The following is a 57,671-nucleotide window of genomic DNA, read 5'->3' as shown; positions in this document are numbered from 1 at the left end:
AATGCCTTACCTTGGGGTGCAAGCTTCATTTTTGCCTTGCTACTGGGCTATATTCATCACTTAAGGGTTAAACGTTTAGTGGTCAAACGCACCCAAGCCCTATCTGCCGAAATAACCCATCATCAGCACACCCAAAAAATCTTACTCGAGCAACAACAACAGTTTTACCGCGCCCAACGGGTACTGCTGACGGGCGAAATGGCCTCAGGCATTGCCCACGAGCTAAAACAACCCCTGGCCGGTATTCGCTATCTCACCCAAGGCTGTTTATATCGGCTAGATAACACCCAAGCCGAACTTGCTACCGCGCTCAATAAGGTCATTAACCAAGTCGATAGAGCCCAAACCACTATCCATCGTCTGCGCACATTTTGCCAACAAACCAGTGATTACCAGCCCTGTGATTTACGCGCCGTGATAGAAGAAACCTTGACCTTGATGCAACCTGAATTTCAGCGGCTCAAACTCAGCCCTAAAGTCAACTTACAAACCTTACCCGTATTTGCCGATGCCAGTTTGATCCAGCAAGTGCTGGTGAATTTATTACGCAATGCCCTAGATGCCATGGAAAACAGCCCCCATAAGTCATTGATTATCGACACAGGTACCACAAGCGAAAGCGTCTATATTCATATCACTGACTCGGGTTGCGGCCTGAGTGATAACGCCCTCGAACGCTTATTCTTTCCCTTTGAAACCTCCAAACCCCAAGGGCTTGGCCTAGGCATGGTTATCTGCAAACGCATTATTGAGGAACACAAAGGCAAAATTGAAGCACAGCACGCCGCGCCGGGGTTAACGGTAAAAGTCACCCTGCCACTCAACCAGCCATCAGCTTAAGAGAGCTCAAATGACACCACTTTACCTTGTAGATGATGATCAAGATGTACTGGATTCGTTAAGCTGGATGCTTGAAGGGATGGGGCTTAACTGCAAAGGCTTTAACGCTGCGGATACGTTTTTAAAAAGCGTTGATATCAAGCAACCCGCCGTACTTTTGCTCGACATCAAAATGCCAGGTATGGACGGCGTGGCACTGCTAAGCCATTTAAATCAAGTGCAAAGTGTAATCAGCGTCATCATGCTCACCGGTCACGGCACCATTGCCATGGCCGTAGACTGCATCCAACAGGGCGCACTCAACTTTCTTGAAAAACCGGTTGATGGTGAGAAGCTATTTCAGCTTTTAACCCAAGCCCAACAACATACTGAGCAAAAATGGCATCAACAAAATTTGCAATCAGACATTGCCAATCGACTCGCCACCCTCAGCCAGCGTGAAACGCAGGTGATGGAAGGCATACTGGCAGGGAAAATGAACAAAGTCATTGCAGCGGAGCTAGATATCGCGCAGCGAACCATTGAGTTGCATAGGCAAAAAGTCATGCAAAAAATGCAGGTGAGTAACGCCGCCGAACTTGCTTGGTTGCTAGCCAATCATAAATTTTGAAATTAAGCTTATGATTTAATGAGCCTAATTCTTAGTCGCAGTGAGACAAAGCTCGCTCACTGCGAGTGGAATAAAACCCGAATTGCAGGACGCCCTAACCACACTGACGAGTACAGGGAGATAATGCCTTGGTGTCGGTATTTGATAGCGCGCTACAGGCTGCGCAGGTCATATGGTCACGATAATGTTGGTCAAAAAACTTGATGGTTCTGGCCTCTAACGAATCAAACAGCGCAAAGGTTAAAGGCGTTTTCCAATCGTATCGCGCCATCAGGTTTGCCAAATGTCGATAACAGGTTTCACGGCGATCAGATAAGAACTCAGGCGCAATCAATTGACTTTCAAATTGTGTCAGAGCTCCCGTTAGATAAAAGGTAATTCCTTGAACTAATTCTTTTATTTGTAATGGAGTGGCGACTAATTCACCATTCTCAACCGCTAAATGTAATGAGTCTGTAAACCAACTCCAAAAAGCATTAATACGTTTTTTAAAACGTTCAACTTTTTCATCACTCGCCAATTTCCAAACCATGGTATTTACCGACACCGAACGCAGCGTAAAAAAGCTACTACTGCGCTTAATGGTTTCAAAAGTAAATAATATCGGTAAAAGCACTTTCTCTTGTGCAGTTAACTCTGGATTCTTATGGATAAATATCGGTAAGTGATTTGATGTTGCACTTCTTAAAAATAAACAAACCAACACATCTTCTTTACGTTCAAAAAACTTATATAAAGTACCTGTAGAACATCCAACCTCATGTGCCAGCTGGGAAAACTTAAATGATACAATACCTTGTGATTCAATCAGCCTTTCAGCCGCATCCAATATTTGATTACAACGTAAAATAGAGAGTGAATCAGATGGACATTTCATTCATTTATTCCAACATACGTAAAAAGTACATTATGTGTTGCTAACAAATAATATTTATAGACAGTAAAGAGTTAATCGGGATAAAGGTCACATCCAAACCTTTTAAATACCAACCTTTGTGATTTACCTCAAACTTACATTTTATCAACAGCATACTTTCATAGATTAAATTATCTTCATCTCGTTCGTTATTAAAGCAATCTACTTCAAAGAAAAGATATTCACGAGATAACTCACGAATAAAATTGTCACTGAAAAAAAGTCGTGACTCACTTCTCCTTAGGCGCGGTTCATAACCTCTATCTTGCTGATAACTGACATAGAGGGTTAACAAAAAATGCATGATAGAAGAAGTTTTTTAAAGCTAGGTGCAGGCGCAGCGGTCGGTGGTATCGCAGCGGCACTACCAAGTGCAGCATCAGCCACTGAATGCGCCTCAAACATTAAATGGGATGAAACTCGCGATGTGATTGTGGTGGGTTCGGGTTTTGCGGGTCTGTCATCCGCACTAAATGCTAAGCGTCAAGGTCTAGGCTCGATACTGGTATTAGAAAAAATGCAGGTGATCGGGGGCAACTCGGCGATCAACGGTGGCTGGTTAGCTATCCCTAAAAACCCAATTCAATTAGCTCAAGGGATCAATGATGACTCACCCGAAGAGCTAGTGAAAGATCAAATCATTTCTGGCCGCGGTATGCAAAATACCGACATGCTGCGACAAATTGCCAATCGCGCCCTCGATGCCTACCAATTGTGTATCGACACTGGTGTCAAATTCCGCGAAGGCTTTAACCAACAAGTGGGTGGCCACAATAAAGCACGTGCTATCCGCACTCAGCACGGTGTCGGTGGCGATATCACCACTAAACTGTACGAAGCAGGTAAAAAAGAAGGCGTTGAATACCGTTTACAACACTATGTTGAAGACTTCATCATGGATGGCCAAGAGATTGTTGGCTTGAAAGTGCGTCAAAATTATCGCTTTCCGGATCTCAAAACCGGTAAAACGATCTACATCAAAGCCAATAAGGCCGTTATCCTTGCCCACGGTGGTTTCTCACGTAACTTAGCACTACGTGAGCTGGTCGACCCTGCATTAGATAAAACCTTAGATTGTACCAATGCCCTCGGCGCAACTGGCGAAGTCACACTAACAGCCATGGCACACGGTGCTTTCCCGGTTCATATGAGCTTTATTCAAACAGGTCACTGGGGCTCGCCCGATGAAGGCGGCTTTGGCTGGTCAAATGCTCTGCTCTCGATTGGTTTCCATAAAGGAATTTCAGTCAATGTGTTAGACGGTAAGCGTTTTATGAATGAACGCGCCGATAGAAAAACCTGCTCCGATGCCATTATGAAAAACCGTCATCCAGATGGCTCACCCGCCTATCCCGTGGTGTTTTTTAACCATGACGATCATGTTGGTGCAGAGGAAGTGACCCGCGCAGTGCGTGACCAAATCGCTTGGAAAGTCGATAGCCTTGAGCAATTAGCTAAGCAATTCAATATTCCAGTTGCACAGCTCAAACAAACCGTTGCCGAGTACAACAAACAAGTGCCCCAGCGCATTGACCCTTTATTTGGCCGCATGATGGATACGGCAGTTGAGCTTAAAGCGCCGTTTATTGTGTCGCGTATTTGGCCAAAAGTGCACTACTGCATGGGCGGCTTAAAAACCGATTTAGGTGCGCGAGTCATACACAGCCAGTCACTGACCTCCATCAAAAAGCTCTATGCCGTCGGCGAAGCGACAGGCGGAACTCACGGTGGAACCCGTTTAAGTTCAACAGCTTGTCTAGAGTGCTTAACGATGGGAATTATCGTTGCTGAAACCATCAAATCTGACATGCAGGCCTAAATCATGATGAAAACATTACTACTCACACTCGTTGTTGCAACTCTGTTCACTGGCGCAGCCAATGCAGGAGACCTCGTCAAGATGAAAGGCAGCACCCAAGGCAGAACCAACCACGAATTTATCTACCAAGATGGTTGTAAAGGGTGTCACCAAGGTTCGGGTAAACAAAATGCCACCGATGCGGCCTGCGTTGAATGTCATGGCGAAATTACCAGTATTGCGGTGGATGAGTCCAAGCTTGCCATCCCTGAAGCCCATCCACACAAATCACTGCACTACAACCAAGGTGCCAGCTGCTTAGCCTGTCACAGCGAGCATGAGAAAAAGGCGCCAGTGTGCGCTGAATGCCACCGAACTTGGTTCAAAGAAATGTAATTTAATTTTTATAATACAAAAACTTAAGAAAGGTAATGATGATGAAAAAATCCACCCGGTTTATGTTGTCCATGGTGGCAACCGCTATCGCACTATCTCAAACTAACGCCTTTGCCGCAGAGCAAGAAGATGGCATCAATGTTGGCGGCGCCGTGCGCGTTAACTATGGCTATCGCGATTATGATGAAAAATCGAAGGATAAAGGCGGCGACTTTAACTTCGACATGGCCGCGATTAAATTTGATGGTAAAAAAGGCGATTTCGGTTTAGCGGCGGAATACCGTTTTACCTCAGGCACTAACTACATCAAGTATGGTTATGGCTACTACAACATTGATCCAGACTGGCAACTGCAATTTGGTATCAACAAAGTGCCCTTTGGTAACCGCGAGTTTATCTCTAACAGTTGGTGGTTTGGTCTGCCTTACTATTTAGGCTTTGAAGATGACCATGACATCGGCTTAAAAGCGACCTATGAGAAAAACGGCTGGCACACGGATTTAGCGTTTTATAAAAACGCCGAATACGGCCCAACCGAAAACAAGCGTTATTCAACTGACTTGTATACCGGCACCATCAATGGCACTGAATACAACAACGAAGAAACCAACCAACTCAACGTGCGCCAAACCTACACCGCCGAATACGAAGGTGGCGCAACCACTTTTGGTGGCTCAGTACAGGTCGGCCAAATCTACAACAGCAAAACCGGTAATAATGGCGACCGCTATGCTGTCGCACTGCATGTAGACAGCAGCTACAACGGCTGGAACCTACAAATGCAAGCCATGCAGTATGAATACAATGCTGCAGATGCTATCGACGACAACAAAATTGGCGTATCGGTGGTGAGCTGGCAGTACGAAATCGCCTCAAAAGGCCAAGCCTATAACATCAACATTGCCAAAACGGTTAACACAGATTGGGGCAGCATTAAGTTTTATAACGACTTTGGTTTAATGACGCCTGATGTTGATGACGATAGCTACGACAACAGCATGCAAAACGTCACCGGTATGGCGATTTCTGCAGGCCCAACTTACACCATGATTGACTTTGTCATGGGTAAAAACATGACCTTCTCGACCGCCAATAACGACCACGTTGGCCTACCAGAAGTCGGTAACGATTGGGATAAACGTATCAACATCAACTTTGGTTACTACTTCTAATATTTGCGCAGTTTAGAACGTCCCTCCTCCCTGCCGTTTTAGACTGCTATACCTTTTTTTGCCCTATTCGTTAGGGCTTTTTTTATGTTTTTTTCTTATAGAGTGAACGATGAAACTACAATATTTACCTAGACTTGCTGTTTATTTTATCTGTTCATCCTCACTATATGCCGCCGATGTGCAATTAGGCGGCTTTATTAAGGCCAACACTCGCTTTGTTGAAGGAAATCTAGCCTTTCAAGACAGTTGGACAGGTGGAGGCAAGGTTGTCGAGCACAGCAAACGCACCCAATTTGGCGCCCAAGAAAGCCGCTTTAATTTGACACTTAACACCGATGAGGCCAAAGCCTTTGCCGAAATCGATTTTGTTGGCTCCAGCCAAGGAAATCCGATTATCTCCAACTCCTACAGTCCACGGCTTAGGCATGCCTATATCAGTTATCAAGGCATCACCGCCGGGCAAACCTGGTCAACCTTAGTCAATACCAGTACCTTTGCCGAAACAGCCGATTTAGGTGGGCCATTAGTTGGACAAGCCATGGTAAGACAAGCACTTATCCGCTATAGCACCGAAGAATGGCAATTCGCCCTCGAAAATCCCTACACCTACGGCACCCAAGCCCAAACGGATGGACTAACCAGCGTTACAGCAGCCAAACCAAACTGGATTGATACCAGCCATGACTACATCCCAGATATGATTGCCCGCTACAACCAATCCGGCGATTGGGGCAATGTGTCTCTCTCAGGCTTAGTGCGTTATTTAGATCCAGCGGGCACATCGCAATGGGCTGGCGGGCTCTCCCTTGCCGCCAAACTCTTTACCTTTGGCCAAGATGATCTGCGCCTGCAATTGCACTACGGCCACCTAGGTCGTTATGTCGGCACCGACGCTGCGCGCGATATTATTGAAGGAGAATTAGAAACCTCGACATCCGCCATGTTTGCCTACCGCCACTTTTGGACTGACTACACCCGCTCGACACTCTTTTTTGGTCATACTCGCACAGAGAGAGAACAAACGGATCGCAGCCACGTTGGTGTGAATTTGTTTACCAATTTAACCCAAGCACTCACCCTAGGTATTGAAGTGGGCCGCTATCAAATTGAAGATAACAACAGCTCAGCCCATCCCTATGCGCAGCAGGGAATGGCCAACTATGCCCAGCTCAGCATGCAATTGCAGCTGTAAAGCGGCTCAGACGGTAAGATTATTCGCGAGTAGAGTCACGAATAAGTTTGCCACTCAAAATATGCCGTGATCCAATTCACCTTTACCATCAACCAATCACTTTATTGTTAGTCACGTAACAACATAACCAACACAATATCGCCACTAAGCGATGCAAAAATAGGATTGGAATGATGAAATTAAAAATGCTTTTTGGATTAGCCGCACTAACGTCTACAGCGGTTATGGCTCAAGGCCCACAATGTAACCATGCGCAACTGCCCTATCAACAAATGACGCCAGTGCCGTACGACAGCACACCCTATGTGCCGCAAAACACCATGCCAGAGCAGTGCAGTAACCCAGAAATCGAGGCCTACATTGCTGATTGGGAAGCAGGCAAAATCGACTTTAACACCATCAAACCCAATGACAGCATTGCCGCAGACCAACGTTTTTGTAAAACCTTGGATGACCACGGTAACGTACTCGAAGCCAAAAACTGCGATCCTAAAAACTCACCAGTGGGTTATATCTGGAAAGAACTCTCAGACAGCCCAATGGTTATCGGTATCACCAATGGTTTGAAATCAGACCATGAGCCACATTTCCATGGTCAACCAGAGTGTTACTACGTGGTCAACGGCACCAGTAAAACACTGGCAAACAATAAATTTGAAACCTTAGCAAAAGGTCAGTACTTCTATATTCCTGGTGCCCATATTCACAACACCCCAATCCTCAATAAAGAAGGTTTAGGTGTATTTTACTGGTATCCAAACAACGCCCACTTTGATGGATTTAAATACTACTGGCGTAAAGATGTGAAAAACCTACGCGTGGCCGAAGAAGCCTTCGACCGTGTAGATGCCATCCGCAAACGCGACTTAGATTTAGGCCCATACGGCACCAACGAAGCCTTCTTCAAAAAATGATTTAAAAATTAGTCAAAAATGATTTAAAAAACTGAAGTAAAACGCTTCAAAAAAGGGGTTAACACTCACCTGTTAACCCCTTGTTATTAGCCCGCCAGCGCGATAGTTAACATCTGCAATCCCTAATAAAACTCGTCAACCCAAGCTGTGCGCCTTAATATAAAGCCGCTTAAATGACTTAACTTATTAGGAAATACGCAAAATGGACTTAATATTAACTGTAGCAAGAGCAATCTGAATCGTTTTAATAAAAACCACAACACCACCAGATAAAGCAAGATACGGGGGATAACCAGTATTTGCTCCGCGTTGTTAGAAAAACAGCGCCGAATAAATATGAGTTGCACGCCCAAAATCCAGCCTATCAAACGATGTTAGCCACGAACTCAATGAAAACCTTTGCGCGCTTAAAAGCCATTCTAGACAGCCAAGAGTAGCCTGTACTAGCGATTCACTCGAACGGCTAAAAGCTTCTCAACTCTGCTTTTCAACCTTGTTGATGCTGCCTTTGTATCCGGTGGCATCAACAGCTTTTAGCAGATTGTCGAGGTTATAATCCTCAGCAACTGTCACTACCGCTTGCTCAGTTTTCAAATTAGCTTTGGCCTTAATCACGCCATCGGTTTTGCGCAAGGCTTGATTGACGACGGTGACGCACAATGGGCAAGTCATGCCTTTAACATCGAGTGTGACCAACAGATTGTCTGCCCTAGTGAAGGGCGTAAATCCCAATGATGTGATAACTAATAGGGTCGATAGTGTGGAAAATCCTGTGATACGTGATAGTGGCTTCATTCAAACACCTCAAGCAACCAAGGTAAAACAAAGGGATACAGCTGAAAGGCCAGCACAATCGGCACGCTAAGCCAGTAAATGAGTAACATTTGCCCTCGGCTAAACTTGCCGGTGCAAAGCGGCTTTTTGGCAAAGTACAAACGCCAAAATCCAAGCAAGATAAGCCCGGTTGACAGGATCAACATAGGCACTTGTAACCAACCTAAACTCGATAACCCCGACAGCCCCGCGGCAGAGACGCCAAACACTAAATAGATTAAGGGCGCAATACAACAAAGGCTGGAGGCGATCGCCGCAATCACTGCGGCGGTCATGGTGGCTAACAGCTGTTTAACGCTGTTCGCTTGACTGGTAGTCATAGGCAAATACTTTTGGCTCATAGTAATTGACAGGGTCGCCATCCACTTCAGCGTAAGGGTAACCAAAATTGTTGAGTGGAGTCTGCTCTGCGGCGGGGAATAAGTCAAAGTCACGGCCATAGTTAAAGCCTACCCAATTCATTTCCCAGTTACCAAATAGGTAGTCATTCACCGCTTGCACTGCAGGGTCGTTATGTTCTTTATTCTCGGTGAGGCGCATTTTAGTCACATCCGCAGGATCGGCGGGTAACCAGCCATAACCAGCAAGATAAAACATGGCACGGCAATGTTGGCCACCAGTGACATCAGCAACCCCTTTTTCATCAGCACTGCCAAAGGCTTTTTTAGAGTATTTCCCCATCTTGATCGCTTGGCCTAAACGAATACCAAACATCTCACGGGCGGGCACACCCACTGCGCGCATCAGCGCCACAAACACTGAGTTGATATCAGTGCATTTTCCACCGAGTTTGCCACTTTCAAGAATCGCGGCCACATCACCATTACCGCAACCTATCACACTGTTATCACGGTACATATTGGCACTCACCCAGTTATAAATGAGTTGTGCTTGTTTGAGTGGTTCGGTCTCTTTACCCACAATCTTATCGGCGGTCTGCTTCACGATACCGTCCACTGGCATATGCTTGGTTGGCTTAAGGTAGATAGCGACTTCAGCAGGATACTCAGGTTTTACTGGCGCGCGATAATGGCTTAACTCGCCGCTTTTAAGGGGTTCCCAATCTTGGGTTTCTATCACTAATTCTAATGTTAAGGTCATTTTACCTTTAGCATCGGGCCAAGTCGCAAACAGGGTTTTGGCGCCATAATGGTTATTAGCACTGATATAAGCATCTTGATAAGTGCCGCTAAAGTTAAGTTTTTCAACCTGTTGAAAGGCCGTGTTTTCGGGTAGCGGCACCCATAACTTCACCACACCGGATGAGCCTTCTGGCGCGACTAATTGATAGGTATTGGTTAAGGTAAAACGGCGACGGCCGCAGGCTTTATCGACCATTGAACTGGCTTGGGTCGACGCCGCCAACACTGGCATCACGGTTCCCGCTGCCGACAAAATCGCTGCACCTTTCAAAAAATCACGCCTTTGCATTAGACATTCCTTATATGGATAAGTATTAGAAAAAAAGAGACCACTAAAGTACTTGATAGCGATTATAGAAAGTCCCATCTGCACCTCAATAGTGTCGTGGATGGGAATGGGATCGATGTACCAAAAACCCCTTAAAGAGCACATAAATGCAAGAATAGTTAAGATAAGTGGGACATTTTGTCGCAAAGGTATTGAGTTTAGCGGTCGGTCAATTCAGTACTCTTAAAAACGTTGTCACACATTACTTATCCATGTTTGGCTCGACAGCCTCTTAACTGATGCATGGTCAAAATGACTAAACACCAAATAAATCAAAATCAAAGTAAAAAAGCCCTGAAGCTCTGCCGGAAAATGAAACTTAGACGTGATTGTTGCAAAATTGTTCCAAAAATAATGGTAAAAAACCACATTCATTCTAGGCTTAAAAATGCACATACCTTACAAAAGTAGGTTTATCTATGAAACATAAACTGTTATTCAGTCTCTGTTCTCTCTTACTTGCCACCAGTGTCCAAGCCGAAGTGAATATTTCAGGTTTTGCCTCAGTGGTTGCGGGTAGAGTAATAGATGGCACTGGCGTTGCAGAGTTTGACCTTGGCCCAACCTTCCTAGCTGATTATCCACTCGTGGGCGCATACGATGAAGATATCAGCTTTAAACCCGACACACTTTTTGGTATTCAATTTTCAGCCGATTTACTTGAAGGATTATCCGCCACTGCTCAGGTGGTTTCCCGAGGTGCCGATGACTTTTCAGCCGATTTTGAGTGGGCCTATTTATCCTACGAATTAAATGAACACTGGACGGTACAAGGCGGTAAAAAAAGACTGCCACTCTATTATTACAGTGACTTTTTCGACGTGGGATATGCCTATCCTTGGATCCGTCCACCAGCAGATAACTACACATGGCAAGTCTTTAACTACACGGGTGTCAGCGCATTATATAACTATTTAATGGGTGAATGGACTATGTCAGGACAGGTCTATTACGGAAGTGAAGATAGTGACCCCAATAAATTACTTTCTGATTTCTTCTTCCTAGAGAACACCCGTGAAGTTTGGAAAGATATTGGCGGCATCGTAGTACAATTTAACCGTGATTGGTTAGATATTCGTTTAACCCATATGCAATATACCAATGAACGTTATATTGGCGGCGTACAACAAGAATGGAACGGCAATAAACAAAGAACAGGCAAATTTTACGGCCTATCTGTAAATATTGACTATAACAATTTCTTATTTTTATCTGAGCTGAATCGCTTAGATCTCGATGGTAGTAATCTAGATACTTATCTGGTCACATTGGGATACCGCATTAATTCAGTTATGCCTTTCGTCTCATATTCTGACTTTGATGATGGTGAAGGTGGGGAAGTTCATCACACTACATCTGCGGGAATTCGCTGGGATTTCCATCCCTCAGCAGCCTTTAAAATTCAATACGATGATGTAAAAGATGAAGGCGGCCCAGGCATGAAGGTCGCGGGAGACTCGCAATCCATCAGCCTCGGCGTTGACTTGGTATTTTAGGAGAGAGACATGAAAAAATTACTTTGCTCAATCCTACTTAGCTTAGTATCAATGCCCATTTGGGCAGGCGTGGTGGTAATTGTTCATCCGAGCAATGGCGATACTATTGATCAAAAAGCGATAGAAAACATTTATCTAGGAAAAACAAAAACCTTCCCTAACGGTGCCTCCGCTGTTCCAGTGAATTTGGACAGTGCCGTACCATTAAGGGAAACCTTTGACTCAAAAGTCTTAGGTAAATCATCGAGTCAACTCAAATCCTATTGGTCACAAAAAGTATTTACCGGTAAAGGAACACCGCCCAAAGAAGTCACTAGTGGGGCAGAAATGATTAAACTTGTTTCTTCAAACCCCAATATTATTGGCTATATTGATAGTAGTGAGGCCAATGATTCGGTCAAAGTGGTTGCCGAATTTTAAGTTGGTGTGCCGGAGTATACTCCGGCACCTTTTGGGGGCTGATAATGAATTTTTTTAACAACGTTTCTATTTTTAAAAAAGTTGGCGCAATTTTTATTTTAGCTGTCGTTATATTCACATTAAATTTAAGCATTAGTGTTATTTCAATTAATAAAAATCGCGCAACGCTTAATTATATGGAGCAACAAGTTTATCAAAGAGTAGAGTTAGCCAATCAAAACGTATTTTTTGTGCAACGACTCGATGAACTTTATACCCAATCGGTTTCCTTTGCAGATGAAGATTTATTGACCAACGCGGAAAATATGTACGAGTCAGTTCGTAAGAATCTACAACAGCTTGATAGCGTTGATCCCTCGCAGGCAAATCAGTTAAACGGCTTATCTAATAAACTCACCCGCTACAATGACATGACGCTAAAGCTAGCTAAAGGCATGCTGGCTGGGACTATCGATATGGTAAATATTGGCCAAATCAGCCAAGAAAAGTCTCAAGCCTTTGAAGCGGTTCTCAATGAGGTACAAGCCTACAAACAGAGTAAAATCATTGAGTTTAAACAAGCGATCAAAGAAGCCGCAGACAGATCGGAGCAAAGCTTGTGGCTAACGGTGTCCTCTGGTATTGCATTACTTATCGTGATGTTTATTGTAACCATTGCAATTGCTCGCTCGATTAGCTCCGCCGCCCATAGCGTTGCCCGCTCGCTTGAAGAACTCGCTGATGGCAAAGGGGATTTAAATCATCAACTCACTGTTTCTGGCACTGATGAGTTAGGCCAAGTCTCCAGCAACTTCAATCGTTTTCTAAGATTACTTGCCGATTCCATCCTCCAAGTAGTGAACGTAACAGACCCGCTGTTAGAGAGTTCACATTCGTTAAAACAGCGGATGGAAGATGCGACTAAAGCGACTCAGCAACAGAGTCAAGATGCGAGTACAGTGCAAGTTTCAATGGAGGATATGCGTCATTCCGTGATTGAAATATCGCAAAATGCTCGACAAGCCGCCAGTGCCGCCCAAGTTGCCGAAAAAGAAGCCATGCAAGGCATGAATGTGGTGCAACGAACCATAGATATCTCCCAAGATCTCAACAAAGGAATCCAAGTTGCTTCAAATTCTATCAATGAGTTAGCTAGAGATACTGAAAATGTCACCTCGATTTTAAATGTGATTACCTCGATTGCAGAACAAACCAATCTGTTAGCGCTAAACGCCGCGATTGAGGCCGCACGTGCGGGTGAACAAGGCCGAGGTTTCGCGGTCGTCGCCGATGAGGTGCGCGCCCTAGCCTCTAAAACCGCCGATGCAACTACTGAAATCCGTCAAGTATTACAAAATCTTAAAACCGCCGCGGTTTCTTCCGTCAATACCATGAATGCCGCCTTAACCAAATCCTCAGAAAATGAAACCAATGCGAAAAATACTGGCCTCGCCTTAAAATCAATCCAAGAGCAAATCGTCAGTATTAATGGAATGAACACGAATATTGCTTCTGCAACCGAAGAACAAGCTTCTGTCGCCTCTCTCGTTGTAAATAATGTGGTTAGTATGAATGCTTCCTTTGACGAAACCTTACAGATTTTGTCACAGGTGCGAAATGTGTCAGAAGGCTTAGTCGATTTTGCCGATGAACTGAAGAATGCGACTTCGCAGTTTAAGCTTTAGCTTGATTCACACACCTTCAAACAAATTTTGAGGGTGTGCTCATTTCTCGGGCGTATGGTATGTTTCGAGATTAAATGTTGTTCGTTATGGCAAGATCGTGAAACAAGGAATAACGCCTAGTTATTCTACTTCAATGTCGAGCAGCTCTTATGACAAAAAGTAAGAGTAAGCGTTTGCCAGAAAACCCCAAGCTCAGATAAATATATATCAAACAGCTTATTGCAATGATAACTACGTTCAATGGACTTGCAATAAGCTCACGATTACCGCGTAAACTCACCTTGTAGTATTCAACTAAATTTGGCAACAGTTTTAGAATCTAGCCAAAATCTTCGCTCGGATTCATTTGGGCTTAATCCTATTAATCCTATTAATCCTATTAACCCTATTAACCCTATTAACCAGAGTTAAAGCTAACAAGGGTATTACCGAGTCATAAAACCGCTATCTAATGCAAATTCATTTGAGTCAAAGCCAAGTTGAGTGTTTCCAATAGCAGCCATCACAAAACATAACAATCTGATATAGCTAAATAAAAAACACAAAAACTTTCTAAGGATACAAAAATATTTGCAATAACGATTGCTCTATCGCCAAAAAATGCAAATAATGTTGCAAATTTAGACTTTGGTGATTCAATCATGAAAAGCATTATTCACGCAGAACTCGCGCCTCTGGCCATTGGCCCTTATTCCCACGGCACTCGCTATAACAACCTTATTTTTACCTCAGGACAACTGCCAGTATGCAAAGACAAAGGTGGCGTGGTTGATGGCGGCATCAGCGAGCAATCGGTGCAATGCCTTGAGAATCTAAAATACGTGCTCGAAGCTGGCGGTGGCAGCATTGAAACCGTACTTAAAACCACTTGTTACTTAAGCGAAATCAGTGATTTTGCCGCTTTTAACGAAGTTTATAAAACCTATTTTAAAACCGACTGCCCAGCGCGCAGCTGTTTTGCGGTGAAGGAACTCCCACTGGGTGTCAAAGTGGAAATCGAAGCCATCGCCCACGTTAACGATTAAGCATCTGTAAGGTTGTAGCCCGATGAAACCCCAATGGCAGCAGTATATTCACATCATCAACCAAGTTGTTAAACCTGCTTTAGGCTGCACAGAGCCGATTGCCGCAGCTTACGCGGCGGCGGTTGCTCGCACATTGTTGACTGGTGATCCAGACGCAATTGCAGTGCAGGTCTCTGATAATCTGTATAAAAACTCAATGGGTGTCTATGTGCCTGGAACAGGTAAAATAGGTCTTGCAATTGCCGCCGCCACTGGCGCACTTGCGGGCAATGCCGATGCGGGCTTAGAAGTCCTTGCCAGCGTCACCCCAGAGCAAGTGGCGCAAGCACAAACCCTTATTGATGCGGGTAAAGTAAAAGTCGAGCGTACCGCGACCGATGAATTTATCTATTGCTGTGTGACATTAACCGCGGGTGAACAAGAGGCCATGGTGAAAATCTGCGGCGGCCATACTTTAATAGCCGAAAAGCGCCTAAATGGTGAGTTAGTATTTACCGCCGATAATGCCCAAGCCAAGGCTACAGGCTCAATCTGCGACGGCGTCGATATCAATATTGAATCGATTTACCACTTCGCCCAAGAAGTCCCCTTCGAAGAAATCCAATTTATCCTTAAAGCCTCTGAGTTAAATAGCAAATTATCCGATGAAGGTATGTCCAAACCCTATGGGTTAGAAGTCGGCCGCACCATGAAAAACGGTATTGCCGCGGGGATTATTGGCGAAGACCTACTCAATAAAATTGTGATGCTAACTGCGGCAGCTTCCGATGCGCGTATGGGCGGCGCTAATCTGCCCGCCATGAGCAATTTAGGCAGTGGTAACCAAGGGATTGCGGCCACGATTCCGGTAGTGATCACCGCTCAGTGTTATAAAGTCAGTGAAGAAAAACTGGCGCGCGCACTCATCATGAGCCACTTAGGGGCGATTTATATTAAGTCACACTACCCGCCATTATCGGCATTTTGTGGCAATACGGTCACCAGCGCCGCCGCCTCTATGGCGATGGTGTATTTAGCAGGCGGCAGTTTCGAGCAATCCTGCTTTGCGATTCAAAATGTTATCAGCGACAGCTCGGGTATGGTCTGTGATGGTGCGAAAGCCTCCTGCGCTATGAAGGTCAGTACCTCATCGAGTGCGGCGGTGCGCTCCTTCTTAATGGCGCTCAACAGCCAAAACGTTTCTGGGCAAGGCATCATTGCCAAAGATGTTGAGAAGACCATCAAAAACATTGGCAGAATGGTCCTTAATGGTATGTCATCAACGGATGTCACCATTATTAACATCATGTCAGAGTAAGACGGTTATTCCTGATAGGCTTCTGAATAAAGGCTAACATGATGAAATTACATGACTTAACCCAAAGCGATCTGGATATACTCAAGTCGATCGAAAATATCGTCGATGGGATTGCCGCCATGTATGGCCAGCATACAGAGGTAGTGCTGCACAGCTTAGATGCTAAGCATCCTTCGGTGGTTAAAATTGCCAATGGTCATATAACCGGGCGAGAAGTTGGCGCGCCGATTACCAATCTTGCGATACAAAAACTAAAATCGGGACAAGATATTTCTAACGCTTACCTGACAAAATGTGCCAACGGTAAAACACTCAGATCAACCACCACCATTATCCGCAATAGCAAAGATCAACCGATTGGATTGCTCTGTATCAACACGGATATGGATGCCCCATTGCAATCAGTCCTGCGCTCTATGATGCCAGAACAACTGTTTAGCAATGAGCAGACCCATTCACCCGAAGTATTCGCACGCAATATTGATGAGGCGCTACATAGTGCGATTGACAGTGTGAATCACGAAGTTCGTGCTAACGCTGCGATTTCACCTTCGCAAAAAAGTCGCGAAATCGTCAATCAACTCCATGAATTAGGGATTTTTGAACTCAAAGACAGCGCCCAAGTAGCCGCTACTCGGTTGGGGATTTCAGTGCATTCCATTTACCGCTATTTGCGTGAAATCAAAGCCAATCAAGCTGAAAACGACAAAGCCTCAGCCTAAAATAAAGGGCTAAGATCTAATAACCTTAGCCCTTGCGTTTTAGTATTTTGCGCTCATTATTGCGAGGCTTGTCCGCTCAAGCCCATCATATTCCATGCCTGTACCGTGCCATCGGCCATTAACGCAATGGCATCAAACAAATTGCTTCGAATCTCACGCATTTGACTCAAATCAATGGCTTGCTTATCTAAGGTCATCGCAGGCTCTTCACCCATCCATACAGCAATGGAACCATCTTGGCGTTTAACCGTAAACCCAAAGCCTGTCGGGAAAATATCCGATGCTTGAGTGATTTGAGTTTTAGGTCCAGAGTGACCATCAACCACAGTGCCATCCTGTTTTAAAAAGGCAAACTCCCGCTCATAGGTCACCACCTTGTCCACCTGCGGGATTTCTTGATAACGTGGTTGATGCTGTCCCAAGTCCCAACCTTCCCAAGCAACGGCTGTATTATCCCGACGTAGCGCGACAAATCCCTCATCAAAGGGATAAACCTTATCAATGTTTTGCAACTTTTCCTGTATGACTGACGTATCGGCACCATTGAATTTACTGCCCCATACGTACAGTTGACGACTGATGGTTAGAGCGGCAAACGCACCACGATTTGCATAAATATCAATCACTTTATTAGCGCGACTTGTGGTAGATAAACGCGCTGGAAACGCGGCATGATACTCAGTCAATTCGCCCTCACCCCACGAATATACGCTGCCATCAGCCAGCAGTGCCGCAAACCCATGATCGGTGTTAACAACTTTCACAGCAGGCGCTAATTGGCTAAGTTTGGCTAATTGCTCACGGCCTTTTTGCTCATCGCTGGGCCCGCCCCAAGACACTAATTTCCCTGTCGCTGTCCTCGCGGTAAAGGCATTATCATTAGCATAGAGCAAATCGACATGGGTAAGTTCAGAGGCTACGTGACGACTATCGCCGCCATAATCGGCGCCCCCCCAAGTGACTACAGTTCCATCTTGCTTTAAGGCAGCAAAGGCACCTTTGTTAATCAACACTGTGTCAATATTGGTCATAGCAGGCGCGGCATATTGCCCCGAGATCCGTTCGGCAGGCGTTGAATCCAAGTTAGACCAACTCACTACACTGCCATCTTGTTTGATGGCCGCATACAGCACCTCTCCCAACACAAAAGAACGAACACCTGTCAGCACTTGCTTCATCGCCATTCCCCAAGGAATAAGCTTTCCGTCATGGGTTAAGGCCGCAAAACCACAGCTATCCTCTGCCGCATATAGGTGTTTTACATTGACTAGAGGCTCGGCGGCATTATTGATATCGCCGCCACAGTCAGGCTCGCCCCATGCCACCACAGTGCCATCTTGCTTGAGCGCCGCAAATGCACTGAGATTACTGTAGATTTGACTCACTTGGGCTAACTGAGCGGGCATCGGGATTTTGGGCGAATCGTCAACAAGCTCAAGGTTGTTCGGGGTGGAAGTGACAACATTATTCACGGCGGTTGATGGCCGATGAGCTAAGATCGTGTCAGAAATTTGCTGCTTTAATTCAGGTGATATCTCAGAATCTTGTTTATCAATGAGTAAGTTAACTACATGACCTAAGGCAAAAATTGCTAGCGCCACACCAACCCAGGGAACCTGTTTTTTTTCCACAACTATATCCTTATCGTAACGACAAACTCTCACTGAGTTTAAACGGATGCACAACATCGATGGCTGAGCACTCACTATAATGGGGCGATTGTAACTAAAGAACGAGCAAAATGACATTGCCCTAAAGTCGAGATATTCCATCGACCTTAAAACAGAAAAGCAGCGATATTCGCTGCTTTTATTCACATCATCCACAGAATTAGCTAATCCCGCTTACCAACCTTTTCTAAGCCCCACACTAAGGCAATCGCCGCTAACATGCACACAATAGCAAACAAGAGTTGTGAGGGCTGGCCAGTCACTTGCTCAAAATTAAGTGGCGAAATATTTTGTTCCAGCAAAGGCACTTGCTCGCCATGGGAGTTGGTCTGCCAGGTTAAAGTTTGTTTCCAAGGCCAAATTTTGCCTAAGGTACCAAGCATCAATCCGGTTAAAAACACGATAGTGGCATCATGGTATTTACGTAGCAGCGCCGACAATAAATGGCTAAATGTCAGTAACCCCATTACGGCCCCCACAGCAAAACACGCCAAAATATCGAGTTGAATATTTTTCGCCGCTGCGAGTACTACAGGATATAAACCAAGCAATAATAAGATAAAACTGCCCGAAATCCCGGGTAACACCATGGCACAAATCGCAATCGCACCGCCAAAGAAGATATTTAAGTAACTGGCTTCCACCGACACAGGATTAAGCACAGTAATTGCCCAAGCAGCTAACACGCCGAGCACGAATAAACCTAAGCGTGCCAGCGTAAAGCCGCTCACCTGCTTGAGCATATGCACCACAGAAATAATGATTAAGCCAAAGAAGAATGACCAAATCGGAATGGGATGCGCCACCAGCAACCACGAAATCAGCTTAGCGAAGCTAAAAATACTGGTCAGGATCCCCGCCAATAAACTCACTAAAAATCCGCCATTGATATGTATAAAAGCGCCTTTTAGCCCCTGCGACTTAATCACACCCCAAAGGGATGGATTGATGCGCTTAACGCTTTCAAGCAAGGTATCAAGAATGCCAGTAATGAAGGCGATGGTGCCGCCCGAAACCCCTGGCACCACATCGGCGGCGCCCATGGCCATGCCCTTAAAATAGGTCAGCAAATATTTCAATGTAAGTCCTTGTTGCTAAATCAATATGTGGTGTCATTGATGACAAATTTGTCGTGATTATACGGTGTTAGCCTAAAAACAGCGAAATGAAGTTTACTTAATTCAGCCGACTGGCAATTATTGTTACCTCAATGTTACACTCATCCGACCAGAAAAAGATAACCGCGCCACTAAGACCTCACATCATCATTGGCCAAAGATTATCCCCCTTAGTTTGCACTCCAATGAAGGATAAACATGAGTACTCACGAAGAAACCCGTACCAAACCGAACAAGGTGCTTGCGCTTTACCACAAGACCCAAGGGTTACCCTTTGGCCAAAAAATCTTCTCAATGATGGTGTCACGTATGGCGCCTTATTTTGGCACCATCAAACCACTGATCACTGAATTGCGCCTTAACTACTGTTCATGTTTTATAAAAAAACGTCATGCTGTTCATAACCATATAAAAACGGTGCACGTGATTGCGATTTGTAATGGCCTAGAAATGGCAATGGGCGTGATGGCCGAAGCCTCGATACCCGCCCATTTACGCTGGATCCCTAAGGGCATGAGTGTGGATTACACCGCCAAAGCGGGCAGCGATATTTTGTGTGTAGCTGAAGTCACGCCAGAGCAATGGGCCCCCGGCGATATGCTGGTGCCTGTAACCGCCTACGACACTCAAGGAGTCGTGGTCGTGAAGGGACATATCAAATTATGGATTTCAGAAAAGCCGCAAAAATAAGTTAACGCCACCGAGCCAAGGTTAATCGTCAAGCAAGATAACAAGTTAAGTTGTCTTGCCCAAACCTTACGGACTGCTATGCTAAGCAAAACAATCTAACAGGGGGACAACATGGATGAATTTTTACAGGCCGCCATTGATGAAGCCAAACAAGGATTAGCCGAAGGCGGTATCCCCATTGGCTCAGTATTAGTGATTGACGGTAAAATTGTCGCCCGCGGGCATAATAAACGCGTGCAGCAAGGCAGCGCCGTGTTACACGCTGAGATGGATTGCCTCGAAAACGCTGGCAGATTGACCGCCGCCGATTATCAAAAGGCCACGCTCTATTCAACCCTCTCCCCCTGCGATATGTGCAGTGGCGCAATTTTACTCTACGGCATCCCTAAGGTAGTGGTCGGTGAAAATGTCGCTTTTCAAGGGCCGGAAGCCTATGTTCAGTCCCGCGGAGTCGACGTGACAGTGGTGGACAATCCCGAGTGTAAACAACTGATGCGCGATTTTATCGCCGCCAAGCCACAGCTATGGAACGAAGATATTGGTGAATAGCAACGCTGTTTGTAGCACTTATCGAATGGCTCAGCAGTGATATACCTTAAGCACCAGTTCGGCGAAGGCCTCGTACCATAAAATTGAACGGAGCTGGGCTCCGACTCGGTTTACCCCATTTCGTGTAGAGAAAGGATGCCTACTATCAAACCTATCACTCAAGCTGCTAAAGATCCTTGGGCAAATCCCTCAAAGGCGAATCACACTCACGATCACTCGATCCCAAGTACTCGCAATGCCAACCTCGATGCGATTCGGGGCTTAGCCGTCTTGGGGATATTTTTTATGAATATCTATTTTATGGGGATAAGTTTTTATGGCTATGCGCCCCATCAAATCCCCTTACTTTCAGACCAAATCCTCCAAAGCATTAGCAATTTCTTTATTGAAGGGCGCTTTATCAGCCTATTTTCTATCCTTTTTGGTGTTGGGCTTTATATTCAATTTCAGCGATTTAGCAACAAGGGCTTGGCCGCTTATTCGCTGCTAAGCTCACGCTTGAAATGGTTAATTGTCTTTGGCCTGCTCCACGGCATTATTATCTGGCCCGGTGATATTTTACTGACCTATGGGATCAGCGGTTTTTTAGCACTTTGTTACCGAGATGCCAGCATCGACGAGTTAAAACGTAAGGCCAATATTTTTATTTTCATTGCCTTAGTGATGATCAGCTTAATAGCGCTTAGCGGCAGTGACGAACTGTTTACCCGCGAATCAGTGCTTTTTGCCGAGCAATACAGCGCTTGGACATCGAGTTACCCCAACCAACTGCTGCTGCATTTAATTCAAGTTGGCTATATGGCGCTCGTGATCCCTTTTACCTTAATGTGGTTTACGGTAGGCTTAATGTTGCAGGGGATGGCACTCTATCAACAGGGCATCTTTGAACAGGGTTTTGACCGTAACACCTTACTCAAACTCGCTTTAGCCACCTTAGTGTTATCCTCCATGGATACCCTATTAGGCTTAACCGAAAACCCCATACTGGTGATGTTTTCAGACATTCTAGTTATGCTGAGTGCTATCCCGATGGCGCTGATTTATATCCATATAATGGTTTATATCTGCCAAAACCGCTCGACCGTGCTAAAGCCACTGCAAAATGTCGGCAAACTCGCCTTTAGCCTTTATATTCTGCAATCTATCGTTGGCGTGTTTATCTTTCGCCACTTTGCCCCTGAGTTACTGTTAACCCTCAATAGAGGCGGTTATATGGCAATAGCCTTGGGTTATTCGCTACTGCAATTGCTGCTTGCGAGTGTATATTTACGCTACTTTAAGCAAGGGCCGCTCGAAAAACTCTGGCGCCACCTCGCCTTTAAATCCATTCGTCCCTAGCACCAGAACAAATGAACAACAAAAAAACGACTCACACCCGCTCGCCCCGCGCCTCAAAGCCGAGAGTGATTCACAGCAAGGCGAGTTCGATGCCATTGTTATTAGCACTGGCCTTTCTCGCCATGCTAATTAGTGCGGCTTGGTGGCATATGCTGCCAGTCGCGATTGCTGGTTTATATCTGGCGCTGAGTGTATGCACTTTTATCACCTACACCGTTGATAAATCAGCCGCTAAAAGAGGTAAATGGCGCACCAAAGAAAGTACTTTGCACCTGATGTCGCTGATGGGCGGCTGGCCCGGCGCACTGTTTGCCCAGCACCTTCTACGCCATAAATCAGTAAAAACGGCCTTTCGTAAACTGTTTTGGCTAACGGTAGTAACCAACTTGGCCTTGCTGGGTTATGGGCTCCAAACCGGAGTGATGGATAGATTGATTTAAAGCGCGCATCTCCAATCAACCTGAATCCCCAATCAATCTGAAGATACGAATGTCAGCATGCCTACAAGTTGTAGAGCCCTTAGGGACGCTAATTCAAGGCTCATACATAACAAAATGTCGGCCACATTTGGAATTAACACAATACGGAAGTCGCAATGAAAAAATTAGCCCCGTTAACCGTTAATTCTTTTAACGGGGAAATTTATAGCTATATCAGTACTTAAAACCAGCTTAGGGCGATACTGATAATGACTCCTGTGATAATCAACTGCATTAAACAGAATCCCATGATATCCCGCGCCTTTAATCCGGCGATGGCCAGCACAGGCAGAGCCCAGAAAGGCTGAATAAGATTGGTCCACGCATCACCCCAAGCCACCGCCATAGCAACACGTGCCACATCGGCGCCCAAGGCTTCGGCGGCTGGCAACATAATCGGCGCCTGCACCGCCCATTGTCCGCCCCCCGAAGGCACAAAAATGTTCACAATGCCTGCGCTGATAAAGCTCCAAAATGGCAGGCTTTCAGCGCTGGCAATGGCTACAAATCCTTCGGAGATACTTTGGGCTAAACCCGATTGCATCATCACCGCCATAATGCCTGCGTAGAAGGGGAATTGAATCACAATGCCCGCGCCGCCTTTAATCGCTTCGTTAAGACTCAGCAATAAACTGCGTGGCGTTTGATGCAACACTATGGCAAGGAACAAAAATAAAAAGTTAACTAAATTAAGGTTTAAGCTGCCGCCCTGCACTGCAAAGTAATAGCCTAAATACACCAGCCCTGCGCCGCCCACACTCCAGCCCAGTAAACGGCTATTTTCTAATGTATCTGCGGGACGAGTGATAGCGTTTGACGCATGCGCTGTGTTGCTCTCTTCACTGCTAACATCTTCAAGCGCCTTAGGGTCGATATAAATGCTGTCTTTTTCTTCTGGCAACATAAAACGGTTTACCAGTGGCATCACCACAAATAAAACCAACACTAACAGCAAGTTAAAACTGGCAAAAATGGTCTCACTGGTAGGGATAATGCCAATTTGTGATTCTGAGAAATGCCCTGCTGTTGCTATGGTTAACGGAATAGACCCCGCCAAGCCGCCGTGCCAAACCACAAAACCAGAGTAAGCACTAGCAACCAATAAACGGTAATCCACTCGTACCTTACGGGCCAACGCCTTGGCAAATAACGCGCCGACTACCAAACCAAAACCCCAGTTAATCCAACTGGCAGCCAGAGAAACCAGCGTCACTAAGATAATCGCCTGCGGCGCAGACTTAGCCAAGCCGGCGATGGCATCGAGCAATTTTTTTATCGGTGGTGAGCTGGCAAGCATAAATCCAGCCACCAGCACTAACAGCATCTGCATCGAAAAACTCAGCAGTGCCCAAAAACCATCGCCCCAGTAGCTGATGACGTCCATGGGTGTTTTTTGCTCGGCCACCACGGCCGATATCATCACGACCAACGTGAGGAGTAAGACAAAAATATAGGGATCGGGTAAATAACGGTCGACCAGCTTGACCAGCGGTTTTGCCGCTTTGGTTAACATAGGACTGTCCTTGTTTATTCTTTTTATCTGTTTTTATTGAGTTTTTGCAGCGTCTAATGCCACAGATTAAGCGATATCTAAAGCGGGATAAAGCCTTTGGGTACTTTTAAAGCGTGATAAAATGTAACGCGAAGCATCCACTGCTGCGAACGAGATCATCGCTAGCCTCACACGCTAAAAAACTGATAACATGACCAAAATTGACTGAGGTACTCTTTAAAATGAAAATGTTACTTGCCGTTGTTGTGATTGCTGGGGTGATTTTTTACTTCTTTACCTCGATGAACAACCAAAAAGCAGCGCAGGAAAATATCCGTTTAGGTAATGAATTTTTAGCGCAAAACAAAACCAAAGAAGATGTGGTTACCACAGCTTCAGGTTTGCAATATAAAGTGTTAAATCAAGGCTCAGGCACTGTTCATCCTAAGGCGAGTGATACAGTGACTGTGCATTACCACGGCACTTTGATCGACGGTACCGTATTTGATAGCTCGGTCGAGCGCGGTGAGCCCATTGCCTTCCCGTTGGATCGGGTGATTAAAGGTTGGACCGAAGGCGTGCAACTGATGGTTGAAGGCGATAAGTATCGCTTCTTTATTCCAAGTGAGCTTGCCTACGGCAATCGTAGCACAGGCAAAATTGGTGGTGGTTCGGTACTGATTTTTGATGTTGAACTGTTGAAGATAAATTAGTTTCCATATTAAAAACAAAGCCCTGCATTGCAGGGCTTTGTTTTATTTAAGCGTTATTAATATCCCTTACGGGCACGCTGCTGCACCTATATCAGTCCAAACGGACGCGACACCGGGCACATCTCCCTTAGTCCACCATTTTGCCTGCCACTTGCGACCTTTATAGTTAGTGGTCGCGCCGCCGTTGTAGGCTACGCCCGCATCCCAACCTAACTCAACCTGACTCAACAATTGCCATTGATCGGCGGTTCTTGAGGGCGTATTGCCTTGAGTCCAGTATTTGGCCTTCCACACCAATTGATTATGACTAACGGTATTGCCCGTGTTGTAAATACTGGTCGCATTCCAAACGGGATAATTTGCCGCGTTGGGGTCGGTAGCATCACATTGCCCCCCCGTCACCTTAGGCGTTACAGTTAAGGTCAAGGTAGCACTGGTATCTAACGCACCATCAGAAACTAATACACTCACACTATACTGAGTCGATTGAGAAACACTCGGCGCCGTGATCACAAGGGTGGCACTGTTTTGTCCGCTCGCCGCAAGGCTGCTTGGCACTGTCCATGCGTAGGTGAGGCTATCGCCATCTGCGTCGGTCGCAGTCGCATTGATACTCACCGATTGCCCTGCTTCAACTGTCACGCTCGCAGGCACATTCACCACAGGCGCTTGATTAGGTGTATCTGCCTTATGGGTAATGGTCACAGTATCCGTTGAGGATAAACCTTCAGGGTCAGTCACTTGCAAGCTAAACACATACACGACATCGGACTGCGTCGCTGACAACAGCACCGAGGCATTCGCTAAATCTGCGTTGCTAATCACTAAACTTGGGCCTGAAACCTGTGTCCATTGATAACCTAAAACTGCGTTTTCAGGGTCACGCGAACCACTGCCGTTAAGTTGTACATCCACTGCGCCTGTGACAGCCACATCTGCGCCCGCATTTGCGATAGGTGATCTATTCGCTGGCGGAGTGGTTCCCTCGCCATGGCCTAAACCTTCGTGCATGGCATTGAGAATATCGCCATTATCGGCATCCAATTCCCACGCAAACACCCCACCTAACTGATTTGCCAGCACATACTGACCTTTGGCTTTCACCGAACGCGCATCGTCGAAAGTGATTAAGTCACCTGTAGATGCATTAAAGACAGAAGGCGCTTCTGCGGTTTCGTCATAGGCATAACTCCAACCAGCCCCCATGTAATCCTTGGCAATTTGGCGATAATCAACCACTCCGGCTTCCCAAGTGCCTTTGACTTTACCCGTCGCCGTGCCAGTGAATGGATTGTTACCACTATAGCCACTCACGCCAGTCCAGCCTCTACCATACATGGCCGCACCAACCACAATCTTACCTGGCGTGACACCTTGCGAGAGCAATGCTTTAACACCATTATCTGTGGTATAGCGAGTATTTGGATCCCAGCTTGCCTCGTAGAGATTGGTTTGATGGCCGAGTTCAGTATTAGTCCAGCCACCGTTAAAGTCATAACTCATCAGGAAGATATAATCCATATACTGCTGTGCAGCCTGATAATCAACTTTCGCAATCTTGTCATCGCCCGCACTGATAGCAGAGGTAAGTTCATAGGTGCGTCCGGTTTCAGCACTCAACTCATCGAGCATTGCCCTTAATTCGCGCATTAAAATGACATAGGTTTGACCATCATTGGCGTTACCTAAGCTTGGATTTGCGCCGCTGCCGCCGGGGAATTCCCAATCAATATCCACACCATCAAAGAACTTCCAAGTATGTAAAAACTCTTTCACCGAAGCCACAAAGGTATCGCGCTTGGTTTTATCCCCTAAAAAGTAGAAGGGATCAGAGAGCGTCCAGCCACCAACGGACGGGAGGATCTTCAAATCGGGATAGGCTTGCTTTAATGCCATCAATTGGCCGAAGTTGCCTTTGTAGGGATCGGAGTAATCACTCACACCCGCCTGCGGCATTTGCACCGCCGCCCAAGGGTCGTGAATCGCCACTTTAAAATCAGCACGGCCAGCACAGGCACGCTGTAATGCCTCAAAGCTACCCTCAATTTCTTTTAAACTATCATTGATACCATTGCCACCACAAATCGGGGTAAAGCCATATAAAATATGGGTTAAGTTTTGCGCGGGGATCTTATCGACAGGGAATTTCCGCTCATAAACGCCCCACTCTACGAAATACCCCCCGACCACTTTGCCCGATTTATTCGCGTAGGGACGATTGTTTTCCTTTAAAGGCGCATTCAGTGGGACTAGATGGCTGCCATCAGTATCAGCAACGAGGATTTCTTTAGCATCGCTTTTTGTACAACCGTCACTGTTACACAGTTGCACTTGCATCTGATAACGACCACCTTTACTCACCTTAAAATTTGCGGTTCCAGAAACACCTGATGGCCCTTCCCACACAGGGCTGCCATTGAGTAAAACCTGAGCTTTATCACCTACATTGCCATTCCACAGATTCCAACTTACCGACACATCGGCGGCATCTTTAACCGTCACTAATTGGTTATAGGCTGAGGCGGCTTGATTCACCTCGATAATGGCAAACTTGGTTTCCCCCCAACCTAAGGTCGGTTTACCGGGGAGCGCTGCAAAGGCTTGGAAACTGGCCGCGGATGCCAGCACCGAGGCCACTAGCATCGCCGAAGTGGAGATTTGAGTCTTAAACATGAGATTTCCCTATTGAGTAAGTTATGCATCAATAAGGCAAACAAAGCGTAGACAGGAAACAACACTCTTAAAACCATGTGCCTACAACGGCAGCATGAAGAAACAACCTGCGGTATCCCCGCTATCATAGGTACTAACAACCCTTAGACCGGAGGCTTTGCGTCCCAATCTTTCGATTGGTTTGCCTTTCACACAAATGACAACGTTGTCATTACATTAATTAGCATATGCCGAGATAGCGTTAAATTGCAACTAAATATTAACAAACAGGCCGTTGTACCGATTATTCATGCAGACTTAGATTTAAAGATAGGAAGAACTTTTGAGTGAAAAAAATTAGCAATTAATTGTATTTAAAGGGATTGATTATGCAATTGAGTCGAATCATCGCCTCGAGTAATCAACAGCAAAAACAACACAAAAATCGAAATTCTTAAGAAAGAGGTTATGCAGGGCGCTGTTCGATAACTCGTGTAAACAAAAATGCGGTCATCGAACAAGGTGATATGCAGAGTGCACTGCAAACACACAAATCCGATGGCCGCATGCTGTTGTTCTCGACCTAATCTGAACCAATATCTGAATCAATATCAGCGTCAGTAAGCCAAGATTAATCGCCTGAACGAACTTATCACGCCTCAATCTTGACCAATTCGCATCTCAATCAAAAGCCGTTAGGCGGCGTCCTTCGAGTAATCCCTAGCCAAGATCACTGATAAACCACGGCAAACTAAGGTTTCCATATCATCTACACGATTAATCTTCATTTCGGCTAATGGCGCACTCAAGGCCATGCGTCTTAAACTATCCAGACATCCTTTATAGTAAGGTGCGCTGTTCATCATGCCGCCCGCTAACCAGATCCGATTAGGATTAAAGAGATTTACCGCCCACGCGAGTCCCATACCAAGATAAGTACCTGCACGGTATACATCATCAGCAGTAGAAATCTTACGACTACGGATAGAATCACCACTGGCAAGCTGCTCTAAAGTGAACTCCCCCGACTCTGTCATCACTCGGCAATGCCCTAACTCACCAGCGACGCCAGTTGCACCGGTGTACGCTTTGCCGTTAAAGGCAATCGACATACCGATACCGGTGCCACACATGACTAACAACTCACAGGCATATTTTTCATCACAGGTTGCCTGCATGCCCGCATCGATATCATTGCAGATAAACTTAAGCTGACCTTGGGTTTTCAAGGTATCAAAACTCAACCCATTTAAACCGGGCAAGGATTTACAAGATACCAAACGATTCTGTTGTACAAGCCCTGGTACAGCGATCGCTAAATGGTAATGCTGTAAATCATAATCCCGTTCCAACGCCGCGATTTGATTATTTAAGTCTTCAATTTTAAAGCCTTCACCCGTGGGGATTTTATATTGTTCTGTATGCCCCTTGAGTTGAAGTTCGAACAGGGCTTTGCTACCGCCCACGTCTATTGTTAATGTTTGCATCGCCAACTCCACTGATACATGTGCTCCCCTCTGACCCCGAGCGGAGATGGCGAATGTTAGCATAATGGGTCAATATTAGCGATTGAATAAAACTTAAGTAGCTAATTTGTAAGAATTAGTCATGATTCCAGAGTGATTAAGATAACAATTCAATTTGAGAATTCGCCTAAGATCACACCCCTTGTTACCGCTAAGTGATGCCTAAAAAACAAAATTGTATACAAAATCCTTTATTCCATACCTTGCAACTTCGTTGCTGAGCTTGCGATAATCGCTGTCAATTTGCATCCTTTTCGCCAGCATTACCCATGATAATTTGGCAGCCTACCTTTGTAGCCCATGCCATCAATTTGGAGCCCCTATGTCGTTACCTTCGTCGTCACAACCATTGCAATCAAATAAGATTGCCAACCGTCTTACCGCCATTCGTAGCGAGCTAGCAAACGCCAACTTAGACGCCTTTATTATTCCGCGCGCCGATGAGTATTTAGGCGAATATGTGCCAGAGCACAACGAGCGTCTTTATTGGGCGACGGATTTTACCGGTTCAGCCGGCATGGCCATTGTCCTAAAAGACAAAGCCGCCATTTTTACCGATGGTCGTTATACGGTACAAGTGCGTTTACAGGTCGATGCAAACCTCTTTAGCTATGAAAGCCTGACAGACACTCCGCAAATCGAATGGTTATGCGACACGTTACCCGCAGATTCACGTGTCGGATTTGATGCCCGTTTACACACCTTAGCCTGGTTTGAAAACGCCAAAGCGACGTTAGCGAAAGCCCAAATCGAACTGGTGGCAGTCGAACAGAATCCGATTGATAAGCACTGGCAAAATCGACCTGCACCGTCGAGCGCAGCTGTCACCTTATTTAGTAATGAAAGTGCGGGTAAGACCAGCCTGCAAAAACGGACCGAGATTGGCGCACTAGTCAAAAAAGCCGGCGCCGATGTCGCGCTGATCGCTGCTTTGGATTCTTTCTGCTGGCTGCTCAATATCCGTGGCAACGACGTGCCGCGTCTGCCTGTAGTGCTCGGCTGCGCGCTACTTCACGCCAATGGTGATATGCAGCTGTTTACCGATTTGAGCAAACTCCCCGAAGGCATTGAGGAACACGTTGGAGCGGGTGTGAGCTTTAACAGTGAAGCCGCCCTTGCCGATACCTTGGCAAGTTTGCAGGGCGTGAAACTGCTGGCCGATCCCAACTCTGCTAACGCTTGGGCGCAAAATCTTGCCCGCGATGCTGGCGCCAAATTGATTGCCGGTATCGACCCAGTCTCTCTGCCTAAAGCCCAAAAAAATGCCGCCGAATTAGCGGGCATGCGCGCCAGCCATATCCGTGATGGTGTCGCTGTCAGTCGTTTTCTTGCATGGCTCGATGCCGAAGTCGCGGCTAATCGTCTGCACGATGAAGCCACTCTTGCCGACAAGTTAGAGAGTTTCCGCCTCGAAGATCCCAAGTATCGCGAGCCAAGCTTCGACACTATCTCCGCCGCTGGTGCCAATGCGGCCATGTGTCACTATAACCATAACAATGGCACGCCTGCGATGATGACGATGAACAGCATCTACTTAGTGGATTCTGGCGCTCAATATCTGGACGGCACCACGGACGTCACCCGCACCATCGCCATTGGCGAAGTAAGTGATGAACAGAAAAAGATGGTGACACTGGTACTTAAAGGCCATATCGCCTTAGATCAAGCCCGCTACCCTAAAGGCACGACAGGCCAACAACTCGATGCTTTTGCCCGCCAATATCTGTGGCAACATGGCTTTGATTACGACCACGGCACAGGCCATGGCGTCGGTCATTTCCTGAGTGTGCATGAAGGCCCACAGCGCATCGGTAAAAATCTTAATGCTATCGCCTTAATGCCTGGCATGGTGTTATCAAATGAGCCAGGTTATTACCGCGCCGACAGTTTTGGCATTCGCCTCGAAAACCTAGTGGTAGTGCAGCATTGCGAAGCCTTAAAGGGTGCCGAGCGTGAAATGTATGAATTCGATGCCCTAACGCTGATCCCCATGGATGCCCGCCTTATCGATAAGAGCCTGTTAACCCAAGGCGAAATTGACTGGTTTAATGCTTACCATCAGAAAGTGTTTAATACTTTATCGCCATTAATGTCAGGCAGTGAGCTTGAGTGGCTGACAAAAGCAACACAAGCTATCTAACCCCCACAGGTAAATCTCATTAAATAAGCCCAAGACGATTGTCTTGGGCTTATTGTTTTCGCCTAATAAAATCACACCATCTTAGGCTGCGCTACAGTCGACTGGGGATCATCCAGCAACGAAGCTTTTGAAAGCACCTCAAACTCGGTATGAATTTGCATAAAACAATCGACTAACACAGGATCAAAATGTTTGGCTCGGCCCTCAAGAATCATGGCTTTGGCATCTTCATGAGTAAAAGGACGCTTATAGCAGCGTGGCGATGTTAACGCATCATAAACATCGACTAGAGCGACAATTCTTGCGGATAAGGGAATATTTTCTTCTTTTAATCCAAGTGGATAACCACTACCATCCCATTTTTCGTGGTGTCCAGAGGCAATATCTCTACCCATTTTGATAAAGGTGCATTGGGGAGCATACTCTAACAAACTGGCCAGAACCTGCCCCCCAATAACGGGATGCGCCTTAATTTGTTCAAACTCATCTGGAGTTAACCGGCCTGGTTTTAGCAAAATCGCATCGGCAATGCCAACTTTGCCTATGTCATGCAAAATTGCCGATAAGCTAATATCTTGGATAAAGTCTTCATCTAATTCTGGAGGCGAATTGTCAGCCAACATTCGCTGGGTAGCGAGCATTTTTGAGTATTGCCGCATTCTCAACAAATGCGCTCCGGTTTCATTATCTCGATATTCAGCAAGCTTAGCTAAACCCAGTACAGTCGCTTGCCGAGAAGCCAGAGTAGAATCGAGGGAGGAGGTTAACTTGCCTAAGAGATAAGCAATAGTCAGGGTTACCATCGCATTGGTTACGAGGAAATTGATTGAAACAACAACCCAAATGCCAGTGCTATATCCTTGAGTAACGGGCCAAATCAGCCACTGATAATGATACGCCACCCCAATCAAAATTAAGCTCACACCATTTAAAACTTGGGCGTATATGCTCGCCTTAGTGCCTAAAAAAATGTTACTCAGCGGAGGGAAAATAAATAGCCAGAAAAATCCAGCGCCTGACGGCCCTATCGCAATAAGAAATCCAACACCAATGGCATAGGCAAGCAAACATCCTAAACTAAATCTAAGCCGATCAGAAAAATGAGGATAAAAAAGCAATAAGACTAATAAGAAATATGCAAAGGTATCAAAAATCGCCATGCCCCATAAATCGGCAGCAATACAAAGATAAACACTGGTGAAATACACAGGCACACACAGGATCGCAAGAAACCCAAATAACCGTTTAAAAATCACTCGGCGCCAATGAGTTAAACCTGATGTATAACGAGCAAAGTCACTCGGCAGTGCTCTTGCCATAAAAATCCCTTTGCAATCAAGTACTACCTTTGGATGATTTAAAGCCTAAGTTCACAATTTATCGACCTAGGTCTCGCAATTTTATTTAACAAGATTATGACTTGCACAAAACCAATTAAATGCGGACTAAAACCCATAATGCTTAAAAATGTGTTCACATTACGACTGCCTGCTGACATTTATGAAATTAAATTTGGCTCCTTCTACCAAGCTAGCGCTCGCCGAAATAAGGAATGAAGTGTCATTCTTTTATTCAAATAACGAACGGTTCTTAAGACTGAGTAAGCGTAAATGCTTGCCATAAAACCCATTTAGGCAGCATTTATTTATCTTAGCGCCCTTTTATGCAAAAGCACTGCATCTACGGACTTTACCTTACACAAATGCCATTAAATTCGCCCAAATAATCCTTAAACATCAACACGCCTAACAAGTTTAGTCAAAGACGCCAAGAATGGTTGCCATATATTGAGGATTCTCCCGAATAACTTCATCTCACATGAAGGTGAATATGACATAAATTTGGCTACAAGACAGGATAAACACTCGTTTAAATAGCAATAAAAAACTAATATTTTTAAAAAGTTATAAAAAGAAAATACATTACTTTTCTTATGGGTAATGCTAAAAACCACTCTCCAATATCCACACAAAAATGATACCATTATCACATAATTAGCCGCCCCCCATGAGAGTCGGCACAAGCTTTAGCATTACATTTACCCTAATCATAATATCGGCCCAGAATGGACACACGAAATGAGCCAGAGTAACCCTAGTCACAATAAAATCAGTAACAACCATCATCACGCACAAGAGATCCGCCTCACTCCTCAAGACGAATTGATTTCCACCACAGATACCCGCGGGATTATTACCTATGTTAATCAACGATTTGTCGAAGTATCAGGATACCGCACCGAAGAATTAATTGGGCATCCGCATAACAAAGTGCGCCATCCCGATATGCCTAGTGCCGCTTTTAAAGAGATGTGGCAAAAACTAAAATCGGGCCAATCTTGGCGTGGCATAGTTAAAAATCGCTGTAAAAATGGCGATTTTTATTGGGTTGATGCCTTTGTTTCTCCCGTGTTTGAGAATGGCACAATTGTTGGTTATCAGTCGGTTCGTCTGCAACCACAGGCAGCCTATGTCACTAGAGCAACAGCTATTTACCGCAGGTTATTGGACAATAAATCCATTGCTAAGCCACTTAGTTTGATGCAAAAACGTGTTGTCTCAGCTGTAGTTGCATCGACAGGATTATTAATTGCGGGTTACCTTTGGGGTTGGGGAGTAATTATCGCTGGCGCGATTTTAATGGGCCTTAACTTAGCTATCTTCTACGATGAAGCCTTTCGTATTCCGGCCAAGTTGATTGATATGCAAACAAAATACGATTCTATTAGTCGCTACATCTACTCGGGAGCTGACACCTCATCGATTCTCGATTTTCAATTGATTTTATTACAAGCCAAGATGAATGGCGTACTCGGCCGCACTCAAGATCAAGCCAATCAATTGCATGCGATAGCCGATCAACTTGTGGTCACCACTGAACAAACCTATGCCAGCCTAGATCAAGAGAAAAACCAGCTCGAGCAACTGGCAAGTGCAATGGAAGAAATGAGTTCGACGATTACCGAAGTTGCTCAAAACACTCAACGAACCTCAACCAGCATTAATACCGCCTATGATCTCTGCCTAAAGAGCAGCGCCAATATGAAGGCTAATACCCAAAAGGTCGAACAGCTGGCTAAATCCGTCGCCGATGCCGCGAATAATGCCAATCAGCTTAATCAAGAAGCTGAACGAGTTGCCAGTGCCATGGGTGAGATTGATTCTATTGCTGAGCAAACTAACCTGCTCGCCCTCAATGCCGCCATTGAAGCCGCTAGAGCAGGTGAACAAGGACGCGGCTTTGCGGTGGTGGCCGATGAAGTGCGCGCCTTGTCGAGCCGCACTCAGTTATCGACCAACAGTATTTCGCAAAGTGTCGATAAGATGTTCAGCATGTTAAATGCGTGGGCAAAAGAAATGGAGCAAAGCCGCCAACATGCAGAGCAATGCGCTAACGACATTCAAACCTCCGCCAAAAACGTCAACACCATTTACCAAGAAGTCAGCGAGATCCACACCTTTGCACAGCAAAATGCGGTGGCCGCCGATCAGCAGCGCCAAGTAGTGCATGAAATCACCAACAATATTCATTTCATCACCCAAAGCAGCAGTGAAAACCTCGCGGCAACGCATCAGATTGGTGATGCCGCCAATCATTTAAAACACAGCGCTGAAAAAGCACTTGGCCTACGCCGCGCCTTTGGCTAGCTGTAATGCCGCGCGATTGTCGACAAACAATAGCGCGGCATCCTTTATCCAAGCCAATCCACGCCTTAAGTTAATCCTCTGATTATTAGCAAAACAGCAGCAATATCGTTATAAACAGCCAAAGGGTTAAAAAGTACAGGTTTTAACCGAAAATTTTGCTATACTCCGCGCCCGCCATTTTTCTGACCGCTAAGCGTTAGAAAGGCACAAACAAGTGCGTTAACGTTCGCCCATGGCAGAATACTTTGCTGTAAAAGTGTCTGTAATAGGGTGAGGCGCTTGAATGATTGAATGAGTGAATGACAGGAATCCAAAATGAGATTTGAATCTTTTAGTTTTTGCCCCGAGATTTTACGCGCTATCTCAGATTGCGGTTATCAAAAAATGACACCGATTCAGCAGCAAGCGATCCCAGCCATCCGCCGCGGCCAAGATGTGCTCGCCAGCGCGCAAACCGGCACAGGTAAAACCGCCGCCTTCGCACTGCCGATCCTACAAAAAATGGTTGAAAACCCAAGTGAAACCTTAAAATCTAACACGCGGGTATTAATCCTCACTCCGACTCGCGAACTTGCCGCCCAAGTAGCAGAAAACGTTGAAGCCTACAGCAAGTATTTAAATTTCAGCGTATTAACGATCTACGGTGGCGTAAAAGTTGAGACTCAAGCGCAAAAGTTAAAACGCGGTGCCGATATTATTGTCGCGACCCCTGGCCGTTTACTTGAGCACCTTACCGCCTGCAACTTAAGTCTGTCCAGCGTTGACTTTTTAGTGCTCGATGAAGCCGATCGCATGCTGGATATGGGCTTTAGTGCCGACATTCAAAAAATCCTTCAAGCGGTCAACAAGAAGCGTCAAAACCTACTGTTTTCAGCCACCTTCTCCAGCGCAGTGAAAAAACTGGCTAACGAGATGATGGTCAAACCCCAAGTGATCAGCGCCGATAAACAAAACACCACCGCCGATACCGTTAGCCAAGTGGTGTATCCGGTAGAGCAGCGTCGTAAACGCGAGCTATTATCGGAGTTGATTGGTAAGAAAAACTGGCAACAAGTGTTAGTGTTTACCGCGACCCGCGATGCAGCGGATACTCTGGTTAAAGAATTAAATTTAGATGGTATTCCCTCTGAAGTTGTCCACGGTGAAAAAGCCCAAGGTAGCCGTCGCCGTGCGCTGCGCGAATTTGTATCCGGTAAAGTACGTGTGCTAGTGGCGACCGAAGTGGCCGCCCGCGGTTTAGATATTCCCAGCCTTGAGTATGTGGTCAACTTCGACTTACCTTTCCTTGCCGAAGACTATGTTCACCGTATCGGCCGTACTGGCCGTGCAGGTAAATCTGGGGTTGCTATTTCATTTGTGAGCCGTGAAGAAGAGCGCACCCTAGCGGATATTGAAAAGCTAATCGGCCAAAAAATTCGCCGCATTACCGTGCCAGGATATGAGGTCGGTAGCCGTGAGTTGTTGTTAAAACAGCTGCAAACCCGTCGCAGTTTTGCCAAAAAACAACAGCGACTCGACAACGTCAGCGAGCAGATCATCGCCGAAAAAAGCATGCAGGGCCGCCGCGTGAAAATGAAAGTTGGTCAAGCCCCAAGCAAAGGCAAAAAACTCAAATAATGTTGTGTTGATAACTATCTTAACGCGCTAATTTAATACACTAATAATAATGTCAAAGCGTCCTTAAACGGACGCTTTTTTATTACCATTTAAAACCTATCTGACTCAGAGTGATTTTCGGGCATCGTGTTCTTATTGCAATATCCGAGTGATAGCACTGATTAACAAACCCAATAAATAACGACAAATACTGCAATAAATTTCGCATCTCGCCGTTCTTATTTCTACGTTTACCACCCATGCTCAGTCCACCCAAGCACACAGGCTAATGGCGGTTTACCGTTAACAGCAGAATATTTAATTGAAACAAAAACTAATGACAAGGAGATATGCTCTAATGCAGTCCACACTACAGCGCTTTTTACTGACCATCAGCCTACTGCTCGGCAGTTTTAGCACGCTCGCTCAACCTATCGCCAAAGATGAATATTCGGTTAGCCCACTACTCAATGGCGAGCAAATCCCCGCAATCACTTTGCAAGACATGAATGGCCAAAATGTTGATTTAGCCAAATTAACGGCACAAAAACCAACGATTTTCTTCTTTTACCGTGGCGGCTGGTGCCCGTTTTGCAACAACCAAATGGGACAATTAAAAGCGATCGAGCCAAAACTCATTGAAATGGGTTTTCAATTAGTGGGTATATCACCCGATACGCCAGCACTGTTAAAAGCCTCTGCGGCGAAAAATGAGCTGAAATACTTATTACTTTCAGATGAAAAAATGCTTGCATCGCAAGCCTTTGGGCTTGCCTTTTATACCAGCAAGCAAGTTACTGAGACTTACCTGAGCCGCTTAAAACTGGATAATCCACTTTGGACAACGCCCGAAGGCGATAAAAGATTAGTCCTGCCAGTACCGGCAATTTATATTGCTGATACTCAAGGATTAATCCATTTCCAATATGTGAATCCCAACTACAAGGTGAGACCTGCGCCTAAGTTGATTCTGACGGCGGCTAGCCTCGTCGGTGCGCCATAATAATCCATATCCCACCCAAGCAGCCGCTAAGAATCGTTATCGATTTAGCGACTGCTTTGCTAAACTAGCTCCGCCGCAATAAATATCGCCCCAATTTAATCAGATCAATCCCTTTAGCCCGCGGCGGAGCCACAATGAATTCTCAAACCTATAATCAAGCCATACTCGAACTCGCACTGGCGGGGCTTACCGATTTAACCACTTCAGCTCAAGCCAAAAAAGCCCAACGCACACCCGCACAGGAAAGCCATTTTTTATGCAACTGGATGGTTGAGGCCCTGAAGGAAAAACGCTTTTCAAAATTGGTTGCCGAGGATCTGACCACGTGGATCCGTATGGCTCGCAGCCAAGGTGCTGGCGCCGAACTTAAGCGGTTATTGGAAAGAATTGTTCATCAATATCAGAGCGTTGAAAACTCGCACGTGGAGTTAGGTACGGCGTTAAACGCTATGATTGCCGAGTTGACTGAGCGCGAGTGGTTAGTGTTTACCGATACAGAAATTAATACGAAACTGAAGCTAGACGGCGATGGCCAATCGAGCTTAGTCATTGATGTAAAAGAATTTACCCAGCATATTCAAGATAATCAGCTCATCAAACCCATCAACTTATATGTCCGTGCCGATGAGCAACAGTTGACTCAAATCGCCCTCTCCCATGGTTTGTTGATAAGCCAGGGCAATAAGAAAACGAGTCTTATCAAACACCATAAGACCTATCGAATTTATCCTCACAATCAGCAACCTGCATTGTGCCAACTGTTGGCTTAACGGCTGAAAACTGCTTGAATAGGTAAACTGCGCCACAGATAACCATTTTTTCACAACGAAAGAATACAATGTAGCGTAGTAACCACTAAGCTCGATCAACCAAGGAGTGAAGGACTCGATGGGTAAAGGAAGTATTCTCTATCGTTGCCTCGTTAAAGGCGTTTTATTACTGATTTTGTTTGCCCCTCAGTCCTATGCAGAACAACTCAAGTACAACATTACTGGCTCATATTCTTGGTATCCGTATTTTATTGCCAATCAACCCGATGCTCCGGGAATAATTTCTGAATTAATTCCGCAGATTTTATCCTTAGCGAATATTGAGGGAGAAAATCTGTCCTTGCCGCCCAAACGGACGAACAACGCCCTTGAAACGGGTCAATTAGATTTTGATGTGGTTAGCCCCAGTTGGTTTGAAAACCAAGATTTTGGTCCCTTATTCGTGAAATCCGATCCCATCATGCCTATCACTGAGTACGTAGTGACCAGACCCGAAAATGTTGAATCCTTTAAAGAAATCACTGGAATTAAAGGCAAGCAAATCGGTACCGTCAGGGGATATTTGTACCATGACGACAAGGAGTTTATCCGTGTCGATTTTACCTCTGAACAAGAGTTGATTAAGGCATTAGATAAACACCGCATCACGGCCATTATCTCGGGTAACTATCCCGCCTTATATTGGTCAAACAAGCTTAAGATCCCCGTTGGATTAGCCGCGGTGCATTCTGATGGCGTACTGGTGCTAAGGCTACGGAAAGAGCATGCTGCTCTACTACCTGCGCTCAATCACGCAATAGCGCAGCTAAAAGCCAATGGAAAAGTAGAGCAGATTATCAACAAATATACCCAAGCCTTCGCAAGCTAAATCGATAAAAGCTCATGTTTCCAAGTACTCACAAGAAAATGGCTCTGCAATAACGCGGCAAGTATGCAGCAACTTTAGTCTTTTCAAATCGCAAAGATGCAATGGATATTCAAGAGGATTTCGCGTTTAGTGCAACCTTAGGTTTTAACACCAAACGCTGCCCCTGATTAAGATGGGTTGTGCAGGCGACCCGCAATAAAGAAGCAAAGTTAGCCACTTCTCCGTGGCGAGTTAACACCTCTCGGTAAATACGGGTTAAAAATACCGCGACACTCAGCTCGGCATCTTCGGCAATCTCTTCAATAATCTGCCAAAAAATCGCTTCTAGCCGAACGCTCGTCACCACACCATCGATGCGAATGGAGCGGGTTTTGAGTTCAAACAGTTCGGGTTCGGCACCGGAATAGATTTCACACACAATATTACTCCCCAAGCAGCTATTGCGCTTTGCTCCAGCCATTGCGCCTTGCTTAAGTCCCCAGCGAATACTCAACTTAAGCCTCTACCCGAACTGTTATGCCATAAATTACACAGGATGAGTATCGTTAATTCAATAACTTGTTAAACTGCGCCAACCATGCAGGATGCGCTGGCCATGCGGGCGCGGTAACTAATTTGCCATCGGTAATTGCCGCAGTGACTTCAATATCACAATATTCAGCGCCAGCTTGTTTCACCTCGGGCGCGCAAGCGGGATAGGCTGACACTTTTTTACCGCGAACCACATTTGCCGCCGTGAGTAACTGCGCGCCATGGCAAATAGCCGCAATCGGTTTATCTTGGGCGGCAAATTCTGCCACGAGGGCAATCACCGCAGGGTTTAGGCGTAAATACTCTGGCGCCCTACCACCTGGAAGCAACAGCGCATCAAAATCACGCGCGTTCGAACCGGCAAAATTGCCATTTAAGGCAAATAAGTGTCCTGGTTTTTCGGTATAGGTTTGGTCGCCTTCAAAGTCATGAATTGCCGTTTTAATGGTTTGCCCCGCCACTTTATCGGGACAAACAACCGTTACATTGTGACCCACCATTTGCAGGGCTTGGAACGGCACCATTAACTCGTAATCTTCAACAAAATCACCGGCGATGATCAAAATATTGGCCATGAGAAACTCCTTTTATTCGATAAGGGAAAACGCAACAGCGGATTTCACTCTACTCCGACCATTAAATTTAGGGTAATAGTGGAATACTACAAATCGATACAGCCGTTTCAGGCATAAAAAAGCGCCCGTAGGCGCTTTAGTCTTTGGTGATTGACCACTCTTAATTATTTATCTTTGGTTCAATCATGGCCTGTTGCTGACTATAACCATTCAGCCCAGTGTTGGCCGATTTCACCACATTTAAGGCCTCGGTCGTCAGTGCATTATTGCCATTGAGCAGATCGTTCAAAGTGCCAGAATCCGCTTGGACTAAGCCTAATTCACGTAGCATGGCATCGACAACTGGCGCATTGGCGCGGTAGTTTAAGGCTGCGCTAGTCACTTGTTCAGCGATACCACCTTGGTTGATGGCGGAACTATCACCACCCGTGGCAAATTGATGACCAGCACCATAACCTTGAAGAATTTTAATACCTTCGATGTTTTCCAATGGTTTAACCGCTTGAGCAACAATTTCTGGCAAGGCTTTTAAGATTGCAAGGGATTTTTGCAGCGCAATCTGCTCATCACGCAGCACGTTTTCGGCTTCGTACAGAGCTTGTTTACCAGCCGCTTCAACGGCATAGACTTTTTCATCCGCCTCGGCTTGCAGTTTTTTCGCATCGGCACTGGCACGCGCTTCAATCAAAATCGCACTCGATCTGTCTTCCGCGGCACGTTTCTCAGCTTCAGCTTGTACTGTCACACCAACAGCATCACGCTCAGCTTCCTTACGGGCATCAATCACTTCAATTTCTTTGCGACGATTGGCTTCTGCCACTTGGCGCGCTGTGATAACCGCTTCCTCTTTCTCCACTTTCAGCTTTTCCGCTTCTGCTGCGCGGGCACGGGCGGCCGACTCTTCTTCCGATTTAGCGGCTACCGCGATGTGTTTTTCCTGCTCGGCGACTTCGATATCACGTTGCTGTTGAATACGCGCCTGTTCGATAGATTTACGTTTTTCAATCTCGCGGGTTTCAATATCTTTGGTCTTTTCAATTTCCGCGGTTTCGATAGCACGTTCTTTGGCAATTTCGGCTTCACGTTCTTCACGGGCCTTGTTTTCTTTTTGCTTAATAATTTCGGCTTTTTGCTCGGCGCGCTTAAATTCGAGTGACTGTTGCTGGATAAGACGTGCTTCTTCTTCCGACTTTTCAATCTCCAGCGATTCTTTTTCAGCCTCTAAGTTACGCTGCTCAATCTTAATGCGGTTTTCCTGCTGAATATCGTTGGTTTCTTTACGCTTTTCTTCAATGATTTTAGCTAGACGCGCGCGACCTTCTGCGTCGAATGCGTTGTTTTCATTGAAAAACTGCAAGTCGGTTTGGTCAAATCCCGTCAAGGAAACGGATTCAAGTTCTAAACCGTTTTTCTCTAAATCGTTAGCAACGTTGTTCTGCACCCGTTGTACAAAATCGGCACGCTGCTCATGCATCTCAGTCATGGTCATTTCCGCGGCGACCGCACGCAACACGTCGACAAACTTAGATTCCATCAGCTTTTTCAGCTCTTCCACCCGCGTGGTACGGGTACCTAAGGTTTGTGCCGCCATCGAAATGCCATCAGCATTAGGTGCCACCCGCAAATAAAAGTCTGCTTTAACATCAACCCGCATACGATCTTTGGTGATCAGTGCATCTTTTTGAGTTTTTTCCACTTCGATACGCAGGGTATTCATGTTCACTGCAATGGTTTCATGCAGCACGGGCAAGACGATTGCGCCGCCGTCTTTAATGATTTTTTCACCACCAAAACCAGTACGCACAAAGGCCATTTCCTTCGTTGCCCGTTTGTATAACTTGGCGAAAATCAGACCAATCACAATCAGGCCAATCAATACCATTCCGGCAACCAACAACACAAAATTGCTCGAACTGGTGACTTCGTTTAACACATCCATTTGCTTTCCTTCTTCGTTAATAGCTTTGGAAAATTAATTATCAAAGCGAGTCGCAGACCAGACTCTTCCCTCTCTTTTAAGCAGCACCACTTGAGTACCACTAGCAAACTCGATACCTGAAGTTTCAGGCTCGACTAATACATAATGTTTTTGTTGATGTTTATCGCGAACAACCGCTTCCGATGGCATGCCTTTAATGGCGCAGCCTAAGGTGATAGTGCCGACATAACCGCTTAAGTCATCAAGGGAGATGGCGGTAGATTCATTTTTGGGGAGCAAATCGGCCAGTACTCGGCCAAGATAGCGACAAGACAATGCACTGCCAACTACGGCGATAGGTAAGGTAAATAGTTGCGGCAGCAAGGTAGCCGAGACCATTAAGCTAATGTAATTAACGAGATAGCCTGCAATGGCAAAACTGGTTAGTGCCAGCACAAACCAGATAAGTAGCGGCAAACGATTGAGACAAAGCCAGCCAGCAATCCCTGTGAGTCCGCTACCACCAATATCAGCATCATACTCAACATCAGCAGGCACCCACTGGTCTAAGGCGCTCATCATACTTAATCCTATGACGAGTGATAAGGCTTCAAAAACACCAAGGACAAGCACACAGGCGAAGGCAATAGTGTAAGGTAGGTTAGGCTGTTCAACTAAAAACGCCCACATAGTCATCTCCTTGAACGATACAGCAGTCCATTTACTTCACTGTAATTATCAACTTACGAGTGACAGCATAGCAAGGCAAGCTTAGTTTCCAAACAAAAATTTATCCTAAAGCAGATTTGAATAACTCCCCATTACGCCATAATGGCGTGAGCCGTTATAGTCAATAATATTCACGTCCTCCCTTTAGGGGTCTAGTGTGCTTTTGACTGCATGATATTATCATGCAGTTATTGTTATTTTTCGTGCTAATAGATAACGACCGCACCTTAAGATTGAGTCTATGGATACCGCTATGAACACCAAACAACCTACGCCAAGTTACGATAAACTTACGACGCATTTCCAGAAAATTTCACATTTTGAACATTTTAGTGCGCTAGGTGATTGGGATCAGGCAGCAATGATGCCCTTGGGCGGCGGCAGTGAGCGTGGCGATGCCATGGCTGAACTCGCATTGCATATCCATACCCTTAAAACGTCCCCTCACCTTGGTGACAATCTCGCTCTTGCCGCGCAAGAAGCGCTTACCTCAGAACAACACGCCAACCTAAGGGAAATGCAATATCAGTATCAACAGGCGACTCTAGTGCCGGGTGAGCTGGTTCAAGCCAAAACCAAGATGGCCTATCAGTGTGAAAATGCCTGGCGTGAGCAACGTAAAAACAATGATTGGCAAGGCTTTAAACCTAATCTTAAGGCGATAATCGCCCTTGCGAGGGAAGAAGCTTTAATCCGCGCCCAAGCGCAAAATATTTCCCCCTATGATGCCCTGCTCGATAAATTTGAGCCTGGCATGACTACCGCAAAGCTTGAGCAAACCTTTGGTAATTTAAAAACTTGGCTCCCCACGCTCATCCAAAATGTACTCGAAAAACAAGCCGGTGAGCCAACACTTAAGCTTAATGGCCCCTTCGATATCAAGGCGCAGCAAGCCCTTGGCCTCGATGTGATGGCCTATTTAGGGTTTGATTTTTAACCATGGCAGGCTCGATATCAGTAGCCACCCATTCTGCGGCGGTGTACCGAGTGATGTGCGCATCACGACGCGTTATAACCAAGCCGATTTTAGTAGTGCTATCATGGGCATAGTGCATGAAACTGGCCACGCCCGTTATGAACAGGGTTTACCGAAACAATGGCGCGGTCAACCCGCAGGACTGGCTCGTTCCATGGGAGTCCATGAGAGCCAAAGCTTATTTTGTGAAATGCAGCTCGGTGCCAATCCCGCGTTTTTACGGCAATTGCAGCCACTGATTAAACAGCACTTAGGCTGCGAGTTCAGCGCCCAAGACTTGGCAAGACACTACACCCGCGTCAATCCAGGGCTTATCCGCGTCGATGCCGATGAAGTCACCTATCCTTGCCATATTTTATTGCGCTTCGAGGCCGAAAAAGCCTTTATCGACGGTAGCTTGAGTGTGGATGACCTACCCGACTTTTGGTCAAGCCAGATGCAACAACTGCTCGGGATCAATACCGATGGTAACTATCGCGATGGGTGTATGCAGGATATCCATTGGGCAGTCGGTGAACTTGGCTATTTCCCTAGCTATACCCTAGGCGCTATGTATGCTGCTCAGTGCCGTTTTGCAATGGAGCGAAGTTTAGGCCCCATTGAAAACCTTATCGATAACGGTCAGTTATCCCAAGTATTTGACTGGCTTGGCAAGCATATTTGGTCCAAAGGCTCATTACTGACAACGGATGAACTCATCATTCAAGCCACGGGCGAGCCGTTAAACAGTCAATATCTGGCTAAGCATTTAACTCAACGCTATTTGGGCTAAATGCAGTAGCGCTAGGTCATAAAGCGTTGGCAATAACACTCTAGCGCTTAGACTTGCCGCAATCGCATCACTATCGGAGTTTCAAAGCTTTTGCTGCGATTTGGGTATATAATCCCTGACTTATTTATTCAAACTGCTTTTGGACGGAAAAAGGTCGACCATGTTACTGCGTGCAATCACCCCACAGGATTGGGATGCTATTTTACAGATCCAGGAAGAATGTTATTCTCAACTGGATCCTGAACCCCTGCATGTATTGCAAAGCAAGTGGCACGTCTCACCTCAATCCTGTTTTGTATTTGAGGTAAATGAGTCAGTGGTGGGCTATTGTCTTGCTCATCCTTGGACCACCAATATGCCTCCCGCACTTTATGAGCCAATCACCCATTTACCTAAGGCCGATACTTTGTATCTGCACGATATTGCGATATCGGCAAAGGCTCAAGGTTTAGGCGCTGGGTCTAAAGCCTTAATGCGTCTAAAGCAGCTTGCCGATCGCTTTAACTTGAGCTCCCTCTCCTTAGTGGCGGTGCAAGGCGCTGATAGCTATTGGCGCAAAATGGGCTTTAAACCTAAAGCCATAGAGAAATGCCTTGGTAGCTACACTGATGATGCCATGTACATGATTTATAAACTTAATCATCGAGAAGAATGATGAACCCCACCCTAACGACTATTGGTTTACTCTGTCTTAGCAATATTTTTATGACCTTTGCTTGGTACGGACATTTAAAGTCCTTAGGCTCAAAGCCTTGGATTATCGCCGCCTTGGTCAGTTGGGGCATCGCCCTGTTTGAATACCTACTGCAAGTGCCGGCTAACCGTATCGGCTACACAGTGATGAATGTCGGACAATTAAAAATCCTACAGGAAGTCATTACCTTAAGCTTGTTTGTGCCCTTCGCCTACTTCTACATGAAGGAACCACTGAAACTCGATTATCTCTGGGCGGGTCTGTGCATCCTCGGTGCGGTGTATTTTATTTTTAGAAGCGAATTTAATTAATTTCAGAACCATTTCGAGACCATTTCAGGAGATATCCATGGCGCGTCAAGTGACTTACACCTTCAAAGGTGAGACGAAAACCATTGCCTTTAGTTATGCTAAACACCACGATTTATACGAGGCCGTAGCGGAGGCCGAAGGTATAGACTTAACCAAGTTTCTGGCGATGGAGCAACAAATTGCCATGACCTCACGCAAAGGCGCCAAGGCTGAAAAAGATTATCGCAAAGTCGAATTTGCTCGCTTTGGGTTTAGCAATATCCACTTTGTACGTGATGAAGAACCAGAAGCTTAAACCTTATCGTCATTTATCCATTTAGAATTAGGATCGCCGATGTTAAATGCTGAACATGCCAACTTTCCCCGCGCCGGATTCTTTCGCCGCCTAGGGGCAATCATCTATGACCTACTGCTAGCGGTAGCCGTATATATGTTTTCGGGCGCTATTGGCTTTGGATTTTTTTTGGACTCACAGCCTCTGGCCTCGTTAGCATGAATGGCTTCGAGCATGTGTCCGACGCCCTCAATGGCACACCGATTTACCATGGGATTTATCAACTTTGGTTAGCGCTCTGCGTAGGTACTTTTTATGCGCTATTTTGGAGTAAAGGTGGCCAAACCCTCGGAATGCGCGCTTGGCGCCTTAAGATCCAACATCCCAATGGCCAAAACTTAAGCCTTATCACCGCCTATGCACGCATCGTCTGGTCATTACTCGGCATTGGTAATCTGTGGGTACTGATCAACGACGATAAACTCGCACTGCAGGATATGATGACCCGTTCTGAAGTAGTCGTGTTATCCAAAGAAGCTAACCAAATGCGTAATTGGCATGGCGCTTAAATTTAGCTTTTAGTCGCTTATAAAATTGTCCCAATAAAAAACGACGCCATTGCGTCGTTTTTTATTACCCGCGTTTATCACCGCCGGATAAAGTAAAAGGCAATACCCGTAAATAGTAGACTTGGCGCCATCGCCCCGACATACGCAGGTAGTTCATAAACAATACTCATGGGGCCAAATATCTCATTACTGATATAGAAACTAAATCCAGCAACCACCCCGAGTAACACCCGCGCCCCCATAGTCACTGTCCGCAACGGTCCAAATACAAAAGATAACGCCACCAGCATCATCACCCCTACGGTAACAGGCTGCATTACCTTGCGCCAAAGGGCTAATTCGTAACGACTTGGGTCTTGGCTATTGCTATTAAGATACTCTAAGTATCCCATTAAGCCGCGTATCGATAAGGCCTCAGGCTTAACCGATACCACACTGAGCTTGTCAGGCGTTAAACTTGAGCGCCAAATATCTTCATCTAAATGCTCAAGTTTCACTTCGTCATAGCTTAAATCGGTACGCTTAACATCCGAGAGATGCCAGCTGTCTTTACTGAACAATGCACTTTTAGCATGCACTACATTGGTGAGTTTTAACTCACTGTTAAACTTATATAAAGTGATATTGTTGAGCTTATCGATATCCGCAACTTCACCAATATTCACGAACAAATCACCATCTTTTGCCCAAATACCTCGGTGAGATTTAATCAAACTGCCACCGGAGAGTTTGATGGCCTGAAGTTCATTAGCCTTTTGCTCCGCAATTGGGGCGCCCCACTCACCCAATGCCATGACCATCAGCATCAGCGGCACGGCGGTTTTCATCGCCGATAGCGTGATCTGCAAACGCGACATGCCCGATGCTTGCATGACGACAAGCTCCGAATTAGAGGCTAACATCCCCATACCGATCAAGGCACCTAACAGCACAGCCATCGGGAAAAACATTTCAATATCGCGGGGCACAAGGAATAGCACATAAATCCCCGCATCCATCATAGTGTAAGTGCCGCGGCCCACTAAGCGCAGTTGGTCCACCCACTTAATAATGCCCGACAAACCTGTCAGCACCAGTAAACATAACGCCGAGGTGCTTAATAAAACTCGGGCGATATAAAGGTCTAAAATCTTCATGCAGCCACCTTTTTACGCGCCATTGCCGCTGATAAACGGGCAAATAGGGGCCTGTCTTTACCGAGCAGTAAAATCCCCATAATCAGTGCCGACAAATGGATCCACCACATGCCTAAATACTGTGGAATAACGCCATCTTGGAGCGCTTTACGACCCGCAACCATCAGACCAAAATAACCTAGGTACAAGAGAACAGCGGGGAGCATTTTGGCGAACTTGCCTTGTCGCACATTGACCCGAGCCAAAGGCACTGCAATTAAGGTCATAATAGGAATCGCCAACGGAATTGCTAGACGCCAATGAAACTCAGCCACGGCTTCAGAACCTTCCACTTTCATCAAGTCTGCCAGCGGTAAAGCTGAAAGTTTACGGCGACGTTCATCAACCTGTTGTTCTTTGATTTGCATCTTATAGCCACCAAATTCAATCATTTGGTAGTCTTTTTGTTGTGGGCTGCCCTGATAACGCACCCCATCATTGAGTTGTAACTGCTGTGAGCCATTTTGATCTTCATTAACGCGTCCCCCCTTGGCAACAACGACGTTAGTCAAGCCAATTTCGTCATTTGGATCGGGGAGTTGGGCCACGAATACTTTTTCAAGCTCATTATCCTTGCCAATGCGTTCGACAAACAGTACCGCACGGCCATTGGGGCTGGCCTGAAAACGCCCTTGCACGAGCGCGGCAAGGCCTGCTTCAGATTGTGCTTTCTCCAGCACTTGGTTTTGTTGCTCCTCCGCCCAAGGCGCGACATAGAGGGATAAATAGCCAGTAAACAACATGTTAATAACGGCAAGGATCAAAGTTACTCGAGTAACATACCATTCACTCACACCAACACCGTGCAGAATGACCATTTCATTCTCGGCATACATGCGACCATGGGCCATTAATATCCCAAGGAATAAGCTTAAAGGTAAAACCAGAACAACCAGATAGGGTAAATTAAGGCCTATCAAGGTGGCGATGAGAGAAGCGGGAAATTCACCGTCTGAGGCGTCGGCTAATATGCGCACGAAATGCTGGCTAATAAAAATAGTTAACAGTACAAAAAGTACCGCAATTTGCGCCTTTAAAACTTCTCGAATAAGGTATCTAAATACAATCACAGGTAGGATCCGGTCTCTAAACTTATCTTTTTGCTGGTAACAGACTAACTTTCATGTAAACTGTTTACTTTTGGTAGTTTTCTGACCAACTTCAGGGGTTCCTGGCTTACATTAAATGTCACGGCTTTTTCACAAAAACGTGACTCAAGTGCCGAGAATAAATCACCTTTGGAGTAATAACTTAGGCCCTTTTCGGGACAAGCAGACATTATCCAATAAATATAAAAATTTGTCTTTAAGAATCTAGGAGTGCTCATGGAGTTTAGCGTAAAGAGCGGTAGCCCCGAAAAACAACGCTCAGCCTGCATCGTTGTCGGTGTTTATGAACCCCGCCGTCTATCCGGTATCGCCGAGCAATTAGACAAGATTAGCGAAGGTTATATCAGTAATCTACTGCGTCGCGGCGATTTAGAAGGTAAGCCTGGGCAGATGTTATTACTGCACCACGTTCCTAATGTATTGAGTGAACGAGTGCTGTTAGTCGGTTGCGGCAAAGAACGAGAACTAGACGAGCGCCAGTACAAGCAGATCATCACTAAAACCATCAACACCTTAAATGAAACAGGTTCAATGGAAGCGGTATGCTTCTTAACCGAGTTACACGTTAAAGGTCGCGATACCTATTGGAAAGTTCGCCAAGCGGTCGAAACCACCAATAGCAGTTTATACAGCTTTGATGCGCTCAAAACCCGTAAAGGTGAGACCCGTCGTCCGCTGCGTAAATTAGTATTTAATGTGCCAACACGTCGCGAATTAACCTTAGGTGAACGCGCGATTGAGCACGGCATGGCCGTTTCTGCTGGTATGCATTTATGCCGCGATGTGGCTAACATGCCGCCAAATATCTGTAATCCAGCCTATTTAGCCTCTCAAGCTCGCCAATTGGCCGAAGTCCACGAAAATCTACATGTATCAACTGTAGGTGAAGAGCAAATGGCGAAACTCGGCATGAACTCTTACCTTGCCGTAGGTCGTGCCAGCGCCAATGAATCCATTATGACAGTGATGGAATACAAGGGTGCCGTCGACAGCACGGAAAAACCTATCGTATTGATTGGTAAAGGCTTGACTTTCGATTCAGGCGGTATTTCATTAAAACCGGGCGAAGCCATGGATGAAATGAAATACGACATGGGTGGCGCTGCTGGTGTGATCGGCACCATGAAAGCCATTTGTGAGATGAAGCTACCTATCAACGTCGTCGGTATTCTCGCAGGTTGTGAAAACATGCCATCGGGCAATGCTTACCGTCCAGGTGACATTTTAACCACTATGTCAGGGCAAACTGTTGAAGTTCTGAACACCGACGCCGAAGGCCGTCTAGTATTGTGTGATGTGTTAACCTATGTTGAACGTTTCGATCCTGAATTAGTGATTGACACTGCTACGCTTACTGGCGCCTGCGTGATTGCCTTAGGTAAACATGCATCGGGTCTATTCTCATCACATAATCCACTTGCGCACGAGCTACTCAACGCAGGTGAGCAAAGTGGTGACCGCGCATGGCGTATGCCACTGTGGGATGAGTACCAAGATATGCTCGATAGCCCATTTGCGGATATGACCAACTTAGGTGGTCGTCCAGCGGGCGCGATTACTGCGGCTTGTTTCCTCTCGCGTTTCGCGAAAAAGTACAACTGGGCTCACCTAGATGTTGCAGGTACGGCGTGGAACAGCGGTGCCAATAAAGGTTCAACCGGCCGCCCAGTACCGATTTTGACTCAGTTCCTGATCAACCGTGCTGGCGTCGAATTTGGCGAATAATCCCTAACAAGACCAAAAGGCGAAGAAACATTTCTTCGCCTTTTTTATGCCGCAAAGAAAGCGAAATGCCACTGAGACTAATACGATTAACTATCTGTTCATTCAATTTGATTGCGTGAGAAGAGTTAACAACAACCTAGATGTGAAAGAATACTGCTATTGAATATTTTTTGATTGACAGCCACGCCCTCGCCCTTTAGTTTTAGTCCCTATGAAAACAAATACCTTAGCGTTTTTTACTTTCTTTTTTACACCCCCACTCTAGGAGGCGGATTTACTGTGTAAAAACGAAAGTAAAAATCCAAAGCCTCCCACTGGGAGGCTTTTTCGTCTTAAACGCTTGAAAATCCGGCGGCAAATGAGGTCAGAATGCAAAAACCACAGCCTTTAAATCACACTCGAGAGCAAATAACCCAGCTCGACAATGAGCTTCTCTCGTTACTCGCCGAACGTCGCCGCTTAAGTCTTGAAGTGGCCCGCAGTAAAGAAGTGGATGTGAGACCCATTCGTGACACCCAAAGAGAAAAAGAACTGCTGGCAAGATTAGTGACAGCAGGGCGAGAAAAAGGCTTAGATGCGCATTATGTTATCTCGCTGTATCAAAGCATTATCGAAGACTCGGTACTGAATCAACAGGCTTATCTTCACGGCCGCGCTAACCCTGAAACGCAAAAACAACAGTATTGCATTGCCTACCTCGGTGCGCGTGGCTCGTATTCCTACCTTGCGGCCTCGCGCTATTGCCAACGTCGTCAGGTCGAGATGCTCGATTTAGGCTGCCAAAGTTTCGATGAAATTGTCCAAGCAGTTGAATCAGGTCACGCCGACTATGGCTTTTTACCGATTGAAAATACCTCATCGGGTTCAATCAACGAAGTGTATGACGTACTGCAACATACCAGTCTGTCCATCGTGGGCGAAACCACCATTGAAGTAAGCCATTGCCTATTGGGCAAACCGGGCAGCAAACTGAGCGATATCAAAACTGTTTATGCTCACCCACAGCCAATCAGTCAGTGCAGCCGCTATCTTAGCCAGCACAAAGGCTTAAGGCTGGAATATTGCTCAAGTAGCGCCGAAGCCATGGAGAAGGTCAACCAGTCTACCGACAATAGCGCCGCTGCGATTGGTAGCACAGAAGGTGGCGCGCTGTACCAACTCGAGTCAATTGAGTCTGGCCTTGCCAATCAAAAGATTAACCAAAGCCGCTTTATTGTTGTGGCACGAAAAGCCGTAGCCGTACCCGAGCAATTGCCCGCAAAAACTACCCTGATTATGGCCACAGGCCAAAAGGCGGGTGCGTTGGTTGAAGCCCTATTGGTGCTCAAGGCGCATCAACTCAATATGAGCAAACTCGAATCTCGCCCAATCCCAGGCACCCCATGGGAAGAAATGTTTTATCTGGATATCGATGCCAATATTTCCAGCGAAGCCATGCAGCAAGGGCTCAAACAGCTCGAGAGGATCACGCGGTTTATCAAAGTATTGGGGTGTTACCCTTGCGAAACCGTAAAACCGACACAACTCAGCAATAGCCAATTGTTGATTGAACCTAATACCTCTAAAGCCGAAGTATTCAGTGAAGTAAGCACTAAGTTATCTCCCTATCGTTACACTAAGGCTTATAAGGCGCAGGCGAGTGAAATTCACTGCGGCCCCTTTACCATTGGCGCAGGCCATCTTGGTGCTATTGCCAAGATGACTCTGAGCAAAAGCCTGCTGCTAGAGTCGTCACCAGCCGTCTTATCCGCCTTTGAGCGCAGAGTGAAACAGCTAAAAGAAGCGGGTTTCCAAGCGGTGATTTTAGACGGATGCCACTCGCTCGCCTCGGCCGAAGCCATCATCCCTAAGCTGCGCCAAACCCTGCATCAGTATGATTTGCTTTGTGTTATTGCCATCGAACAGGCGACGGATATGCCGTTGGCGACAGGCCATGCGGATATGTTGTTCTTGACGGGCAAACAAATGTTTAATCAGGCCTTGCTGACTCAGGCAGGCACCTTGCCAATCCCGCTATTCCTCGAACGTCACGATATGGCAAGCTATGAGGAGTTTATGGCGGCAACGGAGACGATTTTAAGCCAAGGTAACCAACAGCTTATCCTATGTGACTCGGGCATTCGTACCTATAACAATGCCAACTTACCCACTTTGGATTTAGCAAGCCTTATCCAAATCAAGGCCAACAGTCATCTCCCTATAGTGATTAATCCTTGTTATGCCATCAGTGAAGATGCGCTGCTACTGCAAACCCAAGGGATTAAACAGCTCAAAGCCGATGGTCTTGTGCTGAATTGCTCCCTCGAAGAAGATAAAGCACATGACGCATTGGCGCTGATGGCCGAGGTCGTTAGGGAGTTATATCGCTAATTTGAGCGTATAAGGATACAAAGGAACATACAGCCACGAATATCGTGGCTGTATTGTTTAGGGCTGTGGATTTAGGGCTGAGATTTTACCTCTCAAGATTAAACGCAGCAGACCTAAATCCGCTCAGGCGCAATCTGGCGATTAGCATCTGCCACAACTGCATTGCTACGGCGAATTAACCCCGTCATACTCGAGCCCTGCACTAGGATTGAAAACACCACCACGGCATAGGTCATCACGAGCAGTAGCTCTCGCAGCTCGACACCAGTTTGTGAATCGATAATCACACCCTCAGGTAAACTCATCGCCATGGCTAATGCCAGCCCGCCCTCAAGCCACCCCAAATAAGGATCGACTCAGCATAGGGATTGTAGGACTTGACCAACCTAAATCCGATATAGGGCAAATATACACTCACCGCCCGTGCTGTTAATACCAGCGGGATAGCCAGCAGCATAAACCACCATAATGGCGCCTTAAAGGTGACGAGCAGGAGTAATAATCCCAGCAGAAGGAACAGCAACGCATTAAAGAAGGACTCTATCAGTGACCAAAAAGTATAGAGTTTTACCCGCTCATGGCGCACAAAATATTTAGGCACGCTGTAGTTGCCGATAATCATCCCCGCACTCACCATCGCCAGAGGCCCCGACACCCCTAATACTTCGGCGATGACATAACCCGCCGTCGGGATCAGTAAAGTCACCAGCATTAATTGGGTTTCTTCCTCACAGTAGCGAAAGAAATGGTGCAACAATACGCCCAGCACTGCGCCATAAACGATGCCCCCGAGCGCCTCTTGAACAAACAATAACGAGATTTGCGTGAAGGTCAGCGGCTCAGTTGAAAAGGCTAGATGGGAGATGGCCACAAAAATCACCAGCCCAATGCCATCGTTAAAGAGCGACTCCCCTTCCACCTGAATAGCAATATCTTCGGGCGCGCCCATCTTCTTCAAAATGGCTAAAACGGCAATCGGATCTGTGGGTGAAATCAAGGCGCCAAAGAGCAAACAATGGCTTAAGGCCAAGGGCAATCCCAACATGGGAGCTATGTAGTAAAGCAAACCACCGACGATAAAAGTCGAGAGCAAGGTACTGACAAAGGCAAGGATGAGGATTTCCCATTTCTGATGTTTTAGGATTTTTAAGCGGATCTGCAATGCCCCAGCAAACAACAGGAAACCTAACATGCCATTGAGCAATAAGGCTTGAAAGTCGAGTTTCTCCAGCCCTGCCACAAAGTAACCATAAACATTACCGCCAAGTGCTTTGCCACCCAGCAATAGCAACAGACTCATGCCCAAGGCTAATGCGGTAATGGCAACGGTTTCTTGCAGCTTATGTAAACGTGAAGATGCCACTGAGGTGACTAAGGCTAACGCACAGAGAATACACAGAATTTGATAACTAGTCATAAGAGTCTCTAATCACCCTAAGATGAAGAGACTCTAGCACAAGTTTTAGACTTCTAAACCATCCAATAGACTTAACCAGCCTTTAATTATCCGATGACAAAACCAAATAATACCAAAGAGATAAATCGAAAGACTAAGCCAAGTAATCGGCAAGCAATAACCTAATATTAAGAGTCCTAAAAAAATCATATTAGAATGGCGTTGCCAACGCAGGTGCGAAGCTAGCACCGCATTGCCTTGAGAGTGTCGCTGAGACAAGTTAATAAACAAGCTCAGCAGCACAGGAAGCAGTAACAACGGAAAGCCGGACATTAAGGCGTAAAGTAAATGGCCTAAGCTGCGATCTTCAATTTTTGCGGCATAAGTGGTTGTCGTTGTCATTGAGAGACTCCAGCCGGACGATGGGACTGGGCGTGAACTCCGCCCTTGTCTTTAACCTTACGTTCTCAGCGATATAATCGCAACTACGCTACCAAAATATTTCCGTTAAGGATGGCTCAAACAACTCAATATTAGCCCAACGACAGCGTTACATCCGACTTAAGCTTAGTTGAACAGGCTAACACATATCCGGCTTCGATATCAGCTGGCGTCAATGTCATACTACTAGTTGACTCAGTCTCCCCTTCGAGCACTTGGCATTTACACGCGCCGCATACGCCCGATCGGCAAGCCGCAATAATCGGTAAACCTTCAGCTTCAATCCCCTCAAGTAACGTTTGCTCTGCCGTTAAGGCCCGCTTTTTATCCCCAATAGATAACATAAAGCTTGCGCTGGCATTAACTTGATTTGCTGATTGCATTTCAGCTTGCTTGACTCGGCTTTGCGCTTCTTTCACTGCGGTAGCAAAACTCTCGTGATACAGCTTACTCATATCAAAGTTAAGCTCAGTCAGAATCATTTTCACGGCCTGCATATAAGGCTCTGGCCCGCACAAAAATACGGTTCGCTCGGCAAAATCAGGCACTAAATCTCGTAGATTATTGGCAGTTAAACGGCCGATATCGTGTAATGTTTCCTCAGTATGCCAAACCGTATCAGTGGTGACATTCTCCACAATATAACGCAGTTTAAAATCTCGATGGCGCGTAGCCATGGTCTCTAATGAAGTTTTAAAAATAATATCGGCTTGAGTTCGCGCGCTGTGTACAAAAGCGATGTCGGCATTCATTTGGGTATCGGTCAAATAACGCGACATCGAATACATAGGTGTTATACCGCAACCTGCGCTCAAAAAGAGGTATTTTTGGGCTGAAATATCAAACAGATTGAATTGCCCTGTTGGCGGCAGGACTCGTACCATTTGTCCTGGCTGTAGATGATCAATCAGATAATTCGATACGAGTCCTCCCTCAACCCGCTTAATGGTCACCATTAACGAGTAAGGTCGGGACGGCGTCGAAGATAAGGTATAACTGCGGCAAGCCTGTTCACCGTTGATGTCTAGCACTAAGGTCATAAATTGACCCGGCTTATAATCAAACTTCATCGGCTCACCCGCTTGAAAGCGAAAACTCACCACATCAGCGGTTTCGTTCCAACGTTCCACACACACTAACTGACTTAAACTGTCTTGACGCGTAGGCGTGGAGGATAAAGTGATATTGGGTAGAGTATTGATATTCATAATCTTTGTATCCATAACACTGCGGCCTTATCGTCAAGCCGCAGTGATTCTATGCTATCAATCGACCTAGGCTACGTTTAGCATGGTCTTAAGATCGGCTTCCACTGTAGTGGTATTACGCAAGCCAAATTTTTCTTCCAAAATCTTGGCCAAGTTTGCAGTTAAAAATGCCGGTGGCGTTGGGCCTGTACGGATATTTTTCACCCCGAGCGACAATAGCGTCAGCAGCACGACAATGGCTTTTTGCTCAAACCATGAAAGCACGAGATTCAATGGTAATTCATTGATATCGCATTCAAAGATTTGTGATAGCGCGATAGCTAGCTGGATTGCCGAATAGGCATCGTTACATTGGCCAATATCGAGTAAGCGCGGAATACCGTTGACATCGCCAAATTCCAACTTGTTGAATTTGTACTTACCACAACCTAAGGTCAGGATGACGGAATCCTTTGGCGCCGATTTCGCTAAATCGGTGAAATAACTCCGCTCCGACTTATCACCATCACAACCTCCGACTAAGAAGAAGTGTTTGATAGAACCGTTTTTCACATTTTCAACTACTGTTGGGGCGGCAGCCATTAAGGCATTTCGGGCAAAACCGATGGTGATATTGTGTGGGATTTCATCGTAGTGGAAGCCATCGAGCGCTAGCGCCTTTTCAATCACTACTGAAAAATCATCGCCAGTCACATGGGTCACACCAGGCCAGCCTACAATGCTACGAGTAAAGATACGATCGCTATATTGGCCCACATTCGGGTCAATAATACAGTTAGATGTCATCACCACAGCGCCAGGGAAATTAGCGAATTCTTTTTGCTGGTTCTGCCATGCACTGCCGTAGTTACCTACTAAATGGGCATATTTTTTAAAGGCTGGGTATGCAAGTGCGGGCAGCATTTCGCCATGGGTATAAACATGAATGCCTTTACCCGCCGTTTGCTCGAGGATAAGCTCTAAGTCCTTCATATCATGGCCAGAAACCAGAATTGCTTTGCCTTTTACCGGTTTAGTGTTGACGACTGTCGGTTCAGGATGACCAAAGGCTTCGGTCTCGCCCGCGTCAAGCAAAGCCATAATGCGGTAGTTTAATTGGCCAATTTCCATCGCAGTGGAGAATAATTTATCTGCATCAACACTCGGTTCACCGAGAAACGCCATGATTTGATGGAAATCCGCAGCAATCTCAGCATCGGTTTTACCTAGTACACGCGCATGCTCCATATAAGCGGCCGCACCTTTAAGGCCGTATAAACAGAGTAATCTAAGTCCTAAAATATCTTCATGAATGTGATTTTTGTCTTTATTTAGCGACGCGATAGGTGCTTGAGACAGCATTTCAAGCTTGCTTGTGCCTAACACTAACTGCGCGACTGGCGGCATCTGCTCTGCCGTTTTCCCGCTCTTTTCACAAGCGGCTTCATAGGCTGTTTTTAGATTTTCACGGTGTGTTGCAGCTTGCTGTACATAAGCAATGATCCGCTCATCATCGAAGTTGACGTTGGTTAAGGTTGAGAAAAAAGCTTTAGGAACAAAAGTATCGACTTCAGAATCTACAATGCCTAACTCGCGCGCTTTTACCGCATAAACGGAAACACCCTGCAACATGTAGATTAATAAGTCTTGCAGATCCGAGGTTGCCGCTAATTTGCCACACATACCTTGGGAATAACTACAACCATTGCCAGCGGGTGTACGAATGGTTTGCTCACACTGAATACAGAACATGGATAGACTCCTAATTTAAATTCATGCTTTATTTATGCATGTTTAAAATTAGTCTACCTAAACCGAAAATAAGCGACAGTGTTTTCTTACCTTGAATGCCAAATCTTAGAGAATGATCACCTTAAGCAATTACTAATTTACACAATAAAA

At 45.9% G+C, this 57,671-nt stretch carries 48 protein-coding genes, 3 pseudogenes, 1 riboswitch and 1 other annotated feature (1 of these 53 running past the window's edge); of the genes and pseudogenes, 31 read left to right on the top strand and 20 right to left on the bottom strand.

Annotation, left to right across the window (positions count from 1 at the left end):
* Positions 1-840, top strand: the final stretch of a protein-coding gene (locus SHEWPOL2_RS01885) for a PhnD/SsuA/transferrin family substrate-binding protein (protein WP_037425502.1). It extends 930 nt beyond the left edge of the window; 840 of the gene's 1,770 nt are visible here — the last part of the coding sequence; the start codon falls outside the window, past its left edge; its stop codon occupies positions 838-840.
* A gap of 10 nt (positions 841-850) precedes the next feature.
* Positions 851-1,450 carry a response regulator gene (locus SHEWPOL2_RS01880; RefSeq protein WP_037425499.1) on the top strand — a complete coding sequence of 200 codons (600 nt, stop codon included), beginning with the start codon at positions 851-853 and terminating at the stop codon, positions 1,448-1,450.
* 94 nt (positions 1,451-1,544) lie between these two features.
* Here the strand turns inward: SHEWPOL2_RS01880 and SHEWPOL2_RS01875 are convergent, their stop codons facing one another.
* On the bottom strand, positions 1,545-2,327 hold the full coding sequence (locus SHEWPOL2_RS01875; protein WP_037425496.1) for a TetR/AcrR family transcriptional regulator: 783 nt from the start codon (positions 2,325-2,327) through the stop codon (positions 1,545-1,547).
* 337 nt (positions 2,328-2,664) lie between these two features.
* Between SHEWPOL2_RS01875 and SHEWPOL2_RS01865 the strand changes: the two genes are divergently transcribed.
* The 5 genes from SHEWPOL2_RS01865 (at position 2,665) to SHEWPOL2_RS01845 (ending at position 7,838) form a co-directional block, all read left to right on the top strand.
* Positions 2,665-4,185 (top strand): flavocytochrome c, encoded by a 1,521-nt coding sequence (locus tag SHEWPOL2_RS01865; RefSeq protein ID WP_037425490.1) that lies wholly within the window; start codon positions 2,665-2,667, stop codon positions 4,183-4,185.
* 3 nt (positions 4,186-4,188) lie between these two features.
* Positions 4,189-4,560: a cytochrome c3 family protein gene (locus SHEWPOL2_RS01860; RefSeq protein WP_086023967.1), complete on the top strand. Its 372-nt coding sequence runs from the start codon at positions 4,189-4,191 to the stop codon at positions 4,558-4,560.
* A gap of 38 nt (positions 4,561-4,598) precedes the next feature.
* Positions 4,599-5,732, top strand: a complete 1,134-nt coding sequence (locus SHEWPOL2_RS01855; protein WP_037425559.1) for a membrane protein — start codon at positions 4,599-4,601, stop codon at positions 5,730-5,732.
* A gap of 109 nt (positions 5,733-5,841) precedes the next feature.
* Entirely contained in the window at positions 5,842-6,924 is a 1,083-nt protein-coding gene (locus SHEWPOL2_RS01850) for a hypothetical protein (RefSeq protein ID WP_037425487.1), read from the top strand.
* A gap of 170 nt (positions 6,925-7,094) precedes the next feature.
* Complete coding sequence (locus SHEWPOL2_RS01845; RefSeq protein ID WP_037425485.1) at positions 7,095-7,838, top strand: cupin; 744 nt, start codon at positions 7,095-7,097, stop codon at positions 7,836-7,838.
* Positions 7,839-8,312: 474 nt separating this feature from the next.
* Here the strand turns inward: SHEWPOL2_RS01845 and SHEWPOL2_RS01840 are convergent, their stop codons facing one another.
* The 3 genes from SHEWPOL2_RS01840 to SHEWPOL2_RS01830 are packed head-to-tail and all read right to left on the bottom strand — an operon-like array spanning position 8,313 to position 10,103.
* Positions 8,313-8,633, bottom strand: a complete 321-nt coding sequence (locus SHEWPOL2_RS01840) for a heavy metal-associated domain-containing protein (protein WP_050991293.1) — start codon at positions 8,631-8,633, stop codon at positions 8,313-8,315.
* The gene (locus SHEWPOL2_RS01835) at positions 8,630-8,947 is read right to left on the bottom strand and encodes a membrane protein (RefSeq protein ID WP_037416095.1); all 318 of its coding nucleotides are present in this window, start codon (positions 8,945-8,947) and stop codon (positions 8,630-8,632) included. The genes SHEWPOL2_RS01840 and SHEWPOL2_RS01835 overlap by 4 nt, the downstream gene beginning before the upstream one ends.
* Before the next feature lie 16 nt (positions 8,948-8,963).
* Positions 8,964-10,103 (bottom strand): transglutaminase domain-containing protein, encoded by a 1,140-nt coding sequence (locus SHEWPOL2_RS01830; protein WP_037425483.1) that lies wholly within the window; start codon positions 10,101-10,103, stop codon positions 8,964-8,966.
* 458 nt (positions 10,104-10,561) lie between these two features.
* On the opposite strand from SHEWPOL2_RS01830, the gene SHEWPOL2_RS01825 reads away from it, so the two are divergent.
* From SHEWPOL2_RS01825 to SHEWPOL2_RS01800, 6 genes are all read left to right on the top strand, one after another.
* Entirely contained in the window at positions 10,562-11,638 is a 1,077-nt protein-coding gene (locus SHEWPOL2_RS01825) for a hypothetical protein (protein WP_037425480.1), read from the top strand.
* A 9-nt stretch (positions 11,639-11,647) separates the two neighbouring features.
* Positions 11,648-12,058, top strand: coding sequence for a phosphate ABC transporter substrate-binding protein (locus SHEWPOL2_RS01820; RefSeq protein ID WP_037425478.1), 411 nt, complete (start codon positions 11,648-11,650; stop codon positions 12,056-12,058).
* 44 nt (positions 12,059-12,102) lie between these two features.
* Complete coding sequence (locus SHEWPOL2_RS01815) at positions 12,103-13,722, top strand: HAMP domain-containing methyl-accepting chemotaxis protein (protein WP_037425476.1); 1,620 nt, start codon at positions 12,103-12,105, stop codon at positions 13,720-13,722.
* Between the two features lie 641 nt (positions 13,723-14,363).
* Positions 14,364-14,747 (top strand): RidA family protein, encoded by a 384-nt coding sequence (locus tag SHEWPOL2_RS01810; protein ID WP_037425473.1) that lies wholly within the window; start codon positions 14,364-14,366, stop codon positions 14,745-14,747.
* Positions 14,748-14,769: 22 nt separating this feature from the next.
* On the top strand, positions 14,770-16,044 hold the full coding sequence (locus SHEWPOL2_RS01805) for an L-serine ammonia-lyase, iron-sulfur-dependent, subunit alpha (protein WP_037415760.1): 1,275 nt from the start codon (positions 14,770-14,772) through the stop codon (positions 16,042-16,044).
* 41 nt (positions 16,045-16,085) lie between these two features.
* Positions 16,086-16,766 carry a PAS domain-containing protein gene (locus tag SHEWPOL2_RS01800; RefSeq protein ID WP_037425470.1) on the top strand — a complete coding sequence of 227 codons (681 nt, stop codon included), beginning with the start codon at positions 16,086-16,088 and terminating at the stop codon, positions 16,764-16,766.
* A gap of 56 nt (positions 16,767-16,822) precedes the next feature.
* On the opposite strand, the gene SHEWPOL2_RS01795 is transcribed toward SHEWPOL2_RS01800, so the two are convergent.
* Complete coding sequence (locus SHEWPOL2_RS01795) at positions 16,823-18,397, bottom strand: hypothetical protein (RefSeq protein ID WP_037425467.1); 1,575 nt, start codon at positions 18,395-18,397, stop codon at positions 16,823-16,825.
* Positions 18,398-18,600: 203 nt separating this feature from the next.
* Positions 18,601-19,515, bottom strand: a complete 915-nt coding sequence (locus SHEWPOL2_RS01790; protein ID WP_037415751.1) for a DUF368 domain-containing protein — start codon at positions 19,513-19,515, stop codon at positions 18,601-18,603.
* A gap of 237 nt (positions 19,516-19,752) precedes the next feature.
* Here SHEWPOL2_RS01790 and SHEWPOL2_RS01785 point away from each other — a divergent pair, with 237 nt between their 5' ends.
* The 4 genes from SHEWPOL2_RS01785 (at position 19,753) to SHEWPOL2_RS01770 (ending at position 22,571) form a co-directional block, all read left to right on the top strand.
* Complete coding sequence (locus SHEWPOL2_RS01785; protein ID WP_037425464.1) at positions 19,753-20,244, top strand: hotdog fold domain-containing protein; 492 nt, start codon at positions 19,753-19,755, stop codon at positions 20,242-20,244.
* Between the two features lie 111 nt (positions 20,245-20,355).
* On the top strand, positions 20,356-20,793 hold the full coding sequence (locus SHEWPOL2_RS01780; protein WP_037425462.1) for a nucleoside deaminase: 438 nt from the start codon (positions 20,356-20,358) through the stop codon (positions 20,791-20,793).
* Between the two features lie 135 nt (positions 20,794-20,928).
* The gene (locus SHEWPOL2_RS01775) at positions 20,929-22,131 is read left to right on the top strand and encodes a DUF418 domain-containing protein (protein WP_037425460.1); all 1,203 of its coding nucleotides are present in this window, start codon (positions 20,929-20,931) and stop codon (positions 22,129-22,131) included.
* Positions 22,132-22,142: 11 nt separating this feature from the next.
* Positions 22,143-22,571 (top strand): DUF1294 domain-containing protein, encoded by a 429-nt coding sequence (locus SHEWPOL2_RS01770; RefSeq protein WP_181382075.1) that lies wholly within the window; start codon positions 22,143-22,145, stop codon positions 22,569-22,571.
* A gap of 220 nt (positions 22,572-22,791) precedes the next feature.
* On the opposite strand, the gene SHEWPOL2_RS01765 is transcribed toward SHEWPOL2_RS01770, so the two are convergent.
* Positions 22,792-24,123 (bottom strand): short-chain fatty acid transporter, encoded by a 1,332-nt coding sequence (locus SHEWPOL2_RS01765; protein ID WP_037425455.1) that lies wholly within the window; start codon positions 24,121-24,123, stop codon positions 22,792-22,794.
* A gap of 221 nt (positions 24,124-24,344) precedes the next feature.
* On the opposite strand from SHEWPOL2_RS01765, the gene SHEWPOL2_RS01760 reads away from it, so the two are divergent.
* Positions 24,345-24,815 (top strand): FKBP-type peptidyl-prolyl cis-trans isomerase, encoded by a 471-nt coding sequence (locus SHEWPOL2_RS01760; RefSeq protein WP_037425453.1) that lies wholly within the window; start codon positions 24,345-24,347, stop codon positions 24,813-24,815.
* Between the two features lie 66 nt (positions 24,816-24,881).
* On the opposite strand, the gene SHEWPOL2_RS01755 is transcribed toward SHEWPOL2_RS01760, so the two are convergent.
* Positions 24,882-27,488: a glycosyl hydrolase family 18 protein gene (locus SHEWPOL2_RS01755; RefSeq protein ID WP_037425451.1), complete on the bottom strand. Its 2,607-nt coding sequence runs from the start codon at positions 27,486-27,488 to the stop codon at positions 24,882-24,884.
* Between the two features lie 108 nt (positions 27,489-27,596).
* A riboswitch (cyclic di-GMP riboswitch) is annotated at positions 27,597-27,684 on the bottom strand.
* A gap of 478 nt (positions 27,685-28,162) precedes the next feature.
* Positions 28,163-28,954, bottom strand: a complete 792-nt coding sequence (locus tag SHEWPOL2_RS01750; protein WP_037425448.1) for an ROK family protein — start codon at positions 28,952-28,954, stop codon at positions 28,163-28,165.
* A 361-nt stretch (positions 28,955-29,315) separates the two neighbouring features.
* Here SHEWPOL2_RS01750 and SHEWPOL2_RS01745 point away from each other — a divergent pair, with 361 nt between their 5' ends.
* Positions 29,316-31,133 (top strand): aminopeptidase P family protein, encoded by a 1,818-nt coding sequence (locus SHEWPOL2_RS01745; protein ID WP_037425445.1) that lies wholly within the window; start codon positions 29,316-29,318, stop codon positions 31,131-31,133.
* A 71-nt stretch (positions 31,134-31,204) separates the two neighbouring features.
* On the opposite strand, the gene SHEWPOL2_RS01740 is transcribed toward SHEWPOL2_RS01745, so the two are convergent.
* Positions 31,205-32,452 carry an HD domain-containing phosphohydrolase gene (locus SHEWPOL2_RS01740; RefSeq protein WP_037425442.1) on the bottom strand — a complete coding sequence of 416 codons (1,248 nt, stop codon included), beginning with the start codon at positions 32,450-32,452 and terminating at the stop codon, positions 31,205-31,207.
* A 759-nt stretch (positions 32,453-33,211) separates the two neighbouring features.
* On the opposite strand from SHEWPOL2_RS01740, the gene SHEWPOL2_RS01735 reads away from it, so the two are divergent.
* The 5 genes from SHEWPOL2_RS01735 (at position 33,212) to SHEWPOL2_RS01715 (ending at position 39,017) form a co-directional block, all read left to right on the top strand.
* Positions 33,212-34,780: a PAS domain-containing methyl-accepting chemotaxis protein gene (locus tag SHEWPOL2_RS01735; protein ID WP_037425439.1), complete on the top strand. Its 1,569-nt coding sequence runs from the start codon at positions 33,212-33,214 to the stop codon at positions 34,778-34,780.
* Between the two features lie 315 nt (positions 34,781-35,095).
* Positions 35,096-36,397 carry a DEAD/DEAH box helicase gene (locus SHEWPOL2_RS01730; RefSeq protein ID WP_037415712.1) on the top strand — a complete coding sequence of 434 codons (1,302 nt, stop codon included), beginning with the start codon at positions 35,096-35,098 and terminating at the stop codon, positions 36,395-36,397.
* 337 nt (positions 36,398-36,734) lie between these two features.
* Positions 36,735-37,379, top strand: a complete 645-nt coding sequence (locus SHEWPOL2_RS01725; protein WP_037415710.1) for a peroxiredoxin-like family protein — start codon at positions 36,735-36,737, stop codon at positions 37,377-37,379.
* 134 nt (positions 37,380-37,513) lie between these two features.
* A complete protein-coding gene (locus SHEWPOL2_RS01720; RefSeq protein ID WP_037425436.1) occupies positions 37,514-38,149 on the top strand; it encodes a DUF2913 family protein in 636 nt (211 codons plus the stop codon).
* Between the two features lie 118 nt (positions 38,150-38,267).
* Positions 38,268-39,017, top strand: coding sequence for a transporter substrate-binding domain-containing protein (locus tag SHEWPOL2_RS01715; protein WP_037415702.1), 750 nt, complete (start codon positions 38,268-38,270; stop codon positions 39,015-39,017).
* A 109-nt stretch (positions 39,018-39,126) separates the two neighbouring features.
* Here the strand turns inward: SHEWPOL2_RS01715 and SHEWPOL2_RS01710 are convergent, their stop codons facing one another.
* The 4 genes from SHEWPOL2_RS01710 to SHEWPOL2_RS01695 form a co-directional block, all read right to left on the bottom strand.
* Positions 39,127-39,435 carry a ribbon-helix-helix domain-containing protein gene (locus tag SHEWPOL2_RS01710; protein ID WP_037416089.1) on the bottom strand — a complete coding sequence of 103 codons (309 nt, stop codon included), beginning with the start codon at positions 39,433-39,435 and terminating at the stop codon, positions 39,127-39,129.
* A gap of 127 nt (positions 39,436-39,562) precedes the next feature.
* The gene (locus tag SHEWPOL2_RS01705; protein WP_037425433.1) at positions 39,563-40,123 is read right to left on the bottom strand and encodes a DJ-1/PfpI family protein; all 561 of its coding nucleotides are present in this window, start codon (positions 40,121-40,123) and stop codon (positions 39,563-39,565) included.
* 160 nt (positions 40,124-40,283) lie between these two features.
* A complete protein-coding gene (locus SHEWPOL2_RS01700; protein ID WP_037425431.1) occupies positions 40,284-42,062 on the bottom strand; it encodes a flotillin domain-containing protein in 1,779 nt (592 codons plus the stop codon).
* A gap of 33 nt (positions 42,063-42,095) precedes the next feature.
* Positions 42,096-42,731: a YqiJ family protein gene (locus SHEWPOL2_RS01695; protein ID WP_037425429.1), complete on the bottom strand. Its 636-nt coding sequence runs from the start codon at positions 42,729-42,731 to the stop codon at positions 42,096-42,098.
* A 280-nt stretch (positions 42,732-43,011) separates the two neighbouring features.
* Here SHEWPOL2_RS01695 and SHEWPOL2_RS01690 point away from each other — a divergent pair.
* The 5 genes and pseudogenes from SHEWPOL2_RS01690 to SHEWPOL2_RS01670 all read left to right on the top strand — a co-directional run bounded on the left by SHEWPOL2_RS01690 (position 43,012) and on the right by SHEWPOL2_RS01670 (position 46,366).
* A pseudogene (locus tag SHEWPOL2_RS01690) lies at positions 43,012-44,518 on the top strand (carboxypeptidase M32).
* 160 nt (positions 44,519-44,678) lie between these two features.
* Positions 44,679-45,173, top strand: coding sequence for a GNAT family N-acetyltransferase (locus SHEWPOL2_RS01685; protein ID WP_037425427.1), 495 nt, complete (start codon positions 44,679-44,681; stop codon positions 45,171-45,173).
* Positions 45,173-45,523 (top strand): DMT family protein, encoded by a 351-nt coding sequence (locus SHEWPOL2_RS01680; protein WP_037415674.1) that lies wholly within the window; start codon positions 45,173-45,175, stop codon positions 45,521-45,523. The genes SHEWPOL2_RS01685 and SHEWPOL2_RS01680 overlap by 1 nt, the downstream gene beginning before the upstream one ends.
* A 37-nt stretch (positions 45,524-45,560) precedes the next feature.
* Positions 45,561-45,818, top strand: a complete 258-nt coding sequence (locus tag SHEWPOL2_RS01675) for a DUF2960 domain-containing protein (protein ID WP_011071581.1) — start codon at positions 45,561-45,563, stop codon at positions 45,816-45,818.
* Positions 45,819-45,857: 39 nt separating this feature from the next.
* Positions 45,858-46,366: pseudogene (locus tag SHEWPOL2_RS01670) on the top strand (RDD family protein).
* Positions 46,367-46,443: 77 nt separating this feature from the next.
* On the opposite strand, the gene lptG reads toward SHEWPOL2_RS01670, so the two are convergent.
* The gene (lptG, locus tag SHEWPOL2_RS01665) at positions 46,444-47,502 is read right to left on the bottom strand and encodes an LPS export ABC transporter permease LptG (RefSeq protein ID WP_037425424.1); all 1,059 of its coding nucleotides are present in this window, start codon (positions 47,500-47,502) and stop codon (positions 46,444-46,446) included.
* Positions 47,499-48,611 (bottom strand): LPS export ABC transporter permease LptF, encoded by a 1,113-nt coding sequence (gene lptF, locus SHEWPOL2_RS01660; protein ID WP_037415652.1) that lies wholly within the window; start codon positions 48,609-48,611, stop codon positions 47,499-47,501. Before lptF ends, lptG begins: the two co-directional genes overlap by 4 nt.
* A gap of 255 nt (positions 48,612-48,866) precedes the next feature.
* Between lptF and pepA the strand changes: the two genes are divergently transcribed.
* Complete coding sequence (gene pepA, locus SHEWPOL2_RS01655; RefSeq protein WP_037425422.1) at positions 48,867-50,375, top strand: leucyl aminopeptidase; 1,509 nt, start codon at positions 48,867-48,869, stop codon at positions 50,373-50,375.
* A 213-nt stretch (positions 50,376-50,588) separates the two neighbouring features.
* Positions 50,589-50,707 (top strand) — a sequence feature (Phe leader region).
* A gap of 37 nt (positions 50,708-50,744) precedes the next feature.
* Positions 50,745-52,745: a chorismate mutase gene (locus SHEWPOL2_RS01650; protein ID WP_037425420.1), complete on the top strand. Its 2,001-nt coding sequence runs from the start codon at positions 50,745-50,747 to the stop codon at positions 52,743-52,745.
* A gap of 113 nt (positions 52,746-52,858) precedes the next feature.
* Here SHEWPOL2_RS01650 and SHEWPOL2_RS01645 read toward each other — a convergent pair.
* The 4 genes and pseudogenes from SHEWPOL2_RS01645 to hcp all read right to left on the bottom strand — a co-directional run bounded on the left by SHEWPOL2_RS01645 (position 52,859) and on the right by hcp (position 57,521).
* Positions 52,859-54,162: pseudogene (locus SHEWPOL2_RS01645) on the bottom strand (sodium:proton antiporter).
* 45 nt (positions 54,163-54,207) lie between these two features.
* Positions 54,208-54,543 carry a hypothetical protein gene (locus SHEWPOL2_RS01640; RefSeq protein WP_037425417.1) on the bottom strand — a complete coding sequence of 112 codons (336 nt, stop codon included), beginning with the start codon at positions 54,541-54,543 and terminating at the stop codon, positions 54,208-54,210.
* Positions 54,544-54,674: 131 nt separating this feature from the next.
* Positions 54,675-55,790: a hybrid-cluster NAD(P)-dependent oxidoreductase gene (locus SHEWPOL2_RS01635; protein ID WP_037425411.1), complete on the bottom strand. Its 1,116-nt coding sequence runs from the start codon at positions 55,788-55,790 to the stop codon at positions 54,675-54,677.
* A gap of 66 nt (positions 55,791-55,856) precedes the next feature.
* Positions 55,857-57,521, bottom strand: coding sequence for a hydroxylamine reductase (gene hcp, locus SHEWPOL2_RS01630; RefSeq protein ID WP_037425409.1), 1,665 nt, complete (start codon positions 57,519-57,521; stop codon positions 55,857-55,859).
* Between the last annotated feature and the right edge of the window lie 150 nt (positions 57,522-57,671).

It is taken from the genome of Shewanella sp. POL2 (genome assembly GCF_000282755.1).
In the GTDB taxonomy this organism is placed as follows: domain Bacteria; phylum Pseudomonadota; class Gammaproteobacteria; order Enterobacterales; family Shewanellaceae; genus Shewanella; species Shewanella xiamenensis.
The sequence above is the reverse complement of the archived record's forward strand: the minus strand, read 5'-3'. Positions and strand labels throughout refer to the sequence as shown.

Coding starts and splice junctions, on each gene's coding strand:
- SHEWPOL2_RS01780 (WP_037425462.1), top strand. CDS start 20,356: ATGGATGAATTTTTACAGGCCGCCATTGATGAAGCCAAACAAGGATTA.
- SHEWPOL2_RS01865 (WP_037425490.1), top strand. CDS start 2,665: ATGCATGATAGAAGAAGTTTTTTAAAGCTAGGTGCAGGCGCAGCGGTC.
- SHEWPOL2_RS01875 (WP_037425496.1), bottom strand. CDS start 2,327: ATGAAATGTCCATCTGATTCACTCTCTATTTTACGTTGTAATCAAATA.
- SHEWPOL2_RS01675 (WP_011071581.1), top strand. CDS start 45,561: ATGGCGCGTCAAGTGACTTACACCTTCAAAGGTGAGACGAAAACCATT.
- SHEWPOL2_RS01715 (WP_037415702.1), top strand. CDS start 38,268: ATGGGTAAAGGAAGTATTCTCTATCGTTGCCTCGTTAAAGGCGTTTTA.
- lptG (WP_037425424.1), bottom strand. CDS start 47,502: ATGAAGATTTTAGACCTTTATATCGCCCGAGTTTTATTAAGCACCTCG.
- SHEWPOL2_RS01785 (WP_037425464.1), top strand. CDS start 19,753: ATGAGTACTCACGAAGAAACCCGTACCAAACCGAACAAGGTGCTTGCG.
- SHEWPOL2_RS01860 (WP_086023967.1), top strand. CDS start 4,189: ATGATGAAAACATTACTACTCACACTCGTTGTTGCAACTCTGTTCACT.
- SHEWPOL2_RS01680 (WP_037415674.1), top strand. CDS start 45,173: ATGAACCCCACCCTAACGACTATTGGTTTACTCTGTCTTAGCAATATT.
- SHEWPOL2_RS01850 (WP_037425487.1), top strand. CDS start 5,842: ATGAAACTACAATATTTACCTAGACTTGCTGTTTATTTTATCTGTTCA.
- SHEWPOL2_RS01725 (WP_037415710.1), top strand. CDS start 36,735: ATGCAGTCCACACTACAGCGCTTTTTACTGACCATCAGCCTACTGCTC.
- SHEWPOL2_RS01765 (WP_037425455.1), bottom strand. CDS start 24,123: ATGTTAACCAAAGCGGCAAAACCGCTGGTCAAGCTGGTCGACCGTTAT.
- SHEWPOL2_RS01775 (WP_037425460.1), top strand. CDS start 20,929: ATGCCTACTATCAAACCTATCACTCAAGCTGCTAAAGATCCTTGGGCA.
- SHEWPOL2_RS01735 (WP_037425439.1), top strand. CDS start 33,212: ATGAGCCAGAGTAACCCTAGTCACAATAAAATCAGTAACAACCATCAT.
- SHEWPOL2_RS01695 (WP_037425429.1), bottom strand. CDS start 42,731: ATGTGGGCGTTTTTAGTTGAACAGCCTAACCTACCTTACACTATTGCC.
- SHEWPOL2_RS01880 (WP_037425499.1), top strand. CDS start 851: ATGACACCACTTTACCTTGTAGATGATGATCAAGATGTACTGGATTCG.
- SHEWPOL2_RS01805 (WP_037415760.1), top strand. CDS start 14,770: ATGAAACCCCAATGGCAGCAGTATATTCACATCATCAACCAAGTTGTT.
- hcp (WP_037425409.1), bottom strand. CDS start 57,521: ATGTTCTGTATTCAGTGTGAGCAAACCATTCGTACACCCGCTGGCAAT.
- SHEWPOL2_RS01830 (WP_037425483.1), bottom strand. CDS start 10,103: ATGCAAAGGCGTGATTTTTTGAAAGGTGCAGCGATTTTGTCGGCAGCG.
- SHEWPOL2_RS01705 (WP_037425433.1), bottom strand. CDS start 40,123: ATGGCCAATATTTTGATCATCGCCGGTGATTTTGTTGAAGATTACGAG.
- SHEWPOL2_RS01855 (WP_037425559.1), top strand. CDS start 4,599: ATGATGAAAAAATCCACCCGGTTTATGTTGTCCATGGTGGCAACCGCT.
- SHEWPOL2_RS01845 (WP_037425485.1), top strand. CDS start 7,095: ATGATGAAATTAAAAATGCTTTTTGGATTAGCCGCACTAACGTCTACA.
- SHEWPOL2_RS01700 (WP_037425431.1), bottom strand. CDS start 42,062: ATGGATGTGTTAAACGAAGTCACCAGTTCGAGCAATTTTGTGTTGTTG.
- SHEWPOL2_RS01650 (WP_037425420.1), top strand. CDS start 50,745: ATGCAAAAACCACAGCCTTTAAATCACACTCGAGAGCAAATAACCCAG.
- SHEWPOL2_RS01810 (WP_037425473.1), top strand. CDS start 14,364: ATGAAAAGCATTATTCACGCAGAACTCGCGCCTCTGGCCATTGGCCCT.
- SHEWPOL2_RS01755 (WP_037425451.1), bottom strand. CDS start 27,488: ATGTTTAAGACTCAAATCTCCACTTCGGCGATGCTAGTGGCCTCGGTG.
- SHEWPOL2_RS01635 (WP_037425411.1), bottom strand. CDS start 55,790: ATGAATATCAATACTCTACCCAATATCACTTTATCCTCCACGCCTACG.
- SHEWPOL2_RS01825 (WP_037425480.1), top strand. CDS start 10,562: ATGAAACATAAACTGTTATTCAGTCTCTGTTCTCTCTTACTTGCCACC.
- SHEWPOL2_RS01770 (WP_181382075.1), top strand. CDS start 22,143: ATGAACAACAAAAAAACGACTCACACCCGCTCGCCCCGCGCCTCAAAG.
- SHEWPOL2_RS01760 (WP_037425453.1), top strand. CDS start 24,345: ATGAAAATGTTACTTGCCGTTGTTGTGATTGCTGGGGTGATTTTTTAC.
- pepA (WP_037425422.1), top strand. CDS start 48,867: ATGGAGTTTAGCGTAAAGAGCGGTAGCCCCGAAAAACAACGCTCAGCC.
- SHEWPOL2_RS01730 (WP_037415712.1), top strand. CDS start 35,096: ATGAGATTTGAATCTTTTAGTTTTTGCCCCGAGATTTTACGCGCTATC.
- SHEWPOL2_RS01840 (WP_050991293.1), bottom strand. CDS start 8,633: ATGAAGCCACTATCACGTATCACAGGATTTTCCACACTATCGACCCTA.
- SHEWPOL2_RS01745 (WP_037425445.1), top strand. CDS start 29,316: ATGTCGTTACCTTCGTCGTCACAACCATTGCAATCAAATAAGATTGCC.
- SHEWPOL2_RS01640 (WP_037425417.1), bottom strand. CDS start 54,543: ATGACAACGACAACCACTTATGCCGCAAAAATTGAAGATCGCAGCTTA.
- SHEWPOL2_RS01685 (WP_037425427.1), top strand. CDS start 44,679: ATGTTACTGCGTGCAATCACCCCACAGGATTGGGATGCTATTTTACAG.
- SHEWPOL2_RS01800 (WP_037425470.1), top strand. CDS start 16,086: ATGAAATTACATGACTTAACCCAAAGCGATCTGGATATACTCAAGTCG.
- SHEWPOL2_RS01835 (WP_037416095.1), bottom strand. CDS start 8,947: ATGACCGCCGCAGTGATTGCGGCGATCGCCTCCAGCCTTTGTTGTATT.
- SHEWPOL2_RS01815 (WP_037425476.1), top strand. CDS start 12,103: ATGAATTTTTTTAACAACGTTTCTATTTTTAAAAAAGTTGGCGCAATT.
- SHEWPOL2_RS01740 (WP_037425442.1), bottom strand. CDS start 32,452: ATGGCAAGAGCACTGCCGAGTGACTTTGCTCGTTATACATCAGGTTTA.
- SHEWPOL2_RS01750 (WP_037425448.1), bottom strand. CDS start 28,954: ATGCAAACATTAACAATAGACGTGGGCGGTAGCAAAGCCCTGTTCGAA.
- SHEWPOL2_RS01720 (WP_037425436.1), top strand. CDS start 37,514: ATGAATTCTCAAACCTATAATCAAGCCATACTCGAACTCGCACTGGCG.
- SHEWPOL2_RS01820 (WP_037425478.1), top strand. CDS start 11,648: ATGAAAAAATTACTTTGCTCAATCCTACTTAGCTTAGTATCAATGCCC.